Consider the following 56197-nt stretch of genomic DNA (forward strand, 5'->3'; position numbering starts at 1 on the left):
TCCAGCGCGTTCTCCAGCGCGCGCAGGATCTCATGGCGGCGCGGCCGGTCCGCGGGGAGTTCGCGCATCAGCTCCGAGAGCACCTCGATGTCCAGCACCAGGTGCCAGACGTTCTCGTCCAGCACGGCGAGGTCGGCCGAGGCGAAGCGGTACAGCGGACGGTCCCCGGCGGTCAGGACGTCGCCCAGTGCCGTGGGCACGAAACCGTCGCGCAGAACGGCCGGGTTGGCGGCCGCCTCCAGCAGCAGCCGCACCGGTTCACCGCCCTCGGCCGGGGCCGCGACCGGGATGTGGCGGTTGCGCGGGTGGATGCCCTTCAGCGGCACCCCGTGGGCGTCGTACACCAGCCCCTCGGCCTGGAACCCGGGGCCGTCACCGCTGAAACCGGGGTCGATCACGGCTTCGACCCGGCGGCCGGCCCATTCCGCGGGGACCGCCCCCTCCAGCCGGAACCACCAGGTCGACCAGGGGCTGCCCCAGTCGGTGCCGGTCTCGAACCGTTCGTACGCGGCCTCCAGCGCCTCGCCGACCGGCACCGGTTCCCCCGGTGCCCGCCAGGCGAACAGGGCCAGCGGTACCCGCTCCGGATACTGGGCGGGCCGGATGAACTGGTTCAGCGCCCGGTCCAGGCGTCCTTCCACCAACAGTCGGTCGTCGTGCATCTCGGCTCCTCGGGCTCTGCGCGGGGCGGATCACTCCCAACAGTTCCCTCGGTGTGTGGGCGGCAACACGCGGGCATGCATTCCCGTGAGCGTGTTCGACGGCATGCGACGCGGCCGCCCGCCCGGGGCGGGCGGCCGGGGCGGGGGAGGATGAAGCGTCAGTGTGTACGGCCGGGCCGGGTGCCGGTCGGCCGTCCGGATCCGGATCCGAGGACGAAGGCTGCGGAGGCTGTCCAGGTGGAGCGGGGCCCGGTCCTCAGCAAACGGTTGGCGCGGGACGAACTGGCCGCGGTGGCTCAGGTGCGGGCGGAGCTGAGGCTGATGCTGCGGCACTGGGGCGGACCGGGCCGGGCCGATCTCGCCGAGCTGCTCATCAGCGAGCTGGTGACCAACGCGCTGGTGCACACCGGCCGCGGCGCCCAGGTCTCGGCCACCCTGGGGGAGGGGCCCGGTGCGCAGGCGGCAGGCCGATTACGGGTGGAGGTGCGGGATTTCGACGCGCGCCATCCGGTGCTGCGGGCCCGGCCTCCCGAGGACGCCACCTCCGGGCGCGGGCTGCTGCTGGTCCACTCGCTCGCGGACGCGTGGGGCGTACGCACCCATGGGGTGGGCAAGGCGCTGTGGTTCGAGCTGGAGGCCGACGGCCTCGTGGAGTGACCCCCGCGGACCCGGCGCCGGGCGGACGGCCGCGGAACGGTGCGGAACGGTGGGGAACGCCTGGGAAAGCCCGGGAAAGCGACGACGGGCGGGCGACGGCGGAGGAGTGCCCCGCCGACGCGACCGCCCGTCGGTGTCGGTGTTCAGCCGAAGGCGCGCTCGATCTGCGCCAGCTTCTCCTCCAGCGAGTCCAGCCGGGGGAGGGTCAGGGTGTCGTCCTCGGCGGTGAGGTCGACGGTGCGGGAACGGTCGGCTTCGGCGTCCTTGTCCTTGTCCAAGGCCGCGTCAGGGTCACCGAAGCCGAAGCTGAAATCCCGGTCACGGTTCCAGTCCCCGCTGTCGCTGTCAGCGGTGGTCGTGGACCGGAGGGCGGGACGGGTGGCGGACCCGGACAGCCGGGAGGGCTCGGCGCCGCCGGCCGGTTCCAGCACCTTCTCCCCTATGGCAGGCTCCGAACTCAGCTGCGCGGGACGGTCGGTGGTGACGGCGACGTCGACCTGACGGCCACCGCGGCGGCCCCACGCCCGGTGCTGCCGGTTGAGCGCGCGGATCCGCGCCCGGTCCAGCCGCTCCTGTTCCCGCTGGCGCTTGCGGTTGTTCTCCTTCTCGCGGCGGTCCTCACGGACCTCCTCGACCGCCTCGTCCAGCGTCCGCACACCCTCCAGCAGCATCAGCGACCAGGCGGCGAAGGTCTCACGGGGAGCGCGCAGCCAGCGGACGATGCGGATCTGCGGCAGCGGCCGCGGCACCAGGCCCTGTTCGCGCAATGCCGAGCGGCGGGTCTGCTTGAGCGCGCGGTCGAACAGGACCGCGGCCGACAGCGACATGCCCGCGAAGAACTGCGGGGCGCCCGCGTGGCCCATACCGCGCGGCGCGTGCACCCAGTTGAACCAGGCGGCGGCACCCGCGAACATCCACACCAGCAGCCGGGAGCCGAGCGCCGCGTCACCGTGGCTGGCCTCGCGCACCGCGAGCACCGAGCAGAACATGGCGGCGCCGTCGAGGCCGAACGGGACCAGGTACTCCCAGCCGCCGGTGAGCGCCAGGTTCTCCCGGCCGAAGCCGACCAGGCCCTGGAAGGAGAGCGCGGCGGCCACTCCGGCGCAGCAGAACAGCAGTACATACGAGGCCATCCCGTAGATGGCCTCCTTCCTCCGGCGCCGCTCCTCGCTGCGCTCCCAGGAGTCCACGGGACCGCTGTCGGACTTCTTCTCGCTGCGGCCGCGGGCGAGGATCACCACCGCCCCGACGACACCGAGGAGTGCCACGAGAACGGGCAGGGCCCAGCCCAGCGATATGTCGGTCAGTCTCATCCGGTGCCCCTTGCCTCGCTTCCGTGAAGTCCTGGCCGCAGTGCGGCCCACACGCGCGACATACTGACGGAATCAGGACCGGCTTCGAGCGGTTTCCGGACAAGAGTCCGCCAAGTGGGCGGGAGGACACGCGGATAGGTGCGTTACGGTTCGAACGCTCGCTCTGTGCAAGCCGCTTGATTCTATTCACGGAACCCGGTCACGCGTAATCCGTACCTCAGTTCGCCACCCGTCGGGCGATCCGGTCCGCGTCGGCGGTGCGCGGACAGGTCAGACACGGCTCGTCCGGCCGCAGTGTGTAGAAGAGGCAGCAACTGGCCCGGTTCCGGGTGACGGCCGGACCGCCCTCGGCCCCGGCCAGCTCGCGGAACGCGGCCCCGGCCGGATAGAGGTCACCGGGGCCCGGCAGCAGCGCCGTCAACTCCGCCACCGCGCGCGGCTCTTCCCCCAGCAGTCCGCCGACGTGCCACAGCCCTTCGGTGATCTCGTCCGCCGCCATCCGCCACAGCGCGCGGGAGCCACGGCGCATCCGTGGCCGGAATCCGTCCAGCACCGGGCCGAGGTGCTCGGCCACGGCCGCGCGGAGCTCGGCGCGCAGCGCCTCCTCGTCCGCGACCGGCCGGGCGCCGGGCAGCGCCGCCGCCGGATCGTCCGTCAGGCACGCGAACTCGCCCGCGCGCACCGCGATCCGGCCCCGTGTCCGGTGGTACGAGACCCGGTCGACCGGCAGCCGCGGCACCCGGCGCCGCAGGAACCATGGGACGGTGAACAGCAGACAGATGTGCCAGGCGTAGCGGTGCAGTCCGAACCCGGCGATGACGTCCGTGCGGGCCCCCGGTCCGTAGTCCCGCTCCACCTGCGCCTCGTCCCAGGCGAGGAAGGAGTCCAGCGCGGGGCCGCCCGCGGCGAGGTCCGCCGCGTGCGTCCAGCCGCGGCCGGTGGGCGGCACCGGGCCGGTGCGCACCGTGACCGTGCAGGAGGGGAGGACCTCCGCCAGCCGCTCGTACGCGCCGAGCACCGCCCGGACGCCGACGGGACCGGTGTCTGCGGATGCGGTATGGACCGGGTGGAGCGCGGGCACGGACATGCGGGACCACCGATTCGCGGAAGCTGAGCGAGGTTAGCCTAACCTTACTTGATGTTACCCGGGGTTTGACCTCACGCGGCGGCCGCATATCGTTTCGATGGCATGTCAGGAGGAGCCGAGTGGAGCAGGCCAAAGCGGAGGCGGCCACGGAGCCGCAGCCCCCGTCCGGTGTGCCCGCGGCGCGCCGGTTCCCCCGGCGTCACTCCGTCCGCGGGCAGATCCTGGACGCCCTGCGGGACGCGCTGGTCGGCGGTGAGCTGACCCCGGGCGAGGTCTACTCCGCCCCCGCCCTCGCGGAGCGTTTCGGCGTCTCTCCCACCCCGGTGCGCGAAGCCATGCAGCAGCTCGCGGGCGAGGGTGCCGTCGAGGTCGTCCCCAACCGCGGTTTCCGGGTCGCCCGGCGCAGTGCGCGGGAGCTGGCGGAGCTCGCCGAGGTCCGCGCCCTGCTGGAGGTCCCCGTGGTGCTGGGGCTGGCCCAGGCCATCGCGCCCGAGCGCTGGGCGCTGCTGCGGCCCTTCGCCGAGGCCACGGCGGCGGCCGCGGCCAAGGGTGACCGGGCCGCCTATCTGGAGGCGGACCGCACCTTCCACCAGAGCGTGCTGAGCCTGTCCGGTAACCAGCAATTGGTGATCGTCGCCGATGAGCTCCACCGCCGTGCCCAGTGGCCCCGGGCCGGCGGCCGCCCGGTCCGCACGGCCGATCTGCTGGCGGACGCCGCCGAGCACACCGCCCTGCTCGACGCCCTGGCCGCCCGCGATCTGGGCACCGTGGAGTCCCTGGTCCGGGCACACTTCGGCGGGGCCTGACCGGCCCCGGACGCGAGCGGGCGGGCCGGCCCGGTGGATGTGGGGGTGCCGGGCGGCCCCCCACGGATCGCCCGGCACCCGGGCCGCCGACCCCGTGGTGTGCGAGGGCCCGTCTTCAAAGGGTCCGCCCTGCTCCCGACGCCTGGCACGGCACCTCGCCGTGTTGTCGGAGTCGCCCGAGTACGCCCAGTACGAGGGCGATCCTCCGCCTTGCGGGCTGCCGCACCAGACGCCGGCCGCGGCCGGACGTCCCCTGTGAAGACGGACGCTAGGAGCCGCGGCCGTCCAGAGGTGGTTCGGTGTGCCCTAACTGCTCGGCCAGCCACACCGGGACGCCACCGAGCAGCCGCACCAGACGGCCCGCCTCGGTGCGCATCCGTTCGGCCTCCTCGGGGTCCGGCTCCACATCGGCCAGGGCCGCCAGAGCCGGGGCGATGCCCACCAGGTAGCCCAGCTCCTCCCGGATGCGCAGTGATTCGGCGAAGCCGTGCCGGGCCTCGGGGAGATTGCCCTCCTCCTCGGCCATGGCGGCCAGATGGCGCCAGGTGGACGAGGTCAGCAGGGTGTCGCCGTGGGCCTCCGCGCCCGCGTGGGCGCGCTGGAAGGCGGCCTGGGCCCCGGTCGGGTTGTGGGCGAGGTGCTGGGAGATCAGCCCGCGGCGGAAGTCCAGCAGCGGGCGGGTCGGGGAGCCGGGCGCCAGCAGCGCCGCGGCGCGGCCGAGCGCGGTACGCGCCTCGTCGGCCCGGTCGCGGACGCTCAGCAGGGTGGAGGCGTAGGCGAGGTAGCCCCGCTCGCAGGCGGTCGCGCCCCGCTCGGCGTCGGTGAGCGCCAGGGCCTCCGCGGCCCGCAGCGCGTCCTCGGCCGCGTCCCATCCGGCGGAGGTGTACATACACCGTTCGGTCATGATGACGCTGCGCTTGAGCGCGGCCGAGGCGTCCGCCTCGGCATAGGGCGTGAGCAGTTCGGCGGCGTCCTTCCACAGACCGCGCGAGCGCAGCCGCCAGACCGCCGTGTCGAGTGGGGCGTCCCCGCGCCCCGCCGGAACGTCGGAACGTGTCTCGGAACGTTCCGCGGAATCGGAATTTGACGATCCAGGTGGTGACATGGCGGTGTCCGCCACATTGCCCTCCCCAAGCGCGCCATCGAGCCGGAAGCCGTGAGGCGAATCTCAGCATGAATGCGAGGGCGCGGCCAAGGGGTTGGTGTGAACGAATTCACAAAGCCCAGACCGGGGCGGTGGCTCCCAGGCGCATCGGTGGGGCGCGGGGGTGCGCACGGGGCTCGTGGGAGCGAGGCGGCTCACTTCCGGCGGCCGGCGGCCGGTCCGTGCCGGAGCCCCGGCGCGCGGTCCGTCCGTCAGCTCATGCGCAGCGCGAGGAAGAAGTCCAGCTTGTCCTCGAGCCGGGACAGTTCGCGCCCGGTCAGCTGCTCTATCCGGCCGACCCGGTAGCGCAGGGTGTTGACGTGGAGGTGCAGCCGCGCCGCGCACCGCGTCCAGGACCCGTCACAGGCGAGGAACGCCTCGAGCGTCGGGATCAGTTCGGCGCGATGACGCCGGTCGTACTCGCGCAGCGGATCGAGCAGCCGGGCGGTGAAGGCACGGCGGACGTCGTCCGGGACGAAGGGGAGCAGCAGGACATGCGAGGCCAGCTCCTGGTGACCGGCGGCGCAGACCCGTCCGGGGCGGGCGGCCGCGACCCGGCGGGCGTGCCGGGCCTCCTCCAGTGCGCCGCGCAGCCCGTCGGCGGAGGGGACGGCGGCGCTCACCCCGAGGGTGATCCGGCCGTCACCGTCCAGACCGCGGGTGAGCGGTTCGCGTACGGCGGCCAGCAGCGTGTCCGCGTGCAGCCCGGCGTCCAGCCCGGGTCCGTTCGCGGAGGCGTCGTCGCCCTCCGCGGAGTCCGGGCCCGCCGGGAGCGGTACGAGCGCCACCGCCTCCTCGCCGGTGTACGCCACGGCGATCCGGTCCGACAGCTCCGGCCCGGACGCGTCCGGGCCGACCAGGATCTCCTCCAGCAGCGCCTGGGCGACCGGCCCGCCGGGGATCCCGCCGTCCGTGGCCCCGGCCGGGGATGTCTCCCCGTTGTGCCCGTTCTCGCCGTTCCCGGTGAACCCCCACTCCACCCGGGCCACCACCACCTGCCAGTGCGGCGCCGAGCCGAGGCCGGGGAGCAGCACGGGGGCGGCCACCCGCAGCCGGGCCGCGGTCTCGGCGGGCGGGGCGCCGGTCTGGACCAGCTCCAGCACCTCCTGGGCCAGCCGCCGCCGCACGGTGCGGGCCGCGTCCCTGCGGTCGCGCTCGACCGCGATCAGCTGGGTGACCCCGCGCAGCAGGTCGAGCCGCTCCTCCGGCCAGTCGCCCGCGTCCGCGGCGACCACCAGCAGCCAGTCGGACAGGACGGTGTCGCGCACGTCCCCGGACTCACCGCCGCGGATGGGGAAGAGGGAGTAGACGGCGCCGTTCGCGGCGGTGACCCGCTGCGGGCCGCGCCGCCCCGTGCGCAGCGCCCCCAGCAGTTCGCCCGCCAGCTCGGCCCGGATCGCCGACGGCGGCTCGGGGGAGGGGCCGGGGGCGCTCGGGCCCGCGATCCGGCGTCCGGTGGAGGACAGCACCCAGGCGGGCAGATCGAGGTCGGAGCCCAGCAGGTCCAGGACGACCTCGGGGCCGCCACCCGCGGGGCCCGCGGTCATCAGCCGCCGGTGCCGCTCCACCACCGCCGCGAGGTCCCCGGCCCGCTCACCGGAGACCTGGCGCACCACATGCTCGGTGATCGACGCGAACGACACGTCCTCGACCACCGAGAACAGCGGCAGCCGGTGCTGTGCGCAGGCCACCACCAGGTCCTCGGGCACCGCGCCGAGCTCCGCCTCACCCGCCGCGAGCCCGGCCACCCCGGCGGCGGTCAGGATCCGTACGAACCGCTCGGAGTCGCCCGGCTCACGCCGCCAGGCCAGCCCGGTGAGCACCAGCTCCCCGCCGGACAGATAGCGGCTGGGGTCCCTGAGGTCGGTGGTCATGACGCCGCGGACGGTGCGGTCCAGCTCGTCCTCACCGCCGAGCAGACGAAGGCCCAGGAGGTCGGTCTCCAGCAGTGCGCGCAGCCGCATGGTGGTGCCAGCCGATCTTGTTCTTGTCACCGGTCGAATACCGCGAGGTTTCCACTCCCCGCTCTTCGTTCGAATCTACAAGACCAGCCCGCTGGCCAGCCAACTGCTTCATGCCTTCGGTGACTGCACCAGGTGGCCCACACCTCGGTCTACTGGCGGTAAGCCGCGTGCAGAGTTCTTGGGGGATGCCGGGTCGCCGTCCTCCCGCCCCCGCCCCGCCGAACCGAGAAGAGTGACCGATGGACTTTCTGCGTCCCGCCGGCTGGCGGGAGGCGCTCGCCGCGAAGGCGGAGCACCCCACCGCCGTGCCCATCGCGGGCGGCACCGATGTCATGGTCGAGATCAACTTCGACCATCGCCGGCCCGACGTCCTGCTCGATCTGAACCGCGTCGCCGAGCTGACCGAATGGGAGGTCGGCGAGCGCACGGTCCGGCTGGGCGCCGGTGTCCCCTACACCCGCATCATCGAGGAGCTGCGGACCGAGCTGCCGGGTCTGGCGCTCGCCTCGCACACCGTCGGCTCCCCGCAGATCCGCAACCGCGGCACGGTCGGCGGCAACCTCGGGGCCGCCTCGCCCGCCGGTGACTCCCACCCCGCGCTGCTCGCCGCCGGGGCCGAGGTCGAGGTGGAGTCGGTGCGCGGCACCCGGATGATCCCGGTCGAGGAGTTCTACACCGGGGTCAAGCGCAACGCCCTGGAGCCCGATGAGCTGATCCGGGCGGTGCACATCCAGAAGGCCGGAGGACCGCAGCAGTTCTCCAAGGTCGGCACCCGTAACGCCATGGTCATCGCGGTGTGCGCGTTCGCCGTGGCGCTGCACCCGCGCACCCGGACCGTCCGTACCGGTATCGGCTCCGCCGCGCCCACGCCGATCAGGGCGCGGACGGCGGAGGATTTCCTGAACGCCGCGCTGGCCGACGGCGGGTTCTGGGACAGCGGCGCCATCATCACCCCGTCGGTCGCCCGGCAGTTCGCCGAGCTGTGCGCCGGTGCCTGCAATCCGATCGACGACGTCCGCGGCAGCGCGGCCTACCGGCGCCACGCGGTGTCGGTGATGGCCCGCCGCACGCTGGGCTGGACCTGGCAGGCGTACCGCGAGGGGAACGGGAGGACCGTACAGTGCGCGTGAATTTCACGGTCAACGGGCGGCCGCAGCAGGCCGACGACGTCTGGGAGGGCGAGTCGCTGCTGTACGTGCTGCGGGAGCGGATGGGTCTTCCGGGCGCCAAGAACGCCTGTGAGCAGGGCGAATGCGGGTCCTGTACGGTCCGCCTCGACAATGTCCCGGTCTGTGCCTGTCTGGTCGCCGCCGGTCAGGCCGAGGGACGCGACGTGGTCACCGTCGAGGGTCTGGCGGAGTTCGCCGAGCGGCGCGGTGCCACCGCCCCCGGCCGCCCGGAGCAGGGCTCCGGCACCGGGCTGGACGAGGCCCGCCGCTGGCAGCCCGGCCCCGGTGGCAGTACCCCGCTGGCCCCGGTCCAGCAGGCGTTCATCGACGCCGGTGCCGTCCAGTGCGGCTTCTGCACCCCCGGACTCCTGGTCGCCGCGGACGAGTTGCTGGAGCGCAACCCGGAGCCGTCCGACGCCGACATCCGCGAGGCCCTGTCCGGCAATCTGTGCCGCTGCACCGGCTACGAGAAGATCCTCGACGCGGTCCGCCTGGCGGCCGCCCGCACCGGGGAGGAGGGCTGACCATGGGAGCCGGACCCACCCCCGGGAAGATCACCCAGACCAGCACCACCACCAGGGGCGCCATCGGCGAGTCCACGCTGCGCCCCGACGGCACCCTGAAGGTGACCGGGGAGTTCGCGTACTCCTCGGACCTGTGGCACGAGGACATGCTGTGGGGCTTCACCCTCCGCAGCCCCCACGCCCACGCCGAGATCCGGTCCGTCGACACCGCCGAGGCGCTGGCCGTGCCCGGGGTCCACGCCGTGATGACGCATGACGACCTCCCGGCCGCCACCCACTACGGGCTGGAGATCAAGGACCAGCCCGTGCTCGCCAGGGACCGGGTCCGCTACCACGGGGAGGCGGTGGCCATCGTGGCCGCCGACCACCCCGAGACCGCCCGGCGCGCCGCCGCCAAGATCAAGGTGGAGTACGCGGAGCTGCCGCCGGTCGTGGACGAGGCCACCGCCACCGCGGCGGACGCCCCCGTGCTCCATCCGGACCGCGACGACCACCACGCCGCCCACGTCCCGCACCCCAACATCGTGCACCGGCAGCCGGTCCGGCGCGGCGATGTCATCGCCGCCCGCACCCGGGCCGATGTGGTGGTGCGCCGCGACTACGAGGTCGGCATGCAGGACCAGGCGTTCCTGGGGCCGGAGTCGGGGCTCGCGGTACCGGCCGAGGACGGCGGCGTCGACCTGTACATCGCCACCCAGTGGCTGCACGTGGACCGCGACCAGCTGGCACCGGTCCTCGGCCTCCCCGCCGACAAGGTGCGGCTGACGCTGTCGGGCGTGGGCGGGGCCTTCGGCGCCCGTGAGGACCTGTCCATGCAGGCGCACGCGTGTCTGCTGGCGCTGCGCACCGGCCGCCCCGTGAAGATCGTCTACAACCGCTACGAGTCGTTCTTCGGCCATGTCCACCGGCATCCCGCCAAGCTCACCTATGAGCACGGCGCCACCCGGGACGGTCAACTGCTCTACGTACAGTGCCGCATCGTCCTTGACGGCGGTGCGTACGCCTCCTCGTCCCCGGCGGTGGTCGGCAATGCCGCCTCCCTGGCGATCGGCCCCTACGTCGTCGACCATGTGGACGTCGAGGCCGTCGCCCTCTACAGCAACAATCCGCCGTGCGGCGCGATGCGCGGCTTCGGCGCCGTCCAGGCGTGCTTCGCCTACGAGGCGCAGATGGACGCCGTGGCCGCGGAGCTGGGCATGGACCCGGTGGAGTTCCGGCAGCGCAACGCCATGTCCCAGGGCGCGGTGATGCCCACCGGACAGCTGGTGGACTCACCCGCGCCGGTCGCCGAACTGCTGCGCCGGGTCAAGGCGCTGCCGATGCCCCCCGAGCGCCAGTGGCTGACCGCCGACGACTCCACCGACGTCCGCGCGCTGCCCGGCGGACTGTCCAACACCACCCACGGCGAAGGGGTGGTGCGCGGGGTCGGCTACGCGGTCGGCATCAAGAACGTCGGCTTCTCCGAGGGGTTCGACGACTACTCCACCGCCCGGATCCGGCTGGAAGTGATCAACGGCGAACCGGTGGCCCTGGTGCACACCGCGATGGCCGAGGTCGGCCAGGGCGGGGTCACCGTGCACGCCCAGATCGCCCGCACCGAACTGGGCGTCAGCCAGGTGACCATCCACCCCGCCGACACCCAGGTGGGCTCGGCCGGTTCCACCTCCGCCTCCCGGCAGACCTATATGACCGGCGGCGCCGTCAAGCACACCTGCGCGGCGGTGCGCGAGGAGGTGCTGCGGCGCGGGCGGGAGCGGTCCGGCTCCTACCACCCCGCCTGGGCCACCGCCGAACTGCTGCTGGAGGGCGGCAAGGTGGTCACCGACGGCGGTGAGGTGATCGGCGATCTCGCCGAGATCGTCGGCGAGGAACCCATCGAACTGGAGCTGGAGTTCCGGCACCGCCCCACCGAACCGTTCGACCTGGAGACCGGCCAGGGCTTCGGCCACGTCCAGTACTCCTTCTGCGCCCATCGCGCGGTGGTCGAGGTGGACACCGAACTGGGCCTGGTCAAGGTGATCGAGCTGGCCGCCGCCCAGGACGTCGGGAAGGCGCTCAACCCGCTCTCCGTCGTGGGCCAGATCCAGGGCGGCTCCACCCAGGGGCTCGGTCTCGCCGTCATGGAGGAGATCGTGGTCTCCGACGGCGCCCGGGTCCGCAACCCCTCGTTCACCGACTATCTGATCCCCACCATCCTGGACACCCCCACCATCCCCGTGGACGTCCTCGAACTGGCCGACGACCACGCCCCGTACGGGCTCCGCGGGGTCGGCGAGGCGCCCACCCTCTCCTCCACCCCGGCCGTCGTGGCCGCCGTCCGCGCGGCGACCGGCCTCCCCCTGAAACGGGTCCCGATCAGGCCGGAGCATCTGACGGGCACCTGAGCACCACCTCCTCACCCCCCTCACCACCGACCGGGCCGTCCCCCGGGTCGTGGATGCCGACGCACCATCCCAACCCCCTATGACACTTGGGAGTGGCACCGCATGACCCAGCACGCCGTCACACCACCGATCGCCCCGGAGGGAACGGCCCGCCGGTCGCGTCTCGACCGGTACTTCCAGATATCCGACCGCGGATCCACCCTCGCCCGGGAGATCCGCGGCGGCGTCACCACCTTCATGGCGATGGCGTACATCCTGCTGCTCAACCCGCTGCTGCTGTCCGGTGAGGACGTCCAGCACCACCGGCTCGCCCAGAGCGCGCTGATCACCGCCACCGCGCTCGCCGCCGCGGTCTCCACCCTCCTCATGGGCTTCATCGGCAAGGTGCCGCTCGCGCTGGCGGCCGGGCTCAGTGTCTCCGCCGTGCTCACCGGCCAGGTCGTCCCGCATATGAGCTGGCCGCAGGCGATGGGCATGTGCGTGCTGTACGGCACGGTGATCGTGCTGCTCGTGGTCACCGGTCTCCGTGAAGTGATCATGAACGCCATCCCGCTCGCCCTCAAACACGGCATCACCATCGGCATCGGGATGTTCATCGCCTTGATCGGCCTGGTCAACGCCGGTTTCGTGGGCAAGGGCGCACCGGTGACACTCGGCACCGGGGGACAGCTCGCGGGCTGGCCGGTACTGATCTTCTGCGTCACGCTGCTGCTGATCTTCATGCTCCAGGCACGTGAGGTGCCGGGCGCGATCCTCATCGGGATCGTGGCCGGGACCGTCCTCGCCGTCGTCATCAACGCGGTGGCCGGACTCGATCCGAAGACCTGGGGCGGGCGCGCCCCCGAACTGCCCGGCCACGCCGTCTCCACCCCCGACTTCAGCCTCTTCGGACAGGTCGAGTTCGGCGGCTGGGGCCAGATCGGCGGAATGACGGTCGGCATGATCGTCTTCACCCTGGTGCTGGCCGGGTTCTTCGACGCGATGGCGACGATCATCGGGGTCGGCACCGAGGCGAAGCTGGCCGATGAACGCGGCCGGATGCCGGGGCTGAGCAGGGCGCTCTTCGTGGACGGCGCGGGCGGCGCCATCGGCGGGGTGGCCGGGGCCAGCGGTCAGACCGTCTTCATCGAATCCGCCACGGGTGTCGGCGAGGGCGCCAGGACCGGTCTGTCCAGCGTGATCACCGGGCTGCTCTTCGCCGCCGGGCTGTTCTTCACCCCGCTCGCCCAGATCGTGCCCGGTCAGGTCGCGGCCGCCGCCCTCGTGGTCATCGGCGCGATGATGATGCAGAACGCCCGCCATGTGGACTGGGCCGACCGCGCGGTGGCCATCCCGGTCTTCCTGACCGTCGCCCTGATGCCGTTCACCTACTCCATCACCGCCGGAGTCGGCGCGGGCGTGATCTCCTACACCGCCATCAAGGCCGCGCAGGGCAGATATCGCGAGCCCGGGGTGTTCATGTGGGTATTGACGGCGGTATTCGTCATCTACTTCGCTCTGAACCCGATCGAGCACTGGCTCGGGGTCCGATAGCGGCGGCACGAGGAGCTGATCACCATGCTGGACATCGCTGCCGAACTGCACCGCTGGTGCCGGGAGGGCCGGGACTTCGCCGTCGCCACCGTGGTGGCCGTCCACGGCAGCGCGCCGCGGCAGCCGGGCGCGGCGCTCGCCGTCGACGCCGACGGCACAGCCGTCGGCAGCGTGTCCGGCGGCTGTGTGGAGGGCGCGGTCTACGAGCTGTGCCAGGAGGCCCTGGCCACCGGGGAGACGGTCCGCACCCGCTTCGGCTACTCCGACGAGGACGCCTTCGCGGTCGGCCTGACCTGCGGCGGGGTCATCGAGGTGCTGGTCACCCCGGTGCCGGCGGCGGACACCGCGCTGCGCCCCGTGCTCGCCGCCGCGGTCCGCTCCGCCGCGGACGGTGGCGCGGCGGTGGCGCTCGCGCGGGTCGTGGACGGTCCGGACGGACTCCTGGGCCGTGCCCTGCTGGTCCGCCCGGACGGGACGTACGAGGGCACCCTCGGCGGTCCGGAGGGCGCCACCGCGGCCGACCGGGCGGCGCTGGACCGGGGCGCGGCGGGGCAGGCGCGCGCCCTGCTGGACGCCGGGCGGACCGCGAGCGTGGTCATCGGGGCCGAGGGCAGCCGCTGCGGCCGTCCGGTCACCCTGCTCGTGGAGTCCAGCGTGGCCCCGCCCCGGATGATCGTCTTCGGGGCGATCGACTTCGCGAGCGCCCTGGTGCGGATCGGGAAGTTCCTCGGGTACCACGTGACGGTCTGCGACGCCCGTCCGGTCTTCGCCGCTGCCCACCGGTTCCCCGAGGCCGACGAGGTGGTCGTCGACTGGCCGCACCGCTATCTGGAGACGACCGGGGTGGACGCCAGGACCGTGCTGTGCGTCCTCACCCACGACGCCAAGTTCGACGTCCCGCTGCTGGAGCGGGCGCTGCGGATGCCCGTCGGCTACGTCGGCGCGATGGGCTCCCGCCGCACCCACCGCGACCGGCTGCGACGGCTGCGCGAGGTGGGCCTGGGCGAACCGGAGCTGGCCCGGCTGCGCTCCCCGATCGGACTCGACCTCGGCGCCCACACCCCCGAGGAGACGGCGCTGTCCATCGCGGGGGAGATCGTCGCGAGCCGCCGGGGCGGCAGCGGGGTGCCGCTGACCGGCGCGCACACCCCCATCCACCACGACCGGAGCCGCGAGAACGCGGACCCGATCGGTTCGGTCGCCTGACGTTCATCCGATCTAAGGCCACTCCTGGGCGGGAAACCGGTACCGCCACCTGGCGTACGGCCGCGTTGCCGGGTGCGAGTTTCTGAGTGAGAGTCAGATTCGACCCGTCCGCCGCCCCTGGAGTGCACCTGTGCGTAGCAAGCGGAAAGCCCTCACCGCCCCGATGGCCGTCCTGGCCGCAACCGCCCTTCCCCTGCTGAGCAGTTCGGCCGTGCAGGCCGCCGCGCCCCAGGGCGTCGGCGAAGCGCTGCGCGGCAACCGTCTCTACACCCCGCCGCCCGAACGGGACCCCTACCGCCAGGTGTCCCAGCTCGCCTGGCGGGGCGAGAGCCGTGAGGCCAGAGGGATCCTGTCCATGGTGCGCACCCCCCAGGCCGTCTGGTACGGGGACGAGAGCCCGGAGGAGGTCGAGCGGACGGTCCGCACCACCACCCGCAGGGCCGAGCAGCGCGGCACACTGCCGGTGCTGACGCTCTACGACGTCCCCGGCCGGGACTGCGGCAGCTACTCCTCGGGCGGGGCCGGGAGCACCGCCGAGTACCAGGCGTGGATCGACGCCGTCGCCCGCGGCATCGGACAGCGCCCGTCGCTGGTGGTCCTGGAACCCGATTCGCTGGCGCTGCTGCCGTCGGACTGCGCGAAGGACGCGGACGGGGCCGGAGCGGCCGACGGGGACGGCGGAGAGCCGGAGGCGCAGGCCAGTACGCTGCCCGCCGAGGCGGACCCGGCCACCCCCGCGGACGGTCAGTCCGAGGACACCGGCACCGGGGCCGCGGCCCCGGGCGAGGGGGAACTGCCCCCGCTGCCCGATCCGGGCATCCAGTCCGCCCCCGCCACCGGAACCCCGTCGGACGCGCCCTCGGCGGCCGGGCCGTCGGCGGCGGAGAAGCCCGCCGCCGGACAGTCTCCGGCGCAGAGCCCGGCGGCCCAGACTCCGGCCGCCCAGACCCCGGCGGCACAGAGCCCCGCGGCCGGGCAGACCGCCGCCCAGACGCCCGCGTCCCCGAAGCCCGCCGGAACGCAGGCCCCGGCCGCCCGGACTCCCGCGGCGCAGGCCCCCGCGGCCCGGACGCCGGCTCCTTCGGCCCCCGCGGCGGAGCAGCCGGGCATCCTGCCCAGCCCCGAGCCCTCCGCCTCCGCGACGGCCGCTCCCGAACCGGCCCTCCCCGACCCCGGTACCGACACCGGCAACCCGGAGGTCGTGGGCGACCCGGCCGGCCTGACCGACCCCGAGGGGCTCGACCAGCTCATCGACGGGGAGGACCCGAAGACCGCCGCCCGCTACTCCGAGATCAACTACGCGGTCGACGTCCTCACCGCGCTCGGCGAGACGGCCGTCTACCTGGATGCGGGTCATCCCGGCTGGCACTCCGTCAGCAGCATCGTGCCCCGGCTCCTCAAGGCCGGGGTCGACCGCGCGGCCGGCTTCGCACTCAATGTCTCGCACTACCAGACCGACGCGGCCAACACCTGGTACGGACGGCTGATCTCCTCCTGCCTGGCCTACGCCGACGAGGGCGGGGACCCCGCCGACTGCGCCGACCGCGACTGGTCGCAGCGGCGGGCGCGGGCCTGGGTCAAGGAGCACACCCCCGCCGACGACGCGGGGCTGAAGCACTTCGTCACCGACACCAGCCGCAACGGCCAGGGCCCGTGGACCCCGACGGGCAGTGACCACAGCGATCCGCAGCCGTGGTGCAACCCGCCCGACCGGGGTCTGGGTGTCCGCCCGACCACCCGTACCGACGATCCGCTCCAGGACGCGGCGCTGTGGGTGAAGACCCCGGGCGAGTCCGACGGCCGGTGTCTGCGCGGCACGGCGGGGCCGGAGGACCCGGAGCGCGGCACGGTCGACCCCGAGGCCGGGGAGTGGTTCCCCGACCAGGCCCTGGAGCTCGTACGGTTCGCCCGGCCCGCCGTGGACTAGTGCGCGCCCCGGCTCGGCCCGTCGATCAGACGGGGTTCTTCCGGATGAGGGCGTCGACCAGGCCGGAGGCGGTGTTCGGAAAGTCCATCGGGACGATGCCGAGCCCCGTCCAGCCCTGGGTTCCGGCGCCCTCCAGGAAGCCCCTGACCTTCGGGTTGAGCCGGTCCGCGTTCCAGCGGGGCGGCAGCAGGGCGGCGGTGCTGACGTAGTTCATGAACAGCTTGCCGGGCTGCGCCACCGCCTTGCGGAACTGCGCCTCGATCTTCGGGTACTTTCCGAACGGCTCCGCCATGTAGTCGTCCTGGATGTCGAAGAGCTGGGCGTCGCCGTACCGGACGCCCGGCATCGCGCCGGAGTCGCCGAGCAGCACCACCCTGCCCCGGGACTCGCCCAGGGTGGGGAGGGTGGTGTCCAGGCGGAACAGCGAACGCCAGCCCTTGTCGAGATAGGTGTCGAAGATCCGGCGGAACTCCTCGGCGCTCTCCTCCGAGTACTCCTGCTTCACCCGCATCAGCACGGTCTCCGTCGGGTGCGCGGAGAGGAAGTCGCGGCAGGCGATGAGCACATCGTCGAAGTTGAGGTGCTGGTAGAAGGCGCCGTGGTGGATCGGGAAGGCGTTGTCGAAGGCGCGGCAGCGGATGTCCAGGAAGCGGATCCCGCTGGTGAGCTGGTCGATGATGGCGGTGTTCTGGCATTCGGTCCACAGACCGCCGTGGCGGGCGCCGGAGTCATGGGTGCCGGGCAGGGTCAGCCGCTGGACGGGGGTCGCGTCCGGGATGGCGGACAGCCAGTCCTGCGGCGCGAGCCGCCCGGGCGCCGCCGCGATGGCCGTCGCGGTACCGCCCGCGGCGGACATCAGCCCCGCGGCGGATATCGCTGCCGCGCCCTTGAGGAACCCTCGCCGGTCCATGGACACACTCCCGTCGCTTGTTACTCGCCCGTGTTACCCGCGCGTTCGGCACGTGTGGTCGGCATCGAAGCACAAGTCGCCCAGGAAAGCTGCACGTTGGGCGGGAGCGTCGGAACTGGTGGGGGTGGAGGACAGCAGCTGTCCGCAAGGGTCCGTACCGTGCGGGGTATGACGAATCCCGTGCTCGGTCCCCGCGCGCTCAACCGGGCGTTGCTGGAGCGACAGCTGCTGCTGAACCCCTCGGCGTCCCGTTCGGCCCTCGAGACCATCGAGTGGCTGGTCGGTATGCAGTCACAGGCGCCGGGCGCGCCGTACCTGGGGCTGTGGACCCGGCTCGACGGCTTCTCCTTCGGCGAGCTGGAAACGCTGATGACCGAGCGTCAGGTGACCCGGATGGTGCTGATGCGCGGCACCGTGCACCTGGTGAGCGCGGCGGACGCGCTGCTCCTGCGTCCGCTGGTGCAGCCGATGCTGGACCGGACGTTCCGGCAGAACCCCTTCGCCCGCGCGGTGAGCGGGGTGGAGCGGGACGAGGTGGTGGCGGTGGCGCGGGAGCTGCTGGGCCGTGCGGCCCTGGGCCCCGCCGAACTGCGCCGGGAGCTGGGCGCGCGCTGGCCGGAGGTGGACCCCGGAGCGCTGGTGAACGCGCTGCGGCTGTGGGCGCCGCTGGTCCAGGTGCCACCGCGCGGGCTGTGGAGCCGCGGCGGCGGCCCCCGCTACGCCACCGTGGAGGACTGGCTCGGACGGCCGGTGGAGAGCGGGTCCCCGGCCGCCGCCCTGGAGGCCGTGGTGCTGCGCTATCTCGCGGCGTTCGGGCCCGCGACCGTGGCCGACGTCCAGAAGTGGTGCGGGCTGACCGGGCTGCGCGAGGTGGTGGACCGGCTGCGGCCGGGTCTGCGGACCTTCCGCGACGAGGGCGGGCGCGAACTGTACGACGTCCCCGGCGCGCCGCTGCCGGATCCCGCGACGCCGGTTCCGGCGCGGCTGGTGGCCGACTTCGACAATCTCCTGCTCTCGCACGCCGACCGCGCCCGGGTGCTGGACGACGCCTACCGGACGCGGGTGATGGGGGTCAACGGCGTGGTGCGCGGCACGATCCTGGTGGACGGCTTCGTCGGCGGGATCTGGGGGATCGAACGGACCGGCAGGGGCGACGGCGCCTCGGCCACCCTCACGGTCTCCCCGTTCGTCCCGCTGTCCGCCGACGACGGCGAGGCGCTGGAGGCCCAGGGCGCCCGGCTGCTCACCGCCTCCGACCCCTCGGCCGCCGTCCACGCGGTGCGGATCGGGCCCCCGGCGCCCTGAGCCCCCGGGCTCCTCGGCCCGGTGGGCGTCAGCCCCGCCGGGCCAGCTCCTCGACCTGCGCGTGCAGTTGGGGCACGTAGTCCTCGGACTCCGGTTTCATCAGCACGCTGCGCAGGATCCGCGCACCCTCGGCGTCGGCGGCCAGCTTGGGGTGGCGGCCGGTGAACGCCTGGGCGTCGGCCCGGAGCGTGGAGAGGAAGACGGGGGTCTCACCGGTCATACCGTCCTGGAGGATCCGGGCCGAGGCGCGGTCGATCGCGGAGAGCGCGGGCGGGTCGGTCACCGGGAAGTAGCTGACGATGTCCAGCTCCGGCGGCTGGTACAGGTCCAGCAGTTCCGAGCCCTCGATCAGCTCCGCCCAGGTGAGCGCGGCCCGGCGGCCGGCCGCCAGCACCTGCCCCAGTCCCTCCGGGGTGGGCGGCAGCAGCTGGAAGGTGAGCCAGAGCGCGGCGGCCGAGGCCCCGGCGCGTGAGCACTCCAGGCTGATCTCACCGAGGTGGAGTTCCTCGGAGGTGAAGTAGGTGTACGGGGAGTCATGCAGGTAGAACCGGCCGACCTCCGGATCGGCGAACAGCACCGCCCCGCAGCCGTAGGGCTGGAGCCCGTGCTTGTGCGGGTCGACGACGATCGAGTCGCACCGCGCGATGGCCCGCCAGGGCGCCTCCGCCAGCCCCGCCGGACCCTCCGCCCCGGCCAGCAGGGTGAAGAAACCGCCGTAGGCGGCGTCCACGTGGATCCGTACGCCGTAGCGCTCGCGCAGCGCCAGCGCCTGGTCGATGGGGTCGATCGCGCCGAGGCCGGTGGTGCCCGCGGTGAGCACGACGGTGCCCACCCGGCCCGTGGCCAGCAGTTCCTCCAGCGCGTCGAGGTCGATCCGGCCCCGGCCGTCGGTGGGCACGGGATGCCCCTCGACACCCAGCACCCCGCACATCCGGCCGTGGGTGTAGTGCGCCTCGGCGCTGTAGGCGACACCCCGGTCGGGGTGCAGGTCCCGGGCGACGAACAGCGCCTCCAGATTGGCCACGGTGCCGCTGGTGGTGAGATGGCCCAGATGGGTCCCGTAGCCGAACATCGCGGCCAGCTGCTCCACCACCTCCCGCTCCATCCGCGCGGTGGCCGGTCCGCCGTCCAGCGCGTGGTTGTTGGGGTTGATCTGCATGGCGGTGAGGTAGCCGACCATGGCGGCGGGGTGCGGGGGCTTGAGCATCTGCCCCGCGTAGCGGGGGTGGAAGAAGGGGTAGTTCTCCTTCAGCCGCTCGGTGAAGGTGCCGAACACCTCGGCGAACCGGTCGTCGTCGATCTCCAGCGACGGATGCGAGGGGAAGGGGCCGTACCCCTGCGCCCACTCGCGGTTCGCCTCCACGGCCCGGCCGAGCCAGTGTCCCAGGTCCATTCGGTGTCCGGCCTTCCCTCGCGCACGATGGGGATGTTTGGAGTCAAACGTATGTTCCCGCCGGGTCGGCTGGCAACCATGCCGCCGGCGCCGGTGCCCGGGGCGCTCAGAGCCAGTCGCGGCGTTTGAAGATCACGTAGAGGCTCACGCACACCGCCGCCATCAGCAGCACCGCGAACGGGTACCCCAGCGCCCAGTGCAGCTCCGGCATGTGGTCGAAGTTCATCCCGTAGATCGTGCCCACCAGGGTCGGTGCGAAGAGGATGGCCGCCCACGCGGAGATCTTCTTGACCTCCTCGTTCTGCTCGAACCCGGCCTCGGCGAGCGCCCGCATCTCGGCGTTCTGCTGCTGGGTCACCAGGGTGGCGTTGACCGCCAGGATGTCGGTGAGCGCCGAGCGGAAACCGTCCACCCGCTCGCTGGTGTGGGTGACGTGGTCGGCGACGTCCCGCAGGTAGCGCTGGAGCTCCTCGTCCGTGCCGTACTTGTCGAACCCGGCCATCAGCCCGCGCAACATCCCCACCAGGGGGCGGGTGGCGCGCTGGAACTCGACCATCTCGCGGGAGAGTTCGTAGATCCGGCGGGACACCTCGGGGTCGCCCCGGAACACCTCGGTCTCGATCTCGTCGATGTCGTTCTGCACGCCCGCGACGACCGGGGCGTAGCCGTCCACCACCGCGTCCAGGATCGCGTACAGCACCGCCTCCGGGCCCAGCGCCAGCAGCTCGGGTGTCGACTCCAGCCGGGTGCGCACGGCGGACAGGTCCGGGGCGGCGCCGTGCCGGACGGTGATCACGAAGTCCGCGCCCACGAAGACGTGCAGCTCGCCGAAGTCGACCTCCTCCGGCGCGTCCAGGTAGCGCGCGGCGCGCAGCACCACGAAGAGGGTTTCGCCGTAGCGCTCCAGCTTGGGGCGCTGATGCGCCTCCATCGCGTCCTCGATGGCCAGTTTGTGCAGATCGAACTCCTCGGCCAGCGACAGCAGCTCCGCCTCCGACGGCCGGTACAGCCCGATCCACGCCATCGCGCCCGGCTGCTCGCGCAGCCGCCGGTAGGTGGCGGCCAGGGTGGTGGGGGAGCCGACGCGGCGGCCCCCGCGGTAGACCGCGGCGTCCACCACGCTCCGCTCGTCATCGGCGGGCGCGCCGCCGGACGCCGCCGTGACCGGTTCGCCGCGCGGCGGACCGGGGTGGCGGGGGCCGGGGGAGGAACGCGCGGCGGAGCCCGTCTCGGGGGCGGCGGTGGGGCGCAGCCACGGGTACCGCCTCGGGGGCCGCGGGGTGCGGGAGGAGCGCTCGGACATGGCGGGTCCTTTACGAGGGAGCGGGCGCGGGAGCGGGGTGTCGGGCACACCGCCGGGCACCGCCACCGGACCGGTCAGAACAGCCGGACCGGGGTGGCGCCGCGCGGCGTACGACTGGGAGGTTCACCGTGCATCGCGGACCTCACCTCCTCGTCGCGGGCACGCGGGCGCAGAGCACTGACCACAGTGCAGGATATCCCTCCCCGGGCTCCCGGGCTCGTGGACGATGCGCCCGCGCCGCTTCGCGCGGGCGTGCCGCGCCCGGCCCCCGGCAGCTCTCACTCCCTAGGGCAGGAGGCCAGCGCGGCGGGCTTCGACTACCGCGTGGAGGCGGGTGTGCGCTCCCAGTTTGCGCATCGAGGAGCGCAGATAGCTCTTCACCGTCTCCGGGCGCACCCCCAGCCGCTCCGCCGCCGCGGAGTTGGTGGCGCCGGACGCCACGCAGGCCAGGACGTCCACCTCGCGCGGCGACAGCTCCACCCGTGCGCGGGCCGGTGGCGTCCGGTCGCCCGTGGAGGCGCGGGCCAGGCGTCCGCAGGCCCGGAGGATCTCCTGGCGCAGCTGTGGATCGGGAACCCGCTGCGCCAGGGCCCGCAGATCGACATGGGCCTCGCGCACCTCCTCCCACCGCGCCGGATCCGGCTCCTCCTCCGGTACGGGCCGCTGGGCCACATCCATCAGCCGCTCCGCCTCGTCCCGCACCGCGAGCGACTGCTCCAGTTCGCGCGCCGCCCCCACCGCGGCGCTCAGCGCGCGGTCGCCGAGCACCAGAGGCTGGCGCAGCGCGCCGTAGAGCACCCCGCGGATCCTGCCGCGCACCACCACCGGTACCGCGAGCATCGAGCGCAGCCCCTCGGCGCCCACCGCCGCGTCGTACTCATGGCTGATCACCCGCGAGGCGGGGTAGTCGGCCACCGAGATCGGCCGGGACATGGTGAGCACCTTGCCGCCCAGGCCGTTCCCGGCGGTGATGGCGAGTCCGCGCAGGGCGGAGGTGGTGGTGCCGGTGAGTTCGGAGATGCGGAACTGCCGTGAGCCCGCGAACAGTCCGCCGAACGCCACGGGCAATCCACCGCTCCGCCGCATCCGCAGCAGCGATGTCCGTACGTCGACGGTCCGGTCCGAATCCGCCACGGCCACCTCCCCGAAATACCGCCACCCCCGTCCGGGGGTGGTGAGACTCAGATCACCCGTCGCACGATGCTAGCGAGCGGTACGGCAATCAGGAGGACATGTGACAGCAAACAGTCCGTCTCGCGACTTCCGCGGGGCACGGGACTTCCTGCTCGACCACCGGGAGGACTACACGGCGGCGTACCGGGGATTCACCTGGCCGCGCCCGGAACGCTTCAACTGGGCGCTCGACTGGTTCGACCGCATCGCCGAGGGAAACGACCGCACCGCTCTGCACATCGTCGAGGAAGACCGCACCGAGACCCGAGTGAGCTTCGAGGTGATGCGCCGCCGCTCGGACCGGGCGGCGGGCTGGCTGCGCGACCTCGGTGTCGAGGCGGGCGACCGCGTCGTGGTGATGCTCGGCAACCAGCGCGAGCTGTGGGAGACCGCGCTCGCCGCGATGAAGCTGCGCGCCGTCGTCATCCCGGCCACCCCGCTGCTGGGCCCGGTCGACCTGGTCGACCGCATCGAGCGCGGCCGGGCCCGGCATGTGATCGTCCGGGCCGGGGACACGGACAAGTTCGACGAGGTGCCGGGCGACTACACCCGGATCTCGGTCGGCGGACTGCGCGAGGGCTGGCTCGCCTACGAGGACGCCGGGACGGCCGAGATCACGGGGGACGAGGCGCCCGACGAGCCGTTCGTGCCCGACGGGCCGACCCTCGCCGACGACCCGCTGATGCTGTACTTCACCTCCGGGACCACCGCCCGCCCCAAACTCGTCGCGCACACCCATGTCTCGTACCCGATCGGCCATCTGGCGACGATGTACTGGATCGGGCTGCGGCCGGGCGACGTCCACCTCAACATCTCCTCACCGGGCTGGGCCAAGCACGCCTGGTCCAATCTCTTCGCACCGTGGAACGCCGAGGCGACGGTCTTCATCCACAACTACAAGAGGTTCGACGCCACCCGGCTGATGGAGGAGATGGACCGCTGTGCCGTCACCACGTTCTGCGCACCGCCCACGGTCTGGCGGATGCTGATCCAGGCCGATCTGACCCAGCTGCGCAACCCCCCGCGCGAGGCGGTGGCCGCGGGCGAGCCGCTCAACCCCGAGGTGATCGAGCACGTCCGGCGGGACTGGGGGGTCACCATCCGGGACGGCTTCGGCCAGACCGAGACCGCCGTCCAGGTGGCCAACACCCCCGGTCAGCCGCTGAAGACCGGTTCGATGGGACGGCCCACCCCCGGTTTCTCCGTGGTCCTGCTGGACCCGGTCAGCGGACGGCCCGCCGACGAGGGCGAGATCTGTCTGGACCTCACCGGGTCCGGCGGCCGTCCGGTCGGTCTGATGACGGGGTACGAGGGGGACGAGGAGCGCACCGCCGAGGCCACCGCGGACGGCTACTACCGCACCGGTGACATCGGCGCGCGTGACGCCGACGGCTACATCACCTACATCGGCCGCGCCGACGACGTGTTCAAGGCGTCCGACTACAAGATCTCGCCGTTCGAGCTGGAGAGCGCACTGCTGGAGCACGAGGCGGTGGCCGAGGCCGCCGTGGTGCCCGCACCCGATCCCATCCGGCTGGCCGTGCCCAAGGCGTACATCGTGCTGGCCGAGGGCTGGGAGCCGGGACCCGACACCGCCAAGGCGCTGTTCGCCCACTCCCGCGCGGTACTGGCCCCCTACAAGCGGGTCCGCCGTCTGGAGTTCGCCGAGCTGCCCAAGACCGTCTCCGGCAAGATCCGCCGCATCGAGCTGCGCGAGGCCACCGCGCGCGGTGACGGCACCGAGTTCCACGAGGAGGGCTGAGCCCTCATGACCGCCTCCCCCGCACGTCCGAACGAGGAGACCCCATGACCGCCCCGCCGTCCGGCCCACCGGCCCCGCCCGCCCTGTCGTATGCCAGCGGTACGGGTGAGGTGCCGCTGCTGGGCGACACCATCGGTGCCAACCTGGCCCGTATCGTCGAGCGGTTCGGCGACCGCGACGCGCTGGTGGACATCCCCTCCGGCCGCCGCTGGACCTACGCCGAGTTCGGCCGGGCCGTCGAGGCGGTCGCGCTCGGGCTGCTGGCCAAGGGCGTGGGCAAGGGCGACCGGGTCGGCATCTGGGCCATCAACTGCCCCGAATGGGTCCTGGTGCAGTACGCCACCGCCCGCATCGGCGCCATCATGGTGAACATCAACCCGGCCTACCGGGTCCATGAACTGCGCTACGTGCTGCGCCAGGCCGGGATCTCCGTCCTGGTCTCCTCCACCGAGCACAAGACCAGCGACTACCGTCATATGGTCGAGCAGGTGCGCGCCGACTGCCCCGCCCTGCGCGACGTGGTCTACATCGGCGACCGCACCTGGGACGCTCTGGTGAGCTCGGGCGCCGAGGTGGCGCCCTCGAAGCTGGCCGAGCGGGAGGCCGGGCTCTCCTGCGACGACCCGGTCAACATCCAGTACACCTCGGGCACCACCGGCTTCCCCAAGGGCGCCACCCTCTCCCACCACAACATCCTCAACAACGGCTACTTCGTGGGGGAGATGCTCGGCTACACCCATCTGGACCGAGTCTGTCTGCCGGTCCCCTTCTACCACTGCTTCGGCATGGTCATGGGCAACCTGGGTGCCACCAGCCACGGCGCCTGCATCGTCATCCCCGCCCCGGCCTTCGACCCCGCGGCCACCCTCTCGGCCGTCGAACGGGAGCGCTGCACCTCGCTGTACGGCGTGCCCACGATGTTCATCGCCGAGCTGGGCCTGCCCGACTTCGCCACCTTCGACCTCTCCTCCCTGCGCACCGGGATCATGGCGGGCTCGCCCTGTCCGGTGGAGGTGATGCGGCGGGTGGTCTCCGAGATGCATATGGCCGAGGTGTCCATCTGCTACGGCATGACCGAGACCTCACCGGTGTCCACCCAGACCCGGCGCGATGACGACCTGGAGCGCCGTACCGGCACCGTCGGCCGGGTGATGCCGCATGTCGAGGTGAAGGTGGTCGACCCCACCACCGGGGTGACCGTTCCCCGCGGCACCCGGGGGGAGCTGTGCACCCGCGGCTACTCGGTGATGCTCGGCTACTGGCAGGAGCCGGACCTGACCGCCGAGGCGATCGACCGTGCGCGCTGGATGCACACCGGCGACCTCGCGGTGATGGGTGAGGACGGCTACGTCCAGATCGTGGGCCGGATCAAGGACATGATCATCCGGGGCGGGGAGAACGTGTACCCGCGGGAGATCGAGGAGTTCCTCTACACCCACCCCAAGATCGCCGACGTACAGGTCGTGGGCGTGCCCGACGAGAAGTACGGGGAGGAGATCATGGCCTGCGTCATCCTGACGGACGGCGCCGAGGACCTCACCCGCGATGAACTCGCCCGCTTCTGCCGGGGACGCCTCGCCCACTACAAGGTGCCCCGCTACCTGCGGCTGATGGACGCCTTCCCGATGACGGTCAGCGGCAAGGTCCGCAAGGTGGAGCTGCGGGAGACCGGCGCCCGTGAGCGCCATCCGCTCCCGGACGCCCAGCCGGCGCCGCGCTGAACGGCGGCGCCGGCCGCGGCGGTCACTGCCCGGTGTCGGGCAGACACCCCTTCACACCGGACTCCGCGCCCCGGCTGAAGGCCGACACCCGCTGGGTGGCGTCACCGTGGTCGGAGGTGTCGGTCCAGGGCGTCTTGTCCGCGAGGGCGGTCAGGGCGTCGCCCAGTTCGTCGGTGTCGCCGTCCTCGAAGGTGAGGGTCCCGTCGCGGGCGGCGCCGAACAGCACCGCCCCGGCCAGACAGTCGGCCTGGAGCTCACGGGCCATGTCGACCAGGCCCGCGTCCAGCCGGTTCTGTACGGCGTGCCCCCACTCATGGGCGATGACCAGGTACACCCAGGCGTCGCCCCGCTGGTGGCCCCAGCGCATCAGGTCCATGTCCCACGCTATGAAGTCCCCGGCGGGGCAGTAGACCGCGTTGTCGTCCGGCAGCGGTTCGGAGCCGCAGGCGGGGACGTCCGGCGCGGCGCCGTCGTACGCGCCCTGCACCCGCGGGGGGCCGTAGGCGCCGGTGAAGAACTCGGACCAGTGGGTGGACCAGTAGGCGGTGGTGACCGACACCGCGGCCTGGATGTCGCCCTCCACGGTCTCCGAGCCGCCCCCGCCGCCGCTCGCAGAGCTCTGGCCCACCGGCCCCGGGGAGGTGCCGGCCGGAGTCGTGGCCGGGGTGCCGCCCGACGTACCGCCCGGAGTGCCGCCCGGGGTGGTCGTCACGGGTCCGGGGGAACTGCCGGAGGGACGCGGTGACGGGGTGTCGCCCCCGCATCCGGTGGTGAGCAGCAGGGTCATGGTGGTGAGAAGGGCGGCGGATAATCTGAGGTACCACGGAGCAGCCATCGTTCGCCTCCGGCCGGTCGTGCGGATGGGACGGGTGAGCCAGTGAACGGTGGAGGGTGGCTGTCTCAACGGAAGCGTTCACCGGTCATGAGCGCAAGCCCGGGCACGGGACGAAGTCGCGGATCGCCGCCGCGGCGGCAAGCGCCGTGAGCTCCCGGTCCAGCCCCTTGACGTAGGCCGCCATCAGCTCGTCGTACCAGGCCGGTTGGTCATCCTGGTCCATGACGCCCTTCACGGGCCGGCCGCGGCGCTCCGCCGGCCCGGAGTGAACGAGGGGCACGGGGGAGTTCAGCCGTCCGGCGGCCCCGTCCGGATGAGCGCGTCCGCCGGGTCGTTCACCGGCTGCGGAGTGCCGGTCAGATCCATGACGAACAGCGGGACGCACAGGGCGTCGCCGCGCGCCCGCGCCTCCCGGGCGTAACCGGCCAGTGAGAAGAACACGCCCAGGGCGGACCGCTGGAGTCCGTGCAGCCACAGGCATTCGACCCCCCGCAGCCCCGCGGGGCGGGTGGAGGGATCGATCCGGGCGACCAGGCCCGTGCCGCGGAGGTCCACCCCGGCGTCCGGGTCCTCCGGCCGGTGCGGGTCGGTGAAGCCGAGCCACCTCAGATACTGGGCGGCGGCGGTGACCGCGTCCCCGGCGGTGCGGATCGTCACCGGCCGGAAGGCCGGGCGGGCCACCGCCGGACGGGACGGCGGGGAAGCCGTCGCGGGGCCGGGCCGCGGGGTCGCGACGGGGGCCGGGGGAGTGACCGGGACCCGCAGCAGCGTCCCGCAGCCGCAGCCGAACTCCGGCTGCGGCCAGTGGCCCTGGCGGCCGCACGACGGACAGTCGACGACCACCCAGATGTCCTGCCAGGTGCGGTGGCCGATCTCCTCGGGCGCCCCGTCGCGCAGGACGGGAAGGGTGAGCGGCGCACCGCAGGAACAGGGGAAGGTCGGCGGGGTGAAGGACTGCTCGCGACGGCACGCGGGGCAGCGCACCGGCACGCTGTCGGTCATCTCGGGGCTCCGTGAGATCCATGGGGACGGACGGGGCGGTCGTGCCCATGCTCCATGAAGCGGTCGGCCGGTGCGTGGAGTTGGGGGTTTCTTCCCGGCTGACGGGGAAGGCGTGTTAATGCCCGGGCGGCGGCACCGGCGGGCGCGACTGGGAATCTGCCGGCCACCGCCGCCCGGGGGTTCGGGGAGCGGGGCGGTCAGCGGCCGGTGGCCACCGCCCCCGAGAGCCGTTCGACCCCGCGCAGCAGGGCGGAGTGGTCGAGGCCGCCGTCTCCCTGGGCGCGCAGTGCGGCGACGAGCTGGGCCACCACGGCGCCGACCGGCAGCGCGGCGCCGACGTCACGGGCCGCCGCGGTGACGATGCCCATGTCCTTGTGGTGCAGATCGATCCGGAAGCCGGGGGCGAAGTCGCGGCGGAGGAAGTTCTCCTTCTTGCGCTGGAGGACGGTGGATCCGGCGAGCCCGCCCGCCAGGACGTCGAGCGCGGCCCCGAGGTCGACCCCGGACTTCTCCAGGAACACCACGGCCTCGGCGCACGCCTGGATGTTGGCCGCCACGATCAGCTGGTTGGCGGCCTTCACGGTCTGTCCGGAACCGTGCGGACCGCACAGGACCACGGTCTTCCCCAGCGCCGCGAAGACCGGCCGGGCCCGTTCGAAGTCCTCCGGCTCCCCGCCGGCCATGATGGACAGCACGGCCTCCACCGCCCCGGCCTCACCGCCGGAGACCGGTGCGTCCAGTACCCGGACGCCCTTGCCGCCCTCGGCGGCGGCCTTCGCCACGGCCCGTGAGGTCTGCGGGGTGATGGAGGACATGTCGATCAGCAGACTGCCGGGCCGGGCATGGGCCAGCACCCCGTCCTCGCCGAGGACGACCGCCTCGACCTGCGGCGAGGCGGGCACCATGGTGATCACCACATCCGCGTTCCGGACGGCCTCGGCGACGGAGGCGGCGGGGGTGCCCCCGGCGGCGGCGAGACGGTCCAGCTTCTCCTGTTCGAGGGTGAACCCGGTGACGTCGTAGCCGGCCTTGATCAGGTTCTCGGACATGGGGGAGCCCATGATGCCGAGTCCGATCCAGGCGATGGTGGGAAGGGTTTCGCTCACGGTCCGGCCTTTCTGGTGTCGTTCGGTCAGGGGTCGGCTCAGCGGCGGTCGGCCGGGTCCCGGGTCAGCCAGTCGAAGGACGCGGCGCTCGGCCCGCCGGGCTTGTACTCCAGCCCGACCCAGCCGTCGTAACCGGCGGTGCGCAGCCGGTCGAGGAGGCCGGGGATGTCGAGTGCGCCGGTACCGGGCGCGCCACGGCCCGGGACGTCAGCGATCTGCACATGGCCGGTGCGGTCCGCGTAGGTCTCGATGACCCGTGGCAGGTCCTCGCCGTTCCGGGCCAGGTGGTACAGGTCCATCAGGAACGCGGCGTTGTCCAGCCCGGTGGCCCTGTTGACCCGGTCCACCACCTCGACCGCGGCGGGCGCGCTCACCAGCGGGTAGTGCGGGGACTCCGCGGCGCCCAGGGCCTCGATCAGCAGCGTCGCGCCCACCCGGTCGGCGGCGCGGGCGGCCAGCGTCAGGTTCTCCAGCGCCAGGGCGTCCTGGGCGTCCTCGTCCTCGGGGGCCGCGCCCTCGATCCGGTTGCCGTACAGCGCGTTGAGCGCGGTGCAGCCGACGGACGCGGCGAAGTCGGCGGCGACCTCGACATTGGCGCGGAAGCGATCGGACTCCTCACCGGGGACGGACAGCGCCCCGCGGTCGGGGCCGGGCAGTTCACCGGCGTAGAAGTTGAGCCCCACCAGCTGGGTCCCGGCGCTCTCCAGCGCGCCGCGCAGCGCATCGAGTTCGGCCCGGCCGGGCGTCGGGTCCCGGGGCCACGGCCACCACAGCTCGACCGCGCCGAAGCCCGCGGCGGCCGCGGCCGCCGGGCGCCGCAGGAGGGGGAGCTCGGTGAAGAGGATCGAGAGATTGACGTCGAAGCGGGCGAAGCGCCCGGCCGTGCGGTCCATGGGCCCTCGGCTCCTTCCGTTCCAGATATTTCGTATAGCGGAAGTTGCTTTCTGGATTACGGAAGCATGGGGTGATGGTCGCGGGACTGTCAAGAGGGGCTGCCCGAGGCGCCCCCGGGCGCAGTAGGTTGGCGGCGTGAGATTGAGGGTGGAGTTCACGACCGAGCCGTTCGACCTCGACGAGGTACCGCCGCACGCCGTGGTGGCCCGCGAGACCGTGCAGTCCGCCGCGCTGGACGCGGTGGACGTCGGTCCGTTCGGCAATACCGCCGAGGGGCGGGCCGACGCCGTGCTGAGCGCAGTGGACCAGCTGCTGCGCAAGTCCCTGGAGGCGGGTGCCACCCGGGTCTCGCTCCAGGTCAACGTGATCGGTGAGGCCGGTGCGGGCCAGGAGGGCGAGCGTTGAGCGCGCCCGATGACCACCCGTTCGTCTCGGCCGTCAAACCGCTGGTGGACGCCATGGGCGGCGAGATGGTCGCCCCGGAGGGGGCGCGCGGCGACGATGTGGTCCTCTCGTGGGAGGGCCGTGCGGTGGTGGCCGTCCGGCTGCCGCACCTGTCCGATTCGCTCGACCACATCCTGGCCGACCTCCAGCGCCGCCACGGCGTTCCGCTCGCCGACCTGGACCGCAGGACCAAGCAGTCGGTGGTCCGGCTCCTGGAGCAGCGCGGGGCCTTCTCGGTGCGGCACGGTGTGGAGACGGTGGCGAGCGCACTCGGGGTCAGCCGCTTCACCGTGTACAACTACCTCAACCGCGAGAAGGGCGCGCCGCCATCCGCTTGATCCCGACCAGGGTCCGGTAGCGGGGGCGTGCCGTGAAGGCGGCCGGGGTCCATACGGCCGGCCGCCCCACCTCGGCGCACAGGTGCAGGATCGCCTCCGGGCCCGCCCAGACGCCCAGGTGTGCGCCGAAGGCGTCGTCGGTGGCGTTGAAGAGCAGCAGGTCCAGCGGGCGCGGGGTGGTCACCCGCACGGTGGACTCCGTGTCGTCCCACAGCTCGCTCGACCGCAGCGCCGGGGGCCGCAGCCCGAAGTGGCGCAGCACCGCGTAGGCGAACAGCTGGCAGTTGGCTCCCGCCGCGAGTCCCGGCCGCTCCCTGACGGCCGGGGATCCGGGGTGGCGCGCGCCCGCGTAGGGCACCGACCACAGCGCGGCGGGCAGTGCCCCGGGCAGCCCCGGGATCATGGGCGGCCCCTCGTGCGGTCCATTCGTCACCATGGTCTCCCCCGTCGCTCCGGTCACCCGTGTGGCCGATGATGCCACCGAAAGTTTTCAACAAAGTGTTGACGTTTGCCGCGGGGGGCTCCTAGCTTGCCGATGTGACTACCAGCGCACCGCCGGGTCTGACCCGGTTCAACTCCGCGGCCGAGCGCGATGCCGCCGGGCTGCTGCACGAGGTGTGCACCGCCCGGGCCTGGGCCGGGGCGGTGGCCTCGGGGCGGCCCTACGCCACCGTCGAGGAGCTGCTCGCCGCCTCCGACGCGGCCATGGCACAGCTGACCGCCGGCGATCTCGCCGAGGCGATGGCCGGACACCCGCCCATCGGCAGACCCACCCCGGGCGACGCCACCTCGGCCCGCGAGCAGAGCGGGGTCCGCGACGGGCTCCGCGCGGAACTGCTGGAATCGAACCTGGAGTACCAGGAGCGCCACGGCCATGTCTTCCTGATCTGCGCCACCGGACGCGACGGCGAGGAGATGCTCGCCGCCCTGCGCGAGCGGATCGGCAACGACGCGGACACCGAGCGCGAGATCGTCCGCACCGAGCTGGGCAAGATCAATCGCATCCGGCTCATCCGCCTCATGGAGGCCGCGGCGGAAGGAGAGCGCTGATGGCGAACGCCACCTCCGTATCCACCCACATCCTGGACACCAGCGTCGGCCGCCCGGCCGCGGGGGTGGACGTGGAGCTGGCCGTCCGGGCCGGGGGCGGGGCGGACTGGACCCCGCACGCCACCTCCGCCACCGACGCCGACGGCCGCTGCAAGGACCTGCCCGCCCTCCCCGGGGGCACCACCGAGGTACGGCTGCGCTTCGCCACCGGGCCGTATCTGCCCCATGCCTTCTTCCCCGAAGTGGCGGTCGTCTTCGCCGTCGAGCCGGGTGAGCACTACCACGTACCGCTGCTGCTCACCCCGTTCGGCTACTCCGTATACCGAGGGAGCTAAGCCCGATGCCCGAGCTCGGCCAGAACCAGTACGGCAAAGCCGAATGCCGTGTCGTCCGCGTCGTGCGCGACGGCGCCGTCCACCACATCAAGGACCTGAACGTCTCGGTGGCGCTCTCCGGCGACATGGACGAGGTCCACCTCTCCGGCAGCAACGCCCATGTGCTGCCCACCGACACCACCAAGAACACCGTGTACGCCTTCGCCAAGGAACACGGGATCACCTCGGCCGAACAGTTCGGCATCCACCTGGCCCGCCACTTCGTCACCAGCCAGGAGCCGATCCACTCCGCCCGCATCCGGATCGAGGAGTACGCCTGGGACCGGATCGAGACCACCGGCGAGGCCCGGCACTCCTTCGTCCGCTCCGGCCGGGAGACCCGCACCGCCCAGGTCTCCTACGACGGCGAACGCTGGGAAGTGCTCTCCGGACTCAAGGACCTCACCGTCCTGAACTCCACCGACTCCGAGTTCTGGGGCTACGTCAGGGACAAGTACACCACCCTGCCCGAGGCCCGCGACCGCATCCTCGCCACCGAGGTGCACGCCCGCTGGCGCTCGGGCTGGAGCGATGACGCGGCACCGGCGCCGGACTGGGAGCGGGCCTACGCCGAGACCCGTGGCCAGCTGCTGGCCGCGTTCGCCGAGACCTATTCGCTCTCGCTCCAGCAGACGCTCTACCAGATGGGCGCCCGGGTCATCGAACACCGGCCGGACATCGACGAGATACGGCTCTCCCTCCCCAACAAGCACCACTTCCTGGTGGATCTGGAGCCCTTCGGCCTCAAGAACGACAACGAGGTGTACTTCGCCGCCGACCGGCCCTACGGCCTGATCGAGGCCACCGTGCTGCGCGACGGTGCCACGCCCCGGATCCCCACCGACTGAAGGGCGCCGCATGAACCGCATCGTCATCGAGAACTGCGCCGTCGCCACCGTGGACGCCGGTGACACCGAGTACGCCTCCGGGCACCTGGTGGTCGCGGGCAACCGCATCGAGTCGGTCGGTGCCGGACCCGCGCCCCGGGACCTGCCGGACGTGGTCCGCCGGATCGACGGCACCGGCCATCTGGCCACCCCGGGCCTGGTCAACACCCATCACCACTTCTACCAGTGGCTCACCCGGGGGCTGGCGCAGGACTGCAACCTCTTCGACTGGCTGGTCGCCCTCTATCCGACCTGGGCGCGGATCGACGAGGACATGGTCCACGCGGCGGCCCGCGGCTCCCTGGCGATGATGGCGCGCGGTGGTGTCACCACCGCGATGGACCACCACTACGTCTTCCCGCGCGGCACCGGCGATCTGCTCGGCGCCGAGATCCGCGCCGCGCGCGAGCTGGGGGTGCGGTTCACCGCCGCGCGCGGCTCCATGGACCGCGGGGCCTCCGACGGCGGTCTGCCGCCGGACTTCGCGGTGGAGAGCACCGAGGGCGCGCTGGCCGCCACCGAGGAGGCGATCGACACCCACCACGACGGCGGGTTCGACTCGATGCTCCAGATCGCGGTCGCGCCCTGCTCACCCTTCTCGGTCTCCACCGAACTGCTCCGCGAGGGCGCGGCCCTGGCCCGCCGCAAGGGGGTGCGGCTGCACACCCACGGCTCGGAGACGGTGGAGGAGGAGAAGTTCTGCCACGAGCTGTTCGGGATGGGGCCGACCGACTACTTCGAGTCCACGGGCTGGCTGGGCGAGGACGTGTGGATGGCGCACTGCGTCCATATGAACGACGCCGACATCGCCGCCTTCGCCCGGACCGGTACCGGAGTGGCCCACTGCCCCTCGTCCAACGCCCGGCTCGCCGCGGGTATCGCACGGGTGCCGGACCTGCTCGCGGCACGGGTGCCGGTCGGCCTCGGCGTGGACGGCACCGCCTCCAACGAGTCCGGTGAGCTGCACACCGAGCTGCGCAACGCCCTGCTGGTCAACCGGCTCGGCAGCCACCGCGAGAAGGCGCTGACGGTACGCCAGGCACTGCGTCTGGGCACCCACGGCGGTGCGCGGGTGCTCGGGCGCCAGGCCCAGATCGGATCGCTGGAGCCGGGCAAACTGGCCGACCTGGTGCTGTGGAAGCTGGACGGCATCGGCCACTCCACCATCGCCGACCCGGTCGCCGCCCTCGTCCTCGGCGCGGCGGCCCCGGTGACCCTGTCGCTGGTGAACGGCGAACCGGTGGTGGAGGACGGGCGGTTGCTCACCGCCGACGAGGACGAGATCGCGCGCACCGCACGCGATGAGGCACACCGGCTGGCCCGTATCGCGGCCGGCGGGTGACCCAGGGCTCCGGCCGGGAGGGACGGCTCCCGGCCGGACGCGGGTCCGGTCAGCGCACCGGACCCGTGGCGGCGACCGCACCCGGCGGCCGGCGGGCTTGACGCCCGCGGTCACCGGGTGCGGTTCCCTCCGGGGTGCCCGGCGCGGGTGCCGCCCGGTTCAGTCCAGCACGGCGTACGCGGGCAGGGTGAGGAACTCCGCGAAGTCCTCGTCGAGGGCGACCTTCAGCAGCAGATCGTGGGCCTGGTCCCACTTTCCGGCCGCGTAGCCCTGCGGGCCGGTCTCCTCGCGGATCGCCGCGAGTTCCTCGGCGGCCACCTTGCGCACCAGGTCAGCCGTGGCTTTCTCGCCGTTCTCGAACACCACACCGGCGTTGATCCACTGCCAGATCTGGGAGCGGGAGATCTCGGCGGTGGCGGCGTCCTCCATCAGGTTGAAGATGGCGACGGCGCCCTGACCGCGCAGCCATGCCTCGATGTAACGGATCCCGACCTGGACGGCGTTGCGCAGTCCCTCGTATGTGGGCTTGGCTCCCGCCGAGGAGATGTCGGTCAGCTCGGCGGCGGTGACGCGCACATCCTCGCGCAGCCGGTCCTTCTGGTGCTGCCGGCCGCCGAGGACCGCGTCGAAGCTGGCGCGGGCCACCGGCACCAGATCGGGGTGGGCGACCCAGGACCCGTCGAAACCGTCGGCCGCCTCACGGTCCTTGTCGGCCCGGACCTTCTCCAGGGCGACCGCGTTGACCTGCGGATCACGGCGGCTGGGGATGAACGCGGCCATACCGCCGATCGCATGGGCGCCGCGCTTGTGGCAGGTGCGCACCAGGAGTTCGGTGTAGGCGCGCATGAACGGGGTGGTCATGGTGACCGCGTTGCGGTCGGGGAGGACGAAACCGGGGCCGCCGTCGCGGAAGTTCTTGACGATGGAGAAGAGGTAGTCCCAGCGGCCCGCGTTGAGCCCGGAGGCGTGGTCGCGGAGCTCGTGGAGGATCTCCTCCATCTCGTAGGCGGCGGTGATTGTCTCGATCAGGACGGTGGCGCGGATGGTCCCTTGCGGAATGCCCACGTAGTCCTGGGCGAAGACGAAGACGTCGTTCCAGAGGCGGGCCTCCCGATGCGATTCGGTCTTGGGGAGGTAGAAGTACGGGCCCTTGCCGCGGTCCAGCAGCCGCTGTGCGTTGTGGAAGAAGTAGAGCCCGAAGTCGACCAGCGCACCGGGCACCGCACGGCCGTCGGACGCCCGCAGATGGCGCTCGTCGAGGTGCCAGCCGCGCGGCCGGGTGACCACGGTGGCCAGTTCCTCGTCCGGGCGCAGGGCGTAGCTCTTGCCCTCGGGGGAGGTGAAGTCGATCCGCCGCTCATAGGCGTCGATCAGGTTCAGCTGACCGCCGATCACGTTCTCCCAGGTGGGCGCGGAGGCGTCCTCGAAGTCGGCGAGCCATACCCGCGCCCCGGAGTTCAGGGCGTTGATGGTCATCTTGCGGTCGGTGGGGCCGGTGATCTCCACCCGGCGGTCCTGGAGGGCGGGCGGTGCCGGGGCGACCCGCCAGTCGGGGTCCTCGCGGACGGCGGCGGTCTCGGGGAGGAAGTCCAGACGGCTGGTGCGGGCGATCTCGGCGCGGCGTTCCGCGCGGCGGACGAGCAGGTCGTCACGGCGCGGGGTGAAGCGGTCGTGCAGCGTGGCGAGGAAGGTCAGGGCCGCATCGGTCAGCACCTCGCCCTGGCGGTCCAGAGATTCGGTGTCGACGACGGCCAGCGGGGACGGCGCTGGTGCTGGCATGGGCGGACACTCCTTTGGGAGGCGTTGCGTGGCACGGGGTGCCGGGGATGGGGGAAGGGCGGTGCGACGCCGTACGGGCAGCATGACGTCCCACAAGACCTTCTGGCCTGTGGATAGTAATTTCCTCATGGTGGAACTTCAATCTTTTGTTGAGGAGTGCGCCCGCCCTCACCCCATCGGGCTCCCGTGGCCCCCGGTGCCACCCCGGCTCACTCCAGCAGCGTCAAGTCCGCGGCCGTGTCGATGTCATCCGGTCGAGCGATGTCCGAGCAGTCCACGAGCCTGAGCGCCGATCCGTGCGCCCGCAGATAGCCGCGCGCCCCGCGGTCGCCGACCGCGTCCGCCGCGACGCCCTCCCACCGGGCCGCCCCGAAGAGCACCGGATGGCCCCGCACCCCGTCGTACTCCGCGGCCGCCAGGCTGTCCGGGCCGTCGAACGCGGCCAGCAGCCGGGCCACCGCGGCGGCCCCGATTCCCGGCTGGTCCACCAGCGTGACCAGCGCCGCGCATGCTCCGCTCGCCGCCAGCGAGGCCAGTCCGGCCCGCAGCGACGAGCCCATGCCACCCGCCCAGTCCGGGTTGTCGACCAGGACGCAGCCCGGGAGTTCGGCCCGCGCCCGCACCTCCTCGGCGGCGGCGCCCAGCACGATGTGCACCGGGGCGCAGCCGCCCTCCCGCAGGGCGCGCGCCGCGTGCTCCACCAGCGGCCGCCTCCGGTGCCTCAACAGGGCCTTCGGCCGTCCGCCCAGCCGCCGTCCACCGCCCGCCGCCAGCAGCACTCCGGCGACCTGCGCATTGTCAGTCGAGGTGCGATCCATGCGCCCTGCTTACCTCACCGGAGGCCGCCACGGACGATCCATCCCAGCCGGTCTGATTTTCGCTCTCCGTATGGCGCGGCGTGCGTACCGTGTCGTTAACTGAGCCGCGGCCCCTTGTGTCCGGTCTTGTGTCCGGGCTTACGTCCGGTCCTGACGCCTGGCGGCCGTATGGGAGAGAGGGAGAGGGGGCAGGCTCGTGCACCAGTGTGCGAGGGGGCGAAGGACAGTGTTGTCCGACGACGGCGTGAAGCTCTGGGAAGCGCCCGATGCCTCGTCAGTGGAGGACGCCGCGGTGAGGGAAGCCAGCCGAGTGTCCGGCATTGACGAAGACCCGAGAGCGGCCGAGCTGCGCCTCGCCGTCGCCCGGCTCAGGCGTGACCTGGCCGCCCATCCGGCCGAATTACCCGATCGCGCCATCGCGGACGATGAACTCGCCGCGCTGGACGCCATGGTCCGCACCGGTGCCCCCGAGCTGCACCGGCTGCGCCGCTCCCTGTTGCTGATCGCGGGCGCGCTGGGATCGGTGAGCGCGCTCGGCCCCTCCTTGAGCGGGGTCCGGGGCGCGATCGATCTCTTCGGCAGTGTGCCGAGGGGCCGCGGCAGGGAGTGACCCGAGGGCCCGCCGGGTCGGAGGGGTCCGGTCCGTTCGTCCGGGGCGGACCGGACCCCGCCGCCGGCGCCGTGGGTCCACCCCGCCGTCAGGCGGTGCCGCCGCCGCTGGCCAGTGCGCCGGACAGGTCGGCCGCGACCTCCTTGAGGATCGGCACGATATCGGCCGTGGCCTCCTCGGTGACCCGGCCCGCCGGACCCGAGATCGAGATGGCCGCGGCGGTGGGGGAGTCGGGCACCGGCACCGCGAGACAGCGCACCCCCATCTCCTGCTCGTTGTCGTCCACCGCGTAGCCCGTCTCGCGCACCCGGCGCAGCGCCTCCAGGAAGTCGTCCGGCGTGGTGATGGTCCGCGGGGTCACCGGCGGCATCCCGGTACGGCGCAGCAGGGCGCGCACCTCGTCCGGGGGAGCGGCGGCCAGCAGCGCCTTGCCGACGCCCGTGGTGTGCGGCAGCACCCGCCGCCCCACCTCGGTGAACATCCGCATCGAATGGCGGGACGGCACCTGGGCGACGTAGACCACCTCATCGCCGTCCAGGAGGGCCATGTTGGCGGTCTCCCCGGTCTCCTCCACCAGCCGCGCCAGATACGGCCGCGCCCAGGTGCCCAGCAGCCTGGCCGAGCTCTCCCCGAGCCGGATCAGCCGGGGGCCGAGGGCATAGCGCCGGTTGGGCTGCTGGCGTACGTAGCCGCAGGCCACCAGGGTGCGCATCAGCCGGTGGATGGTGGGCAGCGGCAATCCGCTGCTGGCGGAGAGTTCGCTCAGGCCCACCTCGCCCCCGGCGTCCGCCATCCGCTCCAGCAGATCGAAGGCGCGCTCGAGGGACTGGACGCCGCCGGAGCTGGCGGCGGTCTTGGGCTCGGCGGACGGCACGTCGGGGTGTCCTTTCACAGCGGCTGGTACCGGGCCGTGCGCGGCGACGATCCGCAGCCGGCCGGCCACCGGCAGCCTACCGGGCCGCACCGGCGCCCACAGTGCCTTTGGCGGGCTGTCGCCGCCGGTCACGGCCCCGGTGGCGGGCGGCCGGCGGGGCTCCGGTGGACGGGGTCTTGACCGGGCCGGTGGCGGGGTGAAGACTCAAGCTTCAACAGAATGTTGATTTCTGGAGTCCGGGAGAACCTGGAAGCCGAGGAGGATGCGGGTGTCCCATCCGGAAGCCGAACTGGTGCTGCGCTCGACGCGCGTCGTCACCCCGGAAGGGCCGCGCGCGGCGTCCGTCGCCGTGTCCGTGGCCACCGGGACGGTCGCCGCCGTCCTGCCGTACGACGCCCCGGACCCGCCCGGGGCCCGGGTCGAGGACCTCGGGGACGACGTGCTGCTGCCCGGTCTCGTCGACACCCACGTCCATGTCAACGACCCCGGCCGCACCGAGTGGGAGGGGTTCGCCACGGCCACCCGCGCGGCCGCCGCGGGCGGGATCACCACCCTGGTCGACATGCCGCTCAACAGCGTCCCACCGACCACCACCGTGGACGCCCTGGAGGTCAAGCGGGCCGTCGCCCGCCGGGCGGCCCATGTGGACATCGGCTTCTGGGGCGGTGCGGTACCCGGTAACGCCGCCGACCTCGAACCGCTGCACGACGCGGGCGTCATGGGCTTCAAATGCTTTCTGCTGCCCTCCGGCGTCGATGAGTTCCCGCATCTCACCCCGGCCGGTCTGGACACCGCCCTGCGCGCCATCGCGGGCTTCGGGGGACTGCTCATCGTGCACGCCGAGGACCCGCACCTCATCGAGGACGCCCCGGCGCCGAGCGGTCCGGCCTACGCCGGGTTCCTCGCCTCCCGCCCCCGCGACGCCGAGAACCGGGCGATCGAGCGGCTGGTGGAGCTGGCGCGTGAGCTGCGCGCCCGCGTCCATGTCCTCCACCTCTCCTCCGCCGAGGCCCTGCCGCTGCTCGCCGCCGCCCGGCGCGACGGCGTCCGCGTCACCGTCGAGACCTGCCCGCACTTCCTGACCCTCACCGCCGAGGAGGTCCCGGACGGCGCGACCGAGTTCAAATGCTGTCCGCCCATCCGTGAGGCCGCCAACCAGGACGCGCTGTGGCGGGGGCTGGCCGACGGCACCATCGACTGTGTCGTCTCCGACCACTCGCCGTGCACCGCCGAGCTGAAGGTCGACGACTTCGGCCGGGCCTGGGGCGGGATCTCCTCGCTCCAGCTCGGCCTGCCCGCGGTCTGGACCGAGGCCCGCCGCCGCGGCCACACCCTCCACGACGTGGCCCGCTGGATGTCCGCCGGTCCCGCCGCCCTGGTCGGCCTCGGCCACCGCAAGGGCGCCGTCGCGGCCGGCCACGACGCCGACTTCGCGGTACTCGCCCCCGACGAGACCTTCACCGTCGACCCCGCCGCGCTGCACCACCGCAACCAGGTCACCGCCTACGCGGGCAGAACCCTCCACGGCGTCGTACGGTCCACCTGGCTGCGCGGACGGAAGATCGCTGACCACGGCACCCCCACCGAACCCACCGGCAGACTCCTGGAAAGGCAGCCCCGCGCATGACCGCGCCCACACCCCGCTTCACCGGTGACGCCGACCCGTACGGCGGCGGCGACCCCTACGCCGACTACCGCTCCGCCGACTTCCCCTTCACCCACCTCACCGATCTGGCCGACCGGCGGCTCGGCGGCAGCGTCATCGCGGCCAACGACGAGTTCTTCGCCGAACGCGAGAACCTGATCGAACCCCGGGCCCCGTATTTCGACCCGGCCACCTACGGCCACAAGGGCAAGGTCATGGACGGCTGGGAGACCCGGCGGCGGCGCGGTGCCTCCGCCGACACCCCGCACCCCGCCGACACCGACCACGACTGGGCGCTGATCCGCCTGGGCGCGCCCGGGGTCATCCACGGCATCGTCGTCGACACCGCCCACTTCCGCGGCAACCACCCGCGGGCGGTGGGTGTCGAGGCGGCCTGTGTGCCGGGGGCGCCGTCCCCGGAGGAGCTGCTCGCCGACGGTGTGGAGTGGACCCGGCTCGTCCCGCGCACCCCGGTCGGCGGCCACGCGGCCAACGGCTTCGAGGTCTCCGTACCGCGCCGCTTCACCCATCTGCGCCTCGCGCAGTATCCCGACGGCGGGATCGCCCGGCTCCGGGTGTACGGCGAGGCCGCCCCCGATCCGGCCTGGCTCACCGCGCTCTCCGTCTTCGACCTGGCCGCGCTGGAGAACGGCGGGGTGGCCGAGGACGCCTCGGACCGCTTCTTCTCCCCGCCCGCCAACTCCATCCGGCCGGGCCGCTCCCGGCGGATGGACGAGGGCTGGGAGACCCGCCGCCGCCGCGACACCGGTCATGACTGGGTGCGTTACCGGCTCACCGGCCACTCCCGGATCCGCGCCGTGGAGATCGACACCGGCTGCTACAAGGGCAACGCGGCGGGCTGGGCCACGCTCCACGGCCTCGACGCGACGACCGGCGCGGACCCCGCCGACCACACCGCCCCCGGCTGGACGGAACTGCTGCCCCGCACCCGGCTCCAGCCCGACACCGTCCACCGGCTGTCCCTGGACGACGCCCCGCCGGTGACCCATGTGCGGATCGACATCCACCCGGACGGCGGGGTCGCCCGGCTGCGGCTGTACGGCGAACTGACCGAGCGGGGCGTCCGGACGCTCGCCGGACGCCATGCGGAGCTGAGCGGCTGACGGCGGCCGGGCGCGGCGGACGGAACGTCAGGCGCCCGGCTCCGGCACCCCGATCGGATTGGGGAAGCGCAGCGCCGTCGAGCACGCCGCGGCCAGCGGCTTCAACAGGGCCGCCAGGGCCGTGGTGTCCTCGGCGGCCAGCGGCCGCCAGGGGCGTTCGGCCGCGCGGTCGGTGGCGGACTCCACCGCGCGCAGCAGCTCTCGCCCGTTCTCGGTGGCGGTGCCGTCCGGTTTCAGCAGTCCGCGGTCGGCCAGCCGGGTCAGCGCGGCCTCCCACTCCTGGTCGGTCCAGCCGCGGTACGGCTGGAGTTCGGCCCGCGGCAGATCGGCGCCCGCGCGCAGCACCAGCGCCTCACAGCCGTCCAGCCCCGCAGCGACCAGGGCCGCCACATGACCGTCGCCGCGATGCTCACGCAGCAGGGTGGCGGCGTGCCACAGCCGCTCGACGGGCTTGTCGGGGAAGTCCAGCGCCGCGTTGGCCGATGTGAGCACCCGGCCCGCGGCGTCCAGACCTGCGGACCGGGGCACCAGGGCCTCGGCGGCGCGCTCCATCGCCGCCTCCTGTCCGGCCAGCAGCCGCCGCAGCGCCGCGACCGCCCCGGAGCGCCGGACCTCCAGCACCCGTTCGGGCGGGACCACCGCCCAGGCGTCGGGCAGGGCGCGCGCGACCATCGAGGGCGCGAAGCTGAAGAACGCCGCCACGACGGGCTCCGGGCCGACCGGCCCCAGCGGGGCGGCGCGGCCCGCGAAATAGCCGCGCCAGAAGCCGCGCAGCCCCGCGTCCTCATAGGCGGTCAGGGCCTCCGGCGCGAAGTAGGTGACCGCATGGATCGGCTCGAACAGGGCCCACAGGGCGCGGGCCCGCGCCGGGGCGGTGGCGACCATCGGCGTGCTCCTCTCTGGTCTGCGGCGGTGCGGTGCTCGGGGGCGGTGGTCAGAGTCCGTGTTCCCGCCGTACGTGTTCCCAGCCCAGCCTGACCAGTGCGGCGACGGTGGCGGTGAAGGCGGCGCCGAGCCCTTTCCTGGCGTATGTCCGGCCCGCCGTCCAGCGCCTGCCGCGGGATGTGCGCGTCCTGTCCACTGCCGTACCTCCTCGAGGGTGGGGTCACTGAGGAGACGCGGCCGGGAAGCCTTTTCCGTCAGGTTATGGGCGGGCGCGCGAAAAGAAAACGCATCGGGGCCCGGTCTCGATTTCCCCAACCGAGACCGGGCCCCTCTGCCCCCGTGTCCATGCGGTGCTGCCCATTCGCCGGACAGCTCACGCATGTGGTGCGATCACCTCTCGTCCGCCCCCGGCAGCCCCCGTGGTCCGGAGGCGGACGAGCCGATCGACGGGAAAACGCTGGGCCGTTTCCCCGGCTGTACCTGTTCCGTATGGAATTCCTCGACGACCGCGACGGCTACCCCGTCGCCGGCCTCCGCCGCGTGGCGCCACCACGCGAAGGCCGCTTCTTCCCCGTCCAGGAGCTCCACGATTTCCGCGATGCGCCGGAGTCTGCTCGCTTCTCCGCTCCGGCCCGGAATTCTTCTCTGTTCGCCATCCTTTCCGCCGTCATGCTCACGGCTGATCTCCCGGAGCTCGTCCAGGAGCTCCGCACGGGACTCCTGGACGACACCGCCTTCGGGTTCGGCCGGCCCGGGACCGGCCGCGTGGCGGCCGGTCCCCAGGGCAGAAACCGCTGGTGGGACGAACCCCAGCCCGGGGAAGACCCGAGCGAGGAACGCCTCCGTATCGGGCCGAACCGAATCCGGGGAAGGGTGCTGGGATGCCAGGGCGAGACGTTCAAAGACGTCCATCCCGCCCTCCTTTCTCTCCCCATGCACGTTCGGCTTGTGCGAGGGCATGGAGCGCCCCCTTGTCGTAACGGCGGGCGGTCGATTCCGAGATGCCCAGCACAGCGGCGATCTCGGTGAACGACTTGCCCTGCCGGTAACGGAGTTCCACAACGGAACGCCAGGTCGGTTCGAGCATCTCCAGCATGGGCGGTAAGCTCAGCTTCCACTCGATGTCGGAGTACAGATCCTGGGTTTCCGGTACCAGCTCGCCGGAACTGTATTTCCTGAGGCGCTCACGTTCCGCGGTCTCGCTGCGCTCCGAGGAGCGCCATGCGTTGATCACGCAACGCCGCGCATATCCGGGGGTGTTCTTGACCTTCGCGCGGAATTCCGCGCTCTCCCATTTCTTCCAGAAGCTCTCCAGAACGTTCTGTACGGCGTCGTCCGCGGCCTGGTGGTCCCGAGCGTGCCGCCGTGCGGTCAGACGGAGCGACCCGGTGTGCTCGCACAACCAGGCCCTGAAGTCCTCCCGTACGTCGAAGCTCCCGCTCATACGACCCTCCCGAAGACCTCCGCGACGCGGGCTGCGCACGTCGTCCTCGGGGCGGCGGACCGCTGGTCCGGCGGCGGGAACCCGGCGGTGTGGCGCTCCGCCGGGCGGCTGCCGGGGGTGAACTCGCGGGCGGTGGTGCGGGTGGCCGGGGCCTGGGTGGCCCGGTGTCCGGCCCCGGGGCGCGCCGCGAGGTCGCGCGGGAAGGCGTCGTCGACTGCGGGCATCGACGGCTCCCCCTCTCGGTGTGTCGATCGCCTCGGACCCCGGTCCCAGTGGGGGCCGAGTCCGATGGCCGCCGAAGAAGAACGGCCGACCACCCTGTAGACGCCGCCGGGTGGCCGGATCCGTCACCGGACACCGGAAAACCTTCCCCGCGGGGCTACTTGGCGCCCGCGAGATGGAAGAGCAGGAAGAGGAAGCCGGCGATGAAGTGCACGCCCACCAGGTAGATGAAGACCCGGACGGTGAAGGTCATGGGCGCCCGGTCCTCCTCGTTGGCGGGGGTGGTGGCCCTGGCCGGAGGGGTGCCGGCGGTCCCGGGGGTGTGGTCGGCGGTCGTCTCGTTCACGGCGTACCGTGCCTTCCTCCGCGGGCGGCGTCACCGAGGCACAACCCGGCCGCGCCGCTCTGCAGCAGTGTGTGGACGAAGAGCAGATCGGTGCCGCCGGGCGAGGCGGCGGCGATGCGGTGCGGGGTGAGGGAGTCGAAGTGGGCGGCGTCGCCCTCGGCGAGGACGTGGACCGCCTCCCCGAGGGTCAGTCCCAGCCGCCCCCGGATGACGTAGAGCCACTCCTCGCCGGGGTGGACCCGCACCAGGGCCTCCTGGGCGCCGGAGCGCTCCGGGACGTGCACCCGCAGCGCCTGCATGGCCCGGCCCGGACCCCCGGCCCGCCAGTAGGTCCAGCCGCCCGCCTCCTGGGGCTCCATCCGGTCGGCCCGCACCACCGGGTCCCGCTCCGCAGGCGCCTCGCCCAGCAGGTCGGATACCGTGGTGCCGTAGGTACGGGCCAGGGCCAGCAGCATGGGCAGCGACGGCTGCCGCCGCCCGGTCTCCAGGCGGGACAGATGGGCCGGGGAGAGACCGACCCGCCGGGCCGCGGTCTCCAGGGTCAGACCGCTGCGCCGCCGCAGGTCCCGCAGGCGCGGAGCGACGGTGGGCAGTTCGGTCGGCGGTCCGTCGCCGGATCCGCCGAGGGGCTGGTCACCGGGCCCGCCGGGGAACGGAGTCATAACTCCGGTATAGCCAGCCTGTCACCCCTGGGGCAAAAGGTTTGCCCGAGAGGCAAAAGTTACATCTTCCTCACCGGGTGCGACATCTCGCGGAGGTCTTGTGAACTCCTCGGTAACAACGGTCACTTGGCATTGACATGCCATCCTCTACGCGCGTCATGCTAGTGCCATGAAAATCCCCCCACGGATTGCTCGCATCGGTGCACTCGGCGCCCTCGCCTCGACGCTGCTGCTCGGCGGAACGGCCGTCACGGCCACCGCCGCCCCCACCGGCCACAGCGTCGTCGCCTCGGTCCGGGCCGCCGCCGATGTCGGCGACATCTGCTACTCGAAGCTGCCCGACGAGGCCCACAAGACCCTCGACCTGATCGAGAAGGACGGCCCCTACCCGTACCCGCAGGACGGCACCGTCTTCGACAACCGCGAGGGCATCCTCCCGGACCAGTCGTCCGGCTACTACCACGAGTTCACGGTCGAGACCCCCGGCTCACCGGACCGCGGCGCCCGTCGCATCGTCACCGGTGAGAAGGACGACGAGGACTACTACACCGCTGACCACTACGAGTCGTTCGACCTGGTGGACCGCGGCTGCTGAGCCGACGAAGACCGCCACCCCCCACATCGCGGCCGCTGCCCCGGCAACAGGGCGGCGGCCGCGCGGCGTGGTGTCACGGGGGCACACCGCGCCTCCCGCGGCGCACCGGTCGTATACGGCCCGGCGGCCCGTGCCGCGCCTCGTACCCAACCCCGCACGGCCCCTTGTCAGCGCTTCCCGATACCGTTTCGGTGGTAGCGGTCGTGTTGGGGAGGCACCGGTGGCGAACGGCCCGGACGTGGTCACATGCGGCGAGGCGATGTTGCTCCTGCTGGCGGAGCCAGGAGTTCCGCTGGACCGTGCCGTGCACTTCCGCCGGTCGGTGGCGGGGGCGGAGTCCAACGTGGCCGTGGGCCTTGCCCGGCTCGGCCACGGCGTGCGCTGGCTCGGCCGCGTCGGCGCCGATCCGGCGGGCGAGGCGGTGCTGCGCGAGCTGCGCGCGGACTGTGTGGACGTCGGCCACGCCATCGTGGACGACCACGCCCCCACCGGGCTGCTGATGCGGGACAGTCATCCGCACCGCGCCATCGATGTGCAGTACTACCGCATGGGTTCGGCCGCCTCCCGGCTCAACCCCGAGCAGATACGGCCGGAGTCCGTCGAGGGCGCCCGGCTGCTGCACCTCTCCGGGATCACCCCCATGCTCTCGCCGACCGCCGCGGCCGCCAGCCGCCGGCTGGTGGAGCTGGCCCGCGCGGCCGGGGCCCGGATCTCCTTCGACCCCAACGTCCGGCACAAACTGGGCGGAGCCGCCCAGTGGACCCAGACGGCGGGCCCGTTGCTGCGCGAGGCGGACATCGTCCTCGCGGGGGAGGACGAGTTGGAGCTGCTGACCTCCCGGTCCGCGGCCGAGGCCGCGGAGGAGCTGCTGGCCGGCGCCGCCCGGGAAGTCGTGATCAAGCACCCGGACCACTCGGCCACCGTGCGGACCGCGGACGGCAGCTGGCGTCAGGAGCCCCACGCGGTGCCGGTCGTCGATCCGATCGGCGCCGGTGACGCCTTCGCCGCGGGTTATCTCTCGGCCCGGCTGCGGGGTCTGCGCGAGCAGCGCGCGCTGGCCGAGGCCGCCTGTGTGGCCTCGCTCGCGGTCCAGGCCGCCACCGACACCGACGGGCTGCCCACCGCCGCCGCCCGGGACCGCGCCCTCGCCCGCGCCGCGGGCGGCGGGGACGGGGTCCACCGCTGACCCGCCCGCCCGGTCCGTAGGCTCGTCCCGGCACCACCCGCACCGCGGCACACCGCATCCGCACCCCGCACCCGCGACACCCCGACGGAACCACCCCGCACCTCCGCTGTCCCCGCACCCCGAGCCCGTCGCAGCACCGCACACCGTCCACCGCACACCGCACGTGCCGCATATCCCCGGGGCAATCCGGCGCGGCGCCACCCTGGCAGCACCTCGGAGAGGAAAGGCGGCGACCGCCGTGTACCGCTGGGAGACCACCCGGGCCGCGCTCGCGCAGCGCGTCCTGGCGATCGTACGGAGCGACAGTTACGACCGCGCCACGGCCACCGCGGACAGCCTGCTCTCCGCCGGTATAGCCAGCCTGGAGATCTCGCTGACCACGCCCTTCGCCCTGGAGGCGGTCACCACCCTGATCCGGGAGGTGGGCAATGACGCGGTGATCGGCGCGGGCACGGTGCTCGATGCCACCTCCGCCCGGATGGCGGCCGACGCCGGCGCCCGCTTCCTGGTCTCCCCGAGCCTGGACGCCGAGGTCATCCGCACCGGCCACCGCTACGGGCTGCCCGTCTTCCCCGGGGTGGCCACCCCCACCGAGGCGGTCCGCGCGCTGGAGCTGGGCGCTGACGCCATCAAGCTGTTCCCCGCCTCCGCGTACGGTCCCCGCTGGGTCAGGGACGTCCGCGCCGCGCTGCCCCAGGCCGCCGTGATCCCCACGGGCGGGGTGGGAGTGGCCGAGGCCCCGGAGTGGATCGCCGCGGGCGCGGTGGCCTGTGGGATGGGGGCCTCGCTGGCCGAGGGCGACCGGGACACCGTGGCCAAGCGCGTCGCCGAACTGCTGGCCCGGCTCGCGGATGTGGGCCCGCCGCTCGACCCCGGTCCCGAACCGTACTGATGGTCAACGGGTTCTCCTGAGCCGCCACTTCTGCCACCCTGGGCGCGCTGTGATCATGCGCCCCGGGCTCTCCGCCCCGTCGAGGAGAGCCCGTGCCCAGGAGAACCCGTGCCCAGGAGCTCAGGAGCCGCCGTGAGACGCACCGTCACCCTGTCCGCCGTCGCCGCCCTGCTCGCCGCCACCGCCGCGGGTTCGGCCCTGGCCGCCGGATCCGCGGCACCCTCCGCGGCCGAACGCGCCCGTCCGCACGGCACCCTGCTGGACGAGGTGCCCGAGCGCGGGGTGCTGCGGGTGTGCACCACGGGCGACTACCGCCCCTTCACCCACCGCGACCCCAGGACCGGGGCGTACTCCGGTATCGACATCACGATGGCCGGCGATCTGGCCAAGAGCCTTGACGCCACCCCGGAGTACCGCGCCACCACCTGGGCCGGTCTGGTGGGTGACGTGGCCGCCGGGCGCTGCGACATCGGGATGGGCGGGGTGTCGGTGACCCTCGCCCGCGCTCGTACGGTGTCCTTCAGCGAGCCGTACCTCACCGACGGCAAGACGCCCATCGTGCGCTGTCCGGACGAGCGGAAGTACACCACGCTGGAGGAGATCGACCGGCCGGGGGTGCGGGTGGTGGTCAACCCCGGTGGCACCAACGAGCAGTTCGCCCGCGACCACATCGAGAAGGCCACCCTCACCGTCCACCCGGACAACACCACGATCTTCGACGAGATCATCGAGGGCCGGGCCGATGTGATGATGACGGACGCCAGCGAGACCCGCTACCAGTCCGCGATCCACCCCGAACTGTGCGCCGTCCACCCGGACAAGCCCTTCTCCTTCTCCGAGAAGGCATATGCCCTGCCGCGCGGGGACACGCAGTTCAGGGAATACGTCGACCAGTGGGTCCATCTGGCCACGTATGACGGCACCTACGAACGGTATGAGGACGAGTGGTTGAAATAACGACCGCTTTGCCTCCGAGCCTCCCCACGCTGCCGTGACTGACCTATATTGACCCGGGTTTACATCACCCCAGTGTCATAAGGACTGATCGATGACAGCGCACCTCGAACGCTCCGGGAGCGCCGCGACCACGTCCGGCACCACCGCCCCGCCGTCCGGCTGCCCCGCCCGCCCCGGCGCCCGGCCGCTCAGCGGGCCGGGGTTCCAGACCGACCCGGCACGGATGTACGCCGACATGCGGCGCGAACACGGGGCGGTGGCCCCGGTGCTGCTCGAGGGAGGGATCCCCGCCTGGCTGGTGCTGGGCTACCGTGAGCTGCGTCAGCTGACCAGCGATCCGGCCCTGTTCACCCGCGACTCCAGCGGCTGGAACGCCTGGGACCGCATACCCGACGACTGGCCCCTGCTGCCCATGATCGGCCGCGGTGACACCGCCGTGGTCTACACCGAGGGCGAGGTCCACCGGAAGCGTTCGCTGACCATCAACAACGCGCTGGAGGCCGTCGACCCCTACGAACTGCGCGACCAGGCGGAGAAGTTCGCGGATCTGCTGGTGGACGCGTTCTGCGAACGGGGTGAGGCCGATCTGGTCGCGGAGTACGCGGTGCTGCTCCCGGCGCTGGTCATCGCCCGGGTCTTCGGCTTCCCCGACACCATGGGGCTGAAGCTGCTGCGCTCGCTCCACGAGGTGGTGGACGGCAGCCGCAAGGCGCTGGCGGGGCAGAAGGCGCTGCGCGCCGGAATGCGGGAGCTGCTGGCCGCCAAGCGTGCGGTCCCCGGACCGGACGTGGCCTCCCGGATGATCGGTTCCTCGGACCCCTCGCGCGACGAGGAGATCATCCAGGACCTGATGGTGCTGTTCGGGGCGGGCCACCAGTCGACGGCCGACTGGATCGGGAACACCCTGCGGCTGATGCTCACCGACGAGCGGTTCGCCCTCTCGCTCTCCGGCGGCCGCCACAGCGTGGCCCGGGCGATGAACGAGGTGCTGTGGGAGGACACCCCCACCCAGAACATCGCGGGCCGCTGGGCCACCCGGGACACGGTCCTGGGGGAGCAGCGGATCCGCGCCGGTGATCTGCTGCTGCTCGGCTTCGCCGCCGCCAACGCCGATCCGGAGGTGCGGCCGGACCGCCGGGTCTCCACCGAGGGCAACAGCGCGTTCCTCTCCTTCGGCCACGGCTCGCACCGCTGCCCCTACCCGGCCCAGGAGATCGCCGAGGTCATCGCCAGGACCGGGGTCGAGGTGCTGCTGGACCGGCTGCCCGATCTGCGGCTCGCGGTGTCGGCGAAGGCGCTCGTCTGGCGGCCGTCCCCCTGGATGCGCGGGCTGTCGGCCCTGCCGGTGGAGTTCACCCCGGCCCCTGGCGGCGTCCGCTGACGATCGCCGGGACGGCAGGAACGATCTCTCTCCGTAGTCGCCCCGTCATTTGTCCGGACAACCGAACTTCACGACTTCCCGTCATGTGCTCATCCGGCTACGCTCGGCCCGTGGCAATGCAGGGAGAAGACTCTTCTGGCGCGGCGGAGCTCCAGTTCAGCGTGGACCGCAGCAGCCCGGTCCCGCTGTACTTCCAGCTGTCCCAGCAGCTCGAGGCGGCGATCGAACAGGGGCGGCTGGCGCCAGGGAGCCTGCTCGGCAATGAGATCGACCTCGCCGGGCGGCTCGGGCTGTCCCGCCCCACCGTCCGCCAGGCCATACAGTCGCTCGTCGACAAGGGGCTGCTGGTCCGGCGCCGGGGTGTGGGCACCCAGGTGGTGCACAGCCAGGTCAAGCGCCCGCTGGAGCTGAGCAGCCTCTACGACGATCTGGAGGCCGCCGGGCAGCGCCCGGCCACCCGGGTGCTGCGGAACACCACCGAACCCGCCACCGCCGAGGTCGCCGCCGCCCTGGGGATCGCGGAGGGCACCGACGTGGTGCTGATCGAGCGGCTGCGGCTGGCCCACGGCGAGCCCATGGCCCATCTGTGCAACTGGCTTCCCGCGGGGCTGTTCACCCTGGACAGCGCGGAGCTGGAGGGCACCGGTCTGTACCGGCTGATGCGCGCCGCCGGGATCACCCTGCACAGCGCCCGCCAGGCGGTCGGCGCCCGCGCGGCCACGGCCGAGGAGGGGGCGGAGCTCGGCGAGCCGGAGGGTGCGCCGGTGCTGACGATGGAGCGCACGACCTTCGACGACACCGGCCGGGCCGTGGAGTTCGGCTCGCATATCTACCGGGCCTCGCGCTACGCCTTCGAGTTCCAGCTGCTCGTCCGCCCCTGAGGTCCCTGAGGTCCCTGAGGCTCCGGCGTCCCCCGGCCGTTCCCCGCCCGTTCCCGACCGGCCCCGGAGCGCGGTGCCTTGACGCGATCCGTGCCCACCGCTAAAAGTCCCCCAGCCGCATCGGGGCGGCCGGGAGGGGAGGCGGATCCAGCACCAGGCGTCGGTGTCCGGTCGTGACCGGCGAAGACGCCCCCGAGCTGGAGAAATGCACCGCCCGTGACACCCGCTGAGCCCCCAGGGGCCAGGACGGCCGGCGGTGACGGATACTTGGCGGCGGCCGGAGCCCGGAACACCTGGCGCCAGGCCGTGATCATGACAGCGGACAGACCGGGTCATCCGGTGCAAACCGGAAAAGACGGCGAGAAGGGCGACGCTACGTGGCGAGGGCGGCGAAGGTTCGGACAGGGGTGCGCGCGATGACCGCCGCCGTGGTGGCGGTGGCGCTGGGCGCGGGCCTGGCCGGGTGCAGCAGTACCGGCGGCAAGCGCGCCGAGGAACGGGCCGCCCAGGCGGCGGCCGGGGGCCGGGCGGCGGTCGACACCCCCAAGTGGACCTTCGCCATGGTGACCCACTCCGGCGACGGCGACACCTTCTGGGACATCGTGCAGAGCGGCGCAAAACAGGCCGCCGCCAAGGACAACATCAAGTTCCTCTACGCCCACAACGAGGAGGGCAAGGAGCAGGCCCAGCTGGTGCAGTCCTACATCGACCAGAAGGTTGACGGACTGATCGTCACGCTCGCCAAACCCGACGCCATGAAGTCCGTGGTCAAGCGGGCGCAGAAGGCCGGGATACCGGTGATCACCGTCAACTCCGGCTCCGGTGAGTCCAAGAAGTTCGGCGCCCTCACCCACGTCGGCCAGGACGAGACGATCGCGGGCGAGGCCGTCGGCGAGGAGCTCAACAAGCGCGGCCGCAAGAAGGCCCTGTGCGTCCTGCACGAGCAGGGCAACGTCGGCCATGAGCAGCGCTGCGACGGCGCCGCCGACACCTTCGCGGGCACGATGGAGAAGATCTACGTCGAGGGCACCAACATGCCCGACGTGGAGTCCTCCATCGAGGCCAAGCTCCAGTCCGACAAGGACATCGACAGCGTGGTCACCCTCGGCGCGCCCTTCGCGGACACCGCCGCCAAGGCCGCCGACCGCGCGGGCAGCGACGCCGAGATCGACACCTTCGACCTCAACGCGAAGGTCGCCGCCGCACTCCAGGACGGCACGCTCGGCTTCGCCGTCGACCAGCAGCCCTACCTCCAGGGTTACGAGGCGGTGGACCTGCTCTGGCTCCACCGTTACAACGCCGATGTCCTCGGTGGCGGCAAGCCGGTGCTCACCGGTCCGCAGATCGTCACCAAGGACGATGCCGCCGAGCTCGCGGGGTACACCAAGCGGGGGACCCGATGAGCACGGACGCCCAGCCCCTCAAGACCGCCGGTGCCGGCGGTGATCCCGCCGGACCGGGCCGCCCGGACGACCGGCGGACGGTGCGCGCCTCGCTGCCGCGCCGGCTGGCGAGCCGTCCGGAGCTGGGCGCGGTGGTCGGCGCCGTCGCCGTCTTCGTCTTCTTCTCGTTCGCCGCCGACGCGTTCCTGCAGTGGTCCAGCTTCAGCACCGTGCTGTACGCCTCGTCGACCATCGGGATCATGGCGGTGCCGGTGGCGCTGCTGATGATCGGCGGGGAGTTCGATCTGTCGACCGGGGTCATGGTGACCTCCTCGGCGCTGATCTCCTCGATGTTCTCGTACCAGATGACGGCGAACGTCTGGGTCGGTGTCGGGGTGTCCCTGCTGGCCACCCTCGCCATCGGCTTCTTCAACGGCTATCTGCTGGTGCGCACCAACCTGCCGAGCTTCATCATCACCCTGGCCACCTTCCTGATCCTCCAGGGCTGCAACCTCGGCTTCACCAAGCTGATCAGCGACACGGTCTCCACCAAGACCATCGCCGACATGGAGGGCTTCCCCGCCGCGCAGAAGGTCTTCGCCTCACATCTGACCATCGGGGACGTCGAGGTCCAGATCACCGTCCTGTGGTGGTTCGCCCTGATCGCACTGGCCACCTGGATCCTGCTGCGCACCCGCGCCGGAAACTGGATCTTCGCCGTGGGCGGCGCCAAGGAGGCGGCTCGCGCGGTGGGCGTCCCCGTGAACCGCACCAAGATCGGCCTCTATATGGGCGTCGCCTTCGCCGCCTGGATCTCCGGTCAGCACCTGCTGTTCAACTACGACGTGGTCCAGTCCGGCGAGGGTGTCGGCAACGAGCTGCTCTACATCATCGCGGCCGTCATCGGCGGCTGTCTGCTGACCGGTGGCTACGGCTCCGCGGTGGGCGCCGCCGTCGGTGCCTTCATCTTCGGCATGACCAACAAGGGCATCGTCTACGCGCAGTGGGGCGCGGACTGGTTCAAGTTCTTCCTCGGGGCGATGCTGCTGCTCGCCACCCTGCTCAACTGGTGGGTCCGCAAGCGGGCGGAGGCGAGCAAGTGACCGTGACACCGCTGATCGAACTGAACGGCATCAGCAAGTACTACGGCAACGTCAAGGCGCTCGAGGAGGTCTCCCTCGAGGTGCGTGCCGGGGAGATCACCTGCGTGCTCGGCGACAACGGCGCGGGCAAGTCCACCCTCATCAAGATCATCGCCGGACTGCACGGGCACGACGGCGGCAGTTTCGCGATCGAGGGCGAGGAGACCCGGCTCGGCTCCCCGCGCGAGGCCCTGGACCGCGGGATCGCCACGGTCTACCAGGACCTCGCGGTCGTCCCGCTGATGCCGGTGTGGCGGAATTTCTTCCTCGGCTCCGAGCTGCGCAAGGGCTACGGACCGTTCCGGCGGCTGGATGTCGACGCGATGCGTGCCACCACCCGCAGCGAGCTGCTGCGCATGGGCATCGACCTGCGCGACGTGGACCAGCCCATCGGCACCCTGTCCGGCGGTGAGCGGCAGTGCGTGGCCATCGCCCGTGCCGTCCACTTCGGCGCCAGGGTGCTGGTGCTGGACGAGCCGACGGCGGCGCTGGGCGTCAAACAGTCCGGGGTGGTGCTCAAGTACGTCGCCGCCGCCCGGGACGCGGGGCTGGGCGTGGTGCTGATCACCCACAACCCGCACCACGCGTATCTGGTCGGTGACCGCTTCGTCCTCCTCAAGCGCGGCGCCATGGCGGGCAGCCACACCAAGGACGCCATCGCCCTGGACGAGCTCACCCGCCAGATGGCGGGCGGCAGCGAGCTGGAGCAGCTCAGCCACGAGCTGGCGCGGCTGGAGTCCGGCCCCGCCGCGAGCTGATCGACACTGGAGTCCCGGGGCGCGCTGCCCCGGGACTCCGCCATGCGGTGCGAGCCCCGGGTGAGGCACAATCGCACGGCGGGCCCCACCCGCCACGGAACCACGCATCCGAGGCCCCCCGGCCTCCCGAGACCCCCGCAGGGACGACGAACTCTTGCGAGCACGCACCCGCAGCGACCGCACCCCCCGCACCGGTGAAGGGGGCGGCCGATGAGCATCTACCGCGAAAGAGTGCACCGGGGCTCGGCCCGCGCCACCGTGCTGCGGACCGTCGGCACCCGCGAGCGCCGCTCGCACCTGTCCGCGCCCCGGGTGCCCACCGTCGGCATCGACATCGGCGGCACCAAGGTGATGGCCGGGGTGGTGGACGCCGACGGCGTCATCCTGGAGAAGCTGCGCACCGAGACGCCCGACAAGTCCAAGAGCCCCAAGGTCGTCGAGGACACCATCACCGAGCTGGTCCTGGACCTCTCCGACCGGCACGATGTGCACGCGGTGGGCATCGGCGCCGCGGGCTGGGTGGACGCCGACCGCAACCGCGTCCTGTTCGCCCCCCATCTGTCCTGGCGCAACGAACCGCTGCGCGACCGGCTCGCCGAGCGGCTCGCGGTCCCGGTCATGGTCGACAACGACGCCAACGCGGCCGCGTGGGCCGAGTGGCGGTTCGGCGCCGGACGCGGCGAGGACCATCTCGTCATGATCACCCTCGGCACCGGTATCGGCGGCGCCATCCTGGAGGACGGCCAGGTCAAGCGGGGCAAGTACGGGGTCGCGGGCGAGTTCGGCCATATGCAGGTCGTCCCCGCGGGACACCGCTGCCCGTGCGGCAACCGCGGCTGCTGGGAGCAGTACAGCTCCGGGAACGCGCTGGTCCGCGAGGCCCGGGAGCTGGCCGCCGCAGAGTCCCCGGTGGCGTACGGCATCAACGACCGGGTCGGCGGCAACATCCAGGAGATCACCGGGCCGCTCATCACCGAGCTGGCCCGCGACGGCGATGCCATGTGCATCGAACTCCTCCAGGACATCGGCCAGTGGCTCGGCGTCGGCATCGCCAACCTGGCCGCCGCGCTCGACCCCTCCTGCTTCGTCATCGGCGGTGGCGTCAGCGCCGCCGACGATCTGCTGATCGGGCCCGCCCGGGACGCCTTCCGGCGCACCCTCACCGGCCGCGGCTACCGGCCGGAGGCCCGGATCGTCAAGGCGCAGCTGGGGCCCGAGGCCGGGATGGTGGGCGCCGCCGACCTCGCCCGGCTGGTCGCCCGCCGCTTCCGCCGCGCCAACCGCCGCCGGGTCGAGCGCTATGAGCGCACCGGGACCTCACCGCTGCGGCTGGCGCCCAGGGGGGAGGCGGGCCGCGGATGAACGCCGCCGACCAGCGCCCCGCGCAGGACGACCCCGGAGCCACCCCGCCCGACCGCGGCAGCGGCGCCCCCGAGAGCCCCGGCACCCCCGGCGGAGACGACGGCCGTCCGCGCCGCCGCTGGCTCAAGGTCCTGATCGTCGTCCTGCTGATCACGCTCCCCGCGGGCTACGGCGTGATCTCGGCCATCCAGAGCCGGGAGGGCGGTGAGAACAAGGAGGAGAGCGCCTCGGCCACCGGGCTCACCGAGGGCTGGCCCAGCCGGGTGCAGCGGCGCATATACGACGTACCGATCCCGGCCTACTCCGCGGACGTCGCCTTCTACGAGACCAACTCCTGGGACGAGAGCTCGCTCTACGTGCAGTTCATCACGTCGCCCGAGGGCCTGAACCGCTTTCTGACCCGGGCCGGTACCCGTCCGTCCGCCCTGGAGGACGGCGAGGTGACCATCAGCGCCAAGGAGGCCAAGAAGGTCGGCTGGCGCCTTGGTTCAGGCGATAAGTGGTCAGGAACGGTGTTCAAGCAGAAGGACCCCCAGCCCACGCTGGAGATCACCGTCAACCGTGACAATCCCCGTCACCCGAAGGTCTACGTAGTCTCCACGGTTACGCCGTAAGGGGCGGCCACCTCGTTCGGATACCGTTTCCGGGTGAGCGAGATCAAGACACTTCAGTACCGGATCGACGGACCCGAGGACGGGCCCGTGCTCGTCCTCGGACCGGCGCTGGGCACCACCTGGCACATGTGGGACCGCCAGATACCCGAGCTGTCCCGCCACTGGCGGGTGCTCCGCTTCGACCTGCCCGGCCACGGCGGTGCACCGGCCTACCCCGCCTCGTCCGTGCGGGAGCTCGCCGGACGGCTGCTGGCCACCCTGGACCAGATCGGGATCGACCGGTTCGGGTACGCGGGCTGCTCGCTCGGCGGGGCCATCGGCGCCGAACTCGCGCTGCGCCATCCGCTCAGAGTGGGCTCGCTCGCCCTCGTCTCCGCCTCCCCGCGCTTCGGCACCGCCGACTCCTTCCGGCAGCGCGGTGTG

At 72.6% G+C, this 56197-nt stretch carries 57 protein-coding genes (2 of these 57 cut by a window edge); 32 read left to right on the top strand and 25 right to left on the bottom strand.

Going from position 1 to position 56197, the window contains the following annotated elements:
* Positions 1-662, bottom strand: the 5' end (the start) of a protein-coding gene (locus AC07FT_RS06170; RefSeq protein WP_479174352.1) for an alpha-mannosidase. 2506 nt of this gene lie to the left of the window's left edge; 662 of the gene's 3168 nt are visible here — the first part of the coding sequence; its start codon is at positions 660-662; its stop codon lies off the left edge, out of view.
* A 150-nt stretch (positions 663-812) separates the two neighbouring features.
* Here AC07FT_RS06170 and AC07FT_RS06175 point away from each other — a divergent pair, with 150 nt between their 5' ends.
* Positions 813-1319: an ATP-binding protein gene (locus tag AC07FT_RS06175; protein WP_479174353.1), complete on the top strand. Its 507-nt coding sequence runs from the start codon at positions 813-815 to the stop codon at positions 1317-1319.
* A 143-nt stretch (positions 1320-1462) separates the two neighbouring features.
* Here AC07FT_RS06175 and AC07FT_RS06180 read toward each other — a convergent pair whose 3' ends face one another.
* Together AC07FT_RS06180 and AC07FT_RS06185 are read right to left on the bottom strand one after the other, a co-directional pair.
* On the bottom strand, positions 1463-2632 hold the full coding sequence (locus AC07FT_RS06180) for a DUF2637 domain-containing protein (protein ID WP_479174355.1): 1170 nt from the start codon (positions 2630-2632) through the stop codon (positions 1463-1465).
* 217 nt (positions 2633-2849) lie between these two features.
* Positions 2850-3719 carry a (2Fe-2S)-binding protein gene (locus AC07FT_RS06185; RefSeq protein WP_479174357.1) on the bottom strand — a complete coding sequence of 290 codons (870 nt, stop codon included), beginning with the start codon at positions 3717-3719 and terminating at the stop codon, positions 2850-2852.
* A gap of 86 nt (positions 3720-3805) precedes the next feature.
* On the opposite strand from AC07FT_RS06185, the gene AC07FT_RS06190 reads away from it, so the two are divergent.
* Positions 3806-4525: a GntR family transcriptional regulator gene (locus AC07FT_RS06190; RefSeq protein WP_479174530.1), complete on the top strand. Its 720-nt coding sequence runs from the start codon at positions 3806-3808 to the stop codon at positions 4523-4525.
* A gap of 268 nt (positions 4526-4793) precedes the next feature.
* Here AC07FT_RS06190 and AC07FT_RS06195 read toward each other — a convergent pair whose 3' ends face one another.
* Entirely contained in the window at positions 4794-5645 is an 852-nt protein-coding gene (locus AC07FT_RS06195; protein ID WP_479174359.1) for a hypothetical protein, read from the bottom strand.
* Positions 5646-5881: 236 nt separating this feature from the next.
* Entirely contained in the window at positions 5882-7633 is a 1752-nt protein-coding gene (locus AC07FT_RS06200) for a PucR family transcriptional regulator (protein WP_479174361.1), read from the bottom strand.
* 239 nt (positions 7634-7872) lie between these two features.
* On the opposite strand from AC07FT_RS06200, the gene AC07FT_RS06205 reads away from it, so the two are divergent.
* The 6 genes from AC07FT_RS06205 (at position 7873) to AC07FT_RS06230 (ending at position 16376) form a co-directional block, all read left to right on the top strand.
* On the top strand, positions 7873-8763 hold the full coding sequence (locus tag AC07FT_RS06205) for an FAD binding domain-containing protein (RefSeq protein WP_479174363.1): 891 nt from the start codon (positions 7873-7875) through the stop codon (positions 8761-8763).
* Positions 8754-9326 (top strand): (2Fe-2S)-binding protein, encoded by a 573-nt coding sequence (locus tag AC07FT_RS06210; protein ID WP_479174364.1) that lies wholly within the window; start codon positions 8754-8756, stop codon positions 9324-9326. Before AC07FT_RS06205 ends, AC07FT_RS06210 begins: the two co-directional genes overlap by 10 nt.
* Positions 9327-9328: 2 nt before the next feature.
* Positions 9329-11710 (top strand): xanthine dehydrogenase subunit D, encoded by a 2382-nt coding sequence (pucD, locus tag AC07FT_RS06215; RefSeq protein WP_479174366.1) that lies wholly within the window; start codon positions 9329-9331, stop codon positions 11708-11710.
* Between the two features lie 102 nt (positions 11711-11812).
* The gene (locus AC07FT_RS06220) at positions 11813-13243 is read left to right on the top strand and encodes an NCS2 family permease (RefSeq protein ID WP_471193148.1); all 1431 of its coding nucleotides are present in this window, start codon (positions 11813-11815) and stop codon (positions 13241-13243) included.
* Between the two features lie 24 nt (positions 13244-13267).
* Positions 13268-14449, top strand: a complete 1182-nt coding sequence (locus tag AC07FT_RS06225) for an XdhC family protein (protein ID WP_479174367.1) — start codon at positions 13268-13270, stop codon at positions 14447-14449.
* Positions 14450-14579: 130 nt separating this feature from the next.
* Positions 14580-16376, top strand: a complete 1797-nt coding sequence (locus AC07FT_RS06230) for a glycoside hydrolase family 6 protein (protein WP_479174369.1) — start codon at positions 14580-14582, stop codon at positions 16374-16376.
* Between the two features lie 25 nt (positions 16377-16401).
* Here the strand turns inward: AC07FT_RS06230 and AC07FT_RS06235 are convergent, their stop codons facing one another.
* Positions 16402-17286, bottom strand: coding sequence for a phosphatidylinositol-specific phospholipase C (locus tag AC07FT_RS06235; RefSeq protein ID WP_479174371.1), 885 nt, complete (start codon positions 17284-17286; stop codon positions 16402-16404).
* Between the two features lie 168 nt (positions 17287-17454).
* Between AC07FT_RS06235 and AC07FT_RS06240 the strand changes: the two genes are divergently transcribed.
* Complete coding sequence (locus AC07FT_RS06240) at positions 17455-18591, top strand: winged helix DNA-binding domain-containing protein (RefSeq protein WP_479174372.1); 1137 nt, start codon at positions 17455-17457, stop codon at positions 18589-18591.
* 28 nt (positions 18592-18619) lie between these two features.
* Here AC07FT_RS06240 and AC07FT_RS06245 read toward each other — a convergent pair whose 3' ends face one another.
* The 3 genes from AC07FT_RS06245 to AC07FT_RS06255 all read right to left on the bottom strand — a co-directional run bounded on the left by AC07FT_RS06245 (position 18620) and on the right by AC07FT_RS06255 (position 22373).
* A complete protein-coding gene (locus AC07FT_RS06245; protein ID WP_479174374.1) occupies positions 18620-19984 on the bottom strand; it encodes a pyridoxal phosphate-dependent decarboxylase family protein in 1365 nt (454 codons plus the stop codon).
* 106 nt (positions 19985-20090) lie between these two features.
* A complete protein-coding gene (locus AC07FT_RS06250) occupies positions 20091-21287 on the bottom strand; it encodes a magnesium and cobalt transport protein CorA (protein ID WP_479174375.1) in 1197 nt (398 codons plus the stop codon).
* 285 nt (positions 21288-21572) lie between these two features.
* Positions 21573-22373: a helix-turn-helix transcriptional regulator gene (locus tag AC07FT_RS06255; RefSeq protein WP_479174531.1), complete on the bottom strand. Its 801-nt coding sequence runs from the start codon at positions 22371-22373 to the stop codon at positions 21573-21575.
* A gap of 148 nt (positions 22374-22521) precedes the next feature.
* On the opposite strand from AC07FT_RS06255, the gene AC07FT_RS06260 reads away from it, so the two are divergent.
* On the top strand, positions 22522-24222 hold the full coding sequence (locus AC07FT_RS06260; protein WP_471193162.1) for an AMP-binding protein: 1701 nt from the start codon (positions 22522-22524) through the stop codon (positions 24220-24222).
* Positions 24223-24266: 44 nt separating this feature from the next.
* Positions 24267-25943 (top strand): AMP-binding protein, encoded by a 1677-nt coding sequence (locus tag AC07FT_RS06265; protein ID WP_479174377.1) that lies wholly within the window; start codon positions 24267-24269, stop codon positions 25941-25943.
* A 22-nt stretch (positions 25944-25965) separates the two neighbouring features.
* Here the strand turns inward: AC07FT_RS06265 and AC07FT_RS06270 are convergent, their stop codons facing one another.
* From AC07FT_RS06270 to AC07FT_RS06290, 5 genes are all read right to left on the bottom strand, one after another.
* Positions 25966-26778 (bottom strand): neutral zinc metallopeptidase, encoded by an 813-nt coding sequence (locus AC07FT_RS06270; RefSeq protein WP_479174378.1) that lies wholly within the window; start codon positions 26776-26778, stop codon positions 25966-25968.
* Positions 26779-26863: 85 nt separating this feature from the next.
* Positions 26864-27001: a hypothetical protein gene (locus AC07FT_RS06275; RefSeq protein WP_471193168.1), complete on the bottom strand. Its 138-nt coding sequence runs from the start codon at positions 26999-27001 to the stop codon at positions 26864-26866.
* 65 nt (positions 27002-27066) lie between these two features.
* Positions 27067-27780, bottom strand: coding sequence for a hypothetical protein (locus AC07FT_RS06280; protein WP_479174379.1), 714 nt, complete (start codon positions 27778-27780; stop codon positions 27067-27069).
* Positions 27781-27977: 197 nt separating this feature from the next.
* Entirely contained in the window at positions 27978-28886 is a 909-nt protein-coding gene (locus tag AC07FT_RS06285; protein ID WP_479174381.1) for a 2-hydroxy-3-oxopropionate reductase, read from the bottom strand.
* A 38-nt stretch (positions 28887-28924) separates the two neighbouring features.
* A complete protein-coding gene (locus AC07FT_RS06290) occupies positions 28925-29779 on the bottom strand; it encodes a TIM barrel protein (protein WP_471193173.1) in 855 nt (284 codons plus the stop codon).
* 136 nt (positions 29780-29915) lie between these two features.
* Between AC07FT_RS06290 and AC07FT_RS06295 the strand changes: the two genes are divergently transcribed.
* Together AC07FT_RS06295 and AC07FT_RS06300 are read left to right on the top strand one after the other, a co-directional pair.
* A complete protein-coding gene (locus tag AC07FT_RS06295; RefSeq protein WP_254737453.1) occupies positions 29916-30185 on the top strand; it encodes a thiamine-binding protein in 270 nt (89 codons plus the stop codon).
* Positions 30182-30562 carry a helix-turn-helix domain-containing protein gene (locus AC07FT_RS06300; protein WP_471193175.1) on the top strand — a complete coding sequence of 127 codons (381 nt, stop codon included), beginning with the start codon at positions 30182-30184 and terminating at the stop codon, positions 30560-30562. The genes AC07FT_RS06295 and AC07FT_RS06300 overlap by 4 nt, the downstream gene beginning before the upstream one ends.
* Here AC07FT_RS06300 and AC07FT_RS06305 read toward each other — a convergent pair.
* Positions 30528-30962: a hydrolase gene (locus tag AC07FT_RS06305; protein WP_479174533.1), complete on the bottom strand. Its 435-nt coding sequence runs from the start codon at positions 30960-30962 to the stop codon at positions 30528-30530. The genes AC07FT_RS06300 and AC07FT_RS06305 overlap by 35 nt on opposite strands.
* Positions 30963-31099: 137 nt before the next feature.
* On the opposite strand from AC07FT_RS06305, the gene uraD reads away from it, so the two are divergent.
* The 4 genes from uraD to AC07FT_RS06325 are packed head-to-tail and all read left to right on the top strand — an operon-like array spanning position 31100 to position 34215.
* Positions 31100-31612 carry a 2-oxo-4-hydroxy-4-carboxy-5-ureidoimidazoline decarboxylase gene (gene uraD, locus AC07FT_RS06310; RefSeq protein ID WP_479174383.1) on the top strand — a complete coding sequence of 171 codons (513 nt, stop codon included), beginning with the start codon at positions 31100-31102 and terminating at the stop codon, positions 31610-31612.
* Positions 31612-31947, top strand: a complete 336-nt coding sequence (gene uraH, locus AC07FT_RS06315; RefSeq protein WP_254737459.1) for a hydroxyisourate hydrolase — start codon at positions 31612-31614, stop codon at positions 31945-31947. The genes uraD and uraH overlap by 1 nt, the downstream gene beginning before the upstream one ends.
* 5 nt (positions 31948-31952) lie before the next feature.
* On the top strand, positions 31953-32834 hold the full coding sequence (gene pucL / locus AC07FT_RS06320; RefSeq protein ID WP_479174384.1) for a factor-independent urate hydroxylase: 882 nt from the start codon (positions 31953-31955) through the stop codon (positions 32832-32834).
* A 10-nt stretch (positions 32835-32844) separates the two neighbouring features.
* Positions 32845-34215, top strand: coding sequence for an 8-oxoguanine deaminase (locus AC07FT_RS06325; RefSeq protein WP_479174386.1), 1371 nt, complete (start codon positions 32845-32847; stop codon positions 34213-34215).
* A 159-nt stretch (positions 34216-34374) separates the two neighbouring features.
* On the opposite strand, the gene aceB is transcribed toward AC07FT_RS06325, so the two are convergent.
* Positions 34375-35994, bottom strand: a complete 1620-nt coding sequence (gene aceB, locus AC07FT_RS06330) for a malate synthase A (RefSeq protein ID WP_479174387.1) — start codon at positions 35992-35994, stop codon at positions 34375-34377.
* A 209-nt stretch (positions 35995-36203) separates the two neighbouring features.
* Positions 36204-36812, bottom strand: coding sequence for a nucleotidyltransferase family protein (locus AC07FT_RS06335; protein ID WP_479174389.1), 609 nt, complete (start codon positions 36810-36812; stop codon positions 36204-36206).
* Between the two features lie 310 nt (positions 36813-37122).
* Here AC07FT_RS06335 and AC07FT_RS06340 point away from each other — a divergent pair, with 310 nt between their 5' ends.
* Positions 37123-37422 (top strand): DUF5955 family protein, encoded by a 300-nt coding sequence (locus AC07FT_RS06340; RefSeq protein ID WP_479174391.1) that lies wholly within the window; start codon positions 37123-37125, stop codon positions 37420-37422.
* Between the two features lie 88 nt (positions 37423-37510).
* Here the strand turns inward: AC07FT_RS06340 and AC07FT_RS06345 are convergent, their stop codons facing one another.
* Positions 37511-38296, bottom strand: a complete 786-nt coding sequence (locus AC07FT_RS06345; RefSeq protein WP_479174393.1) for an IclR family transcriptional regulator — start codon at positions 38294-38296, stop codon at positions 37511-37513.
* Between the two features lie 262 nt (positions 38297-38558).
* Here AC07FT_RS06345 and allB point away from each other — a divergent pair, with 262 nt between their 5' ends.
* Both allB and alc read left to right on the top strand, forming a co-directional pair.
* Positions 38559-39923: an allantoinase AllB gene (gene allB / locus AC07FT_RS06350; RefSeq protein WP_479174394.1), complete on the top strand. Its 1365-nt coding sequence runs from the start codon at positions 38559-38561 to the stop codon at positions 39921-39923.
* The gene (gene alc / locus AC07FT_RS06355) at positions 39920-41065 is read left to right on the top strand and encodes an allantoicase (protein WP_479174395.1); all 1146 of its coding nucleotides are present in this window, start codon (positions 39920-39922) and stop codon (positions 41063-41065) included. The genes allB and alc overlap by 4 nt, the downstream gene beginning before the upstream one ends.
* 27 nt (positions 41066-41092) lie before the next feature.
* Here the strand turns inward: alc and AC07FT_RS06360 are convergent, their stop codons facing one another.
* From AC07FT_RS06360 to AC07FT_RS06390, 7 genes are all read right to left on the bottom strand, one after another.
* On the bottom strand, positions 41093-41950 hold the full coding sequence (locus tag AC07FT_RS06360; protein ID WP_479174397.1) for an SCO6745 family protein: 858 nt from the start codon (positions 41948-41950) through the stop codon (positions 41093-41095).
* 49 nt (positions 41951-41999) lie between these two features.
* Positions 42000-42146, bottom strand: coding sequence for a hypothetical protein (locus AC07FT_RS06365; RefSeq protein ID WP_471193193.1), 147 nt, complete (start codon positions 42144-42146; stop codon positions 42000-42002).
* Positions 42147-42340: 194 nt separating this feature from the next.
* Positions 42341-42862, bottom strand: coding sequence for a hypothetical protein (locus AC07FT_RS06370; protein ID WP_471193195.1), 522 nt, complete (start codon positions 42860-42862; stop codon positions 42341-42343).
* Positions 42849-43394: an RNA polymerase sigma factor gene (locus AC07FT_RS06375; protein WP_471193197.1), complete on the bottom strand. Its 546-nt coding sequence runs from the start codon at positions 43392-43394 to the stop codon at positions 42849-42851. The genes AC07FT_RS06370 and AC07FT_RS06375 overlap by 14 nt, the downstream gene beginning before the upstream one ends.
* Positions 43391-43618: a hypothetical protein gene (locus tag AC07FT_RS06380; protein WP_479174399.1), complete on the bottom strand. Its 228-nt coding sequence runs from the start codon at positions 43616-43618 to the stop codon at positions 43391-43393. Before AC07FT_RS06380 ends, AC07FT_RS06375 begins: the two co-directional genes overlap by 4 nt.
* 155 nt (positions 43619-43773) lie before the next feature.
* Entirely contained in the window at positions 43774-43962 is a 189-nt protein-coding gene (locus AC07FT_RS06385) for a DUF6126 family protein (protein ID WP_479174400.1), read from the bottom strand.
* A complete protein-coding gene (locus AC07FT_RS06390; RefSeq protein WP_479174401.1) occupies positions 43959-44624 on the bottom strand; it encodes a helix-turn-helix domain-containing protein in 666 nt (221 codons plus the stop codon). The genes AC07FT_RS06385 and AC07FT_RS06390 overlap by 4 nt, the downstream gene beginning before the upstream one ends.
* A 169-nt stretch (positions 44625-44793) precedes the next feature.
* Between AC07FT_RS06390 and AC07FT_RS06395 the strand changes: the two genes are divergently transcribed.
* The 12 genes from AC07FT_RS06395 to pcaDC all read left to right on the top strand — a co-directional run.
* Positions 44794-45219 carry a guanyl-specific ribonuclease gene (locus AC07FT_RS06395; RefSeq protein WP_471193205.1) on the top strand — a complete coding sequence of 142 codons (426 nt, stop codon included), beginning with the start codon at positions 44794-44796 and terminating at the stop codon, positions 45217-45219.
* 220 nt (positions 45220-45439) lie between these two features.
* On the top strand, positions 45440-46405 hold the full coding sequence (locus AC07FT_RS06400; RefSeq protein ID WP_479174402.1) for a sugar kinase: 966 nt from the start codon (positions 45440-45442) through the stop codon (positions 46403-46405).
* A gap of 238 nt (positions 46406-46643) precedes the next feature.
* On the top strand, positions 46644-47297 hold the full coding sequence (locus tag AC07FT_RS06405; protein ID WP_471193209.1) for a bifunctional 4-hydroxy-2-oxoglutarate aldolase/2-dehydro-3-deoxy-phosphogluconate aldolase: 654 nt from the start codon (positions 46644-46646) through the stop codon (positions 47295-47297).
* A gap of 132 nt (positions 47298-47429) precedes the next feature.
* Complete coding sequence (locus AC07FT_RS06410; RefSeq protein ID WP_479174404.1) at positions 47430-48254, top strand: transporter substrate-binding domain-containing protein; 825 nt, start codon at positions 47430-47432, stop codon at positions 48252-48254.
* Positions 48255-48345: 91 nt separating this feature from the next.
* Positions 48346-49635 (top strand): cytochrome P450, encoded by a 1290-nt coding sequence (locus AC07FT_RS06415; protein WP_479174406.1) that lies wholly within the window; start codon positions 48346-48348, stop codon positions 49633-49635.
* A gap of 116 nt (positions 49636-49751) precedes the next feature.
* The gene (locus AC07FT_RS06420; protein ID WP_471193611.1) at positions 49752-50516 is read left to right on the top strand and encodes a GntR family transcriptional regulator; all 765 of its coding nucleotides are present in this window, start codon (positions 49752-49754) and stop codon (positions 50514-50516) included.
* 416 nt (positions 50517-50932) lie between these two features.
* Positions 50933-51919 (top strand): sugar ABC transporter substrate-binding protein, encoded by a 987-nt coding sequence (locus AC07FT_RS06425; RefSeq protein ID WP_479174535.1) that lies wholly within the window; start codon positions 50933-50935, stop codon positions 51917-51919.
* Positions 51916-53001, top strand: a complete 1086-nt coding sequence (locus AC07FT_RS06430; RefSeq protein ID WP_254737493.1) for an ABC transporter permease — start codon at positions 51916-51918, stop codon at positions 52999-53001. The genes AC07FT_RS06425 and AC07FT_RS06430 overlap by 4 nt, the downstream gene beginning before the upstream one ends.
* Before the next feature lie 2 nt (positions 53002-53003).
* Positions 53004-53798, top strand: coding sequence for an ATP-binding cassette domain-containing protein (locus tag AC07FT_RS06435; RefSeq protein WP_479174536.1), 795 nt, complete (start codon positions 53004-53006; stop codon positions 53796-53798).
* A gap of 210 nt (positions 53799-54008) precedes the next feature.
* Positions 54009-55160 carry an ROK family glucokinase gene (locus AC07FT_RS06440; protein WP_254737497.1) on the top strand — a complete coding sequence of 384 codons (1152 nt, stop codon included), beginning with the start codon at positions 54009-54011 and terminating at the stop codon, positions 55158-55160.
* Positions 55157-55774, top strand: coding sequence for a hypothetical protein (locus tag AC07FT_RS06445; protein ID WP_479174409.1), 618 nt, complete (start codon positions 55157-55159; stop codon positions 55772-55774). The genes AC07FT_RS06440 and AC07FT_RS06445 overlap by 4 nt, the downstream gene beginning before the upstream one ends.
* Positions 55775-55807: 33 nt before the next feature.
* Positions 55808-56197: the 5' portion of a bifunctional 3-oxoadipate enol-lactonase/4-carboxymuconolactone decarboxylase PcaDC gene (gene pcaDC, locus AC07FT_RS06450; protein ID WP_479174410.1), read on the top strand. Its footprint extends 924 nt past the window's final position; 390 of the gene's 1314 nt are visible here — the first part of the coding sequence; it begins with the start codon at positions 55808-55810; the stop codon falls past the right edge of the window.

The sequence above is a fragment of the Streptomyces sp. NPDC045899 genome, from assembly GCF_056431485.1.

Coding starts and splice junctions, on each gene's coding strand:
- AC07FT_RS06175 (WP_479174353.1), top strand. CDS start 813: ATGAAGCGTCAGTGTGTACGGCCGGGCCGGGTGCCGGTCGGCCGTCCG.
- AC07FT_RS06180 (WP_479174355.1), bottom strand. CDS start 2,632: ATGAGACTGACCGACATATCGCTGGGCTGGGCCCTGCCCGTTCTCGTG.
- AC07FT_RS06185 (WP_479174357.1), bottom strand. CDS start 3,719: ATGTCCGTGCCCGCGCTCCACCCGGTCCATACCGCATCCGCAGACACC.
- AC07FT_RS06200 (WP_479174361.1), bottom strand. CDS start 7,633: ATGCGGCTGCGCGCACTGCTGGAGACCGACCTCCTGGGCCTTCGTCTG.
- AC07FT_RS06205 (WP_479174363.1), top strand. CDS start 7,873: ATGGACTTTCTGCGTCCCGCCGGCTGGCGGGAGGCGCTCGCCGCGAAG.
- pucD (WP_479174366.1), top strand. CDS start 9,329: ATGGGAGCCGGACCCACCCCCGGGAAGATCACCCAGACCAGCACCACC.
- AC07FT_RS06220 (WP_471193148.1), top strand. CDS start 11,813: ATGACCCAGCACGCCGTCACACCACCGATCGCCCCGGAGGGAACGGCC.
- AC07FT_RS06225 (WP_479174367.1), top strand. CDS start 13,268: ATGCTGGACATCGCTGCCGAACTGCACCGCTGGTGCCGGGAGGGCCGG.
- AC07FT_RS06235 (WP_479174371.1), bottom strand. CDS start 17,286: ATGGACCGGCGAGGGTTCCTCAAGGGCGCGGCAGCGATATCCGCCGCG.
- AC07FT_RS06240 (WP_479174372.1), top strand. CDS start 17,455: ATGACGAATCCCGTGCTCGGTCCCCGCGCGCTCAACCGGGCGTTGCTG.
- AC07FT_RS06245 (WP_479174374.1), bottom strand. CDS start 19,984: ATGGACCTGGGACACTGGCTCGGCCGGGCCGTGGAGGCGAACCGCGAG.
- AC07FT_RS06250 (WP_479174375.1), bottom strand. CDS start 21,287: ATGTCCGAGCGCTCCTCCCGCACCCCGCGGCCCCCGAGGCGGTACCCG.
- AC07FT_RS06255 (WP_479174531.1), bottom strand. CDS start 22,373: ATGCGGCGGAGCGGTGGATTGCCCGTGGCGTTCGGCGGACTGTTCGCG.
- AC07FT_RS06265 (WP_479174377.1), top strand. CDS start 24,267: ATGACCGCCCCGCCGTCCGGCCCACCGGCCCCGCCCGCCCTGTCGTAT.
- AC07FT_RS06270 (WP_479174378.1), bottom strand. CDS start 26,778: ATGGCTGCTCCGTGGTACCTCAGATTATCCGCCGCCCTTCTCACCACC.
- AC07FT_RS06275 (WP_471193168.1), bottom strand. CDS start 27,001: ATGGACCAGGATGACCAACCGGCCTGGTACGACGAGCTGATGGCGGCC.
- AC07FT_RS06280 (WP_479174379.1), bottom strand. CDS start 27,780: ATGACCGACAGCGTGCCGGTGCGCTGCCCCGCGTGCCGTCGCGAGCAG.
- AC07FT_RS06290 (WP_471193173.1), bottom strand. CDS start 29,779: ATGGACCGCACGGCCGGGCGCTTCGCCCGCTTCGACGTCAATCTCTCG.
- uraH (WP_254737459.1), top strand. CDS start 31,612: ATGGCGAACGCCACCTCCGTATCCACCCACATCCTGGACACCAGCGTC.
- pucL (WP_479174384.1), top strand. CDS start 31,953: ATGCCCGAGCTCGGCCAGAACCAGTACGGCAAAGCCGAATGCCGTGTC.
- AC07FT_RS06325 (WP_479174386.1), top strand. CDS start 32,845: ATGAACCGCATCGTCATCGAGAACTGCGCCGTCGCCACCGTGGACGCC.
- aceB (WP_479174387.1), bottom strand. CDS start 35,994: ATGCCAGCACCAGCGCCGTCCCCGCTGGCCGTCGTCGACACCGAATCT.
- AC07FT_RS06335 (WP_479174389.1), bottom strand. CDS start 36,812: ATGGATCGCACCTCGACTGACAATGCGCAGGTCGCCGGAGTGCTGCTG.
- allB (WP_479174394.1), top strand. CDS start 38,559: ATGCGGGTGTCCCATCCGGAAGCCGAACTGGTGCTGCGCTCGACGCGC.
- alc (WP_479174395.1), top strand. CDS start 39,920: ATGACCGCGCCCACACCCCGCTTCACCGGTGACGCCGACCCGTACGGC.
- AC07FT_RS06360 (WP_479174397.1), bottom strand. CDS start 41,950: ATGGTCGCCACCGCCCCGGCGCGGGCCCGCGCCCTGTGGGCCCTGTTC.
- AC07FT_RS06370 (WP_471193195.1), bottom strand. CDS start 42,862: ATGGACGTCTTTGAACGTCTCGCCCTGGCATCCCAGCACCCTTCCCCG.
- AC07FT_RS06375 (WP_471193197.1), bottom strand. CDS start 43,394: ATGAGCGGGAGCTTCGACGTACGGGAGGACTTCAGGGCCTGGTTGTGC.
- AC07FT_RS06380 (WP_479174399.1), bottom strand. CDS start 43,618: ATGCCCGCAGTCGACGACGCCTTCCCGCGCGACCTCGCGGCGCGCCCC.
- AC07FT_RS06390 (WP_479174401.1), bottom strand. CDS start 44,624: ATGACTCCGTTCCCCGGCGGGCCCGGTGACCAGCCCCTCGGCGGATCC.
- AC07FT_RS06395 (WP_471193205.1), top strand. CDS start 44,794: ATGAAAATCCCCCCACGGATTGCTCGCATCGGTGCACTCGGCGCCCTC.
- AC07FT_RS06415 (WP_479174406.1), top strand. CDS start 48,346: ATGACAGCGCACCTCGAACGCTCCGGGAGCGCCGCGACCACGTCCGGC.
- AC07FT_RS06420 (WP_471193611.1), top strand. CDS start 49,752: ATGCAGGGAGAAGACTCTTCTGGCGCGGCGGAGCTCCAGTTCAGCGTG.
- AC07FT_RS06425 (WP_479174535.1), top strand. CDS start 50,933: ATGACCGCCGCCGTGGTGGCGGTGGCGCTGGGCGCGGGCCTGGCCGGG.
- AC07FT_RS06430 (WP_254737493.1), top strand. CDS start 51,916: ATGAGCACGGACGCCCAGCCCCTCAAGACCGCCGGTGCCGGCGGTGAT.
- AC07FT_RS06440 (WP_254737497.1), top strand. CDS start 54,009: ATGAGCATCTACCGCGAAAGAGTGCACCGGGGCTCGGCCCGCGCCACC.
- AC07FT_RS06445 (WP_479174409.1), top strand. CDS start 55,157: ATGAACGCCGCCGACCAGCGCCCCGCGCAGGACGACCCCGGAGCCACC.